Raw genomic sequence first — 57671 nt, forward strand, 5'->3', positions numbered from 1 at the left:
ACGGCGGTGTGTCCAGTAACGGGTGGGTGGGTGGGAAACCCGCCGCGGAGCGGCGGGGCGGTTGCCGCCCCCCCGGCAGGGGCAAGCGGGCGCCCCACCCGCCCCCGCAGGGCAAGTGGGGCGCCCCCGGTCGCGAGGCCGGGTCAGACGGGCTGGCGAGTGGGGGCGGGGTGCGGCGCCGTGGGGGCCGGGGGCTCGTGGGAGACGCGGGGAAGCCACCGCAGGTACCGCGGGGTGTGCCAGTTGCGCTCACCGAGGAGAGTCATGAGGGAGGGCAGCAACACCATGCGGACAACCGTCGCGTCGAGGAGCACGGCCACCCCGAGCCCGACCCCCATCTGCTGCATGTCCTGCATGGACAGCGTGCCGAAGACGGCGAACACCGCCACCATGATGACCGCGGCCCCGGTCACCGCACCGGCCGTCCGCGTGATGCCCTCACGGATGGCGTCCGCGTTGCCAAGACCCCGGTCACGGGCCTCACGGATCCGGGACACCACGAACACGTGGTAGTCCATCGACAGGCCGAAGAGGACCACGAGCACGAACAGCGGCATCCAGTTCTCGATGGCGCCGACCTTCTCCGAGCCGATGAGCGACGCGCCCCAGCCGTGCTGGAAGACGGCCGTCATCACCCCGTACGCGGCCCCCACGGACAGCAGGTTGAGGGCGATGGAGGTGACGGCGATGACGACGGAGCGGAAGCTGAACAGCATGATCAGGAAGGTGACGGCGGCGATGAAGACGAAGACCGGCACGATGCCCTCGCCGAGCTGATCGGTGAAGTCCTCGGACTCGGCCAGGTCCCCGCCGACGTACGCGGTGAGAGCGGTGCCCGTACCGGCGCGCACGTCCCGTACGTCGGCACGCAACTCGGCCAGTGCCTTCTTGGCGTCCGCGCCGGTTCCGCCGCCCGGCAGCGGCACCGCGATCTCGGCGACGTCCTGCCGCTCGTGGACGGTGAGTTCGGCGCCCTCGCCCGCCCTGCGCGTCAGCTCCCGCAGCGCGTCCCGTGCCGCCGGGGACCGGATGTCGTCCGCCTCGGCCACGACGAGGGCGGGCGCGGGGCCGCCGGGGAACTCCGCGGTGATCTCACGGAAGGACACCGAGAGCGGCGCGTCGGAGCCGAACTGCTTCTCCAGGCCGAGCTGTTCGGTCTTCATGCCGAGCGCGGGCGCGGCCAGGGCGAGCAGCAGGGCGGTCGCGGCGACGGCGAAGAACGCGGGCTTGGCGAGTACCGGCTTGAGCAGTGATCCCGCGACGGAGCCGCTGGCGTGGACGCCCTTCTTGGAGCGGCGGTTGAGGAAGGGGATGCGCCCGGCGTCGATGCGGTCGCCGAGCCAGGCGAGCAGCGCGGGCAGCACCGTCACGGATCCGAGCATGGCCACGCAGACGACGAGGATGGTGGCGATCGCGAAGCCCTTGAACAGGAGCAGCCCGGACAGGAACATGCCCGCCATGGCGACCATGACCGTCAGGCCCGACACCAGGACGGCGCGTCCGCTGGTGGCCGCCGCGATCCGCAGGGCCGTCTCCGCGTCGTGCCCCGCGGCCCGCTCGTCGCGCTCGCGGCGCAGATAGAACAGGCAGTAGTCGACGCCGACGGCGAGGCCCATCAGGAACATCACGGAGAACGTCGTCTCGAACAGGTGCAGCGAGTGGCTGGCGAGGGAGAGCAGGCCGAAGGCGGCCACGCACGCGGTCACCGCGAGCGCGACGGGCAGCAGCGCGGCCACGACGGCGCCGAAGGCGACCAGCAGGATGCCGAGCGCCAGTGGCACGGCCGTGAACTCGGCCTTCTTCAGGTCGTCGGTGAGCAGGTCGTTGAGGTGCTTCTCGGAGCTCGCGTCGCCGAACTGGTGGACGGTGATGCCGCGTTCCGCGCCCGCGTCCTTCGCCTTGTCGACGGCGTCGAGCACCGGCTGCACCTGGTCGGCGGCCTCGTCGGACTCGCCCTTCATCTCGAAGCGGAGGAGCGCCTCCTTGCCGTCCTTGGAGGGCAGCGGCTCCTTGAGCCCGGTCACCCTGCCGGTGCGTTCCAGGGCGCGGGACAGGTCGGCGGCCGCGTCCCGCCAGGCGTCGGGCGCCTTCGCGCCGACCATGACGAGTTCATTCGCGGGCTCGTCGATGCCGGCGTCGTCGAGGATCTTCGTGGCCCTGGCCGAGTCGCCGGTGCCCATCTCGTCGTCGGTGGCCGTGACCGTACCGGTCGCACCGCCGATGACCGTGGCGAGCACCACGAACAGCAGCCAGCCGAGGATCGCCGTCCTGCGGTGGTGTGCGCTCCACACCCCCAGTCGTGCCGCGAGGTTCTGCCTCTTGGCGCCCATGTCCTTTGCCCCCATCGAGTAAGCGTGAAGTAAGCCGAGCTGACGTGGATCACGCTAGAAAGGAGCGCGGCGCGGCCCCAGCCGCCGGGACCCCCTGTCGGTGAAGCAGAGGGCGAGGTCCGGGGGTGTTGCTGGCACCACCACGGGCCGGGTGCCGGACCCAGTGCCCCGGCCACGGTGACCAGGGAGAATGTTCGAGTGCCGGTACACAGACCGGGTACGGGCCGCACGGAGAGAGGGACAGCATGAGGACGTCGAGGGTGCGCGAGGCGCTGTTGTCGGGGGTGCGCGGCCTGTATCTGGCCATCGCCACCCTTGCCGGGTCGATCACTCTCTTCGTGCTCTCGGTCGTGTCGATCGTGCTCATCCCGCTCGGGATCGGTGTCTTCACGACCCCGGTGATCCTCGCGGTGGTCCGCGGTCACGCGAACGTGCGCCGTGGCCAGGCCGAGGCGTGGACGGGCATCCGGATCCCGAGCCCGTACGGGAAGCGGTCCGGCGGCGGCCCGGGCGGTGTCGTCGGCCAGGTCGCGCGCTGTACGCGGTTGCTCAAGGACCCGGCGACCTGGCGGGATCTGCAGTGGCTCCTCGTCGACATGACGGCGGGCTTCGTCTCCATCATCTTCGCGCCCGCCCTCGTGCTCTATCCGGTGTACGGCTGGGTGCTCGCCCTCGGCGTCTGGGAGCCGATCTACAACGCGGGCGGCGGCGAGTGGTACGGCTTCATCCACGTCGACTCGCAGTTGGCGGCGAACGGTGCCGCCGCGCTCGGCACGGCGCTCGCCGTCCTCGCCCTCTTCCTCAACCCGGCCATCGTCCGCGGCCACTTCCTCCTGGCCCGCACCCTGCTCGCGCCCACCGCCGCCATGCGCGAGCGCGAACTGGCGCAGCGCGTGGACCGCCTGGAGGAGACCCGGCACGACGCGGTGGACAGCTCCGCCGCCGAGCTGCGCCGCATCGAGCGGGATCTGCACGACGGCGCGCAGGCCAGGCTCGTCGCCATGGGCATGGACCTCGGCACCATCGAGGCGCTGGTCGAGAAGGACCCCGCGAAGGCCAAGGAGATGATCGCCAAGGCCCGGCAGAACTCCGGCGAGGCCCTGACCGAGCTGCGCGACCTGGTCCGCGGCATCCACCCGCCGGTGCTCGCCGAGCGCGGTCTGGGTGACGCGGTGAAGGCCCTCGCGCTGCGTCTTCCCGTACCCACGGACGTCGACGTGGAGCTGGCGGGCCGGGCCGGGGAGCCGGTGGAGGCGGCCGCGTACTTCGCGGTGAGCGAGACGCTGACGAACGCGGTGAAGTACGCGAACGCGGAGCGCATCTGGGTGGACGTGCACCACGCGCACGGCATGCTCCGCATCGCGGTCACCGACAACGGCAGGGGCGGCGCCGTCATCGGCGGCGGATCCGGGCTGAGCGGGATCGAACGGCGACTCGGTACATTCGACGGCGTACTGGCCGTCAGCAGTCCCGTTGGCGGTCCGACCATGGTGACCATGGAGATCCCTTGCGAGTTGTCCTAGCCGAAGACCTCTTCCTGCTGCGCGACGGCCTCGTGCGGATGCTGGAGGCATTCGACTTCGAGATCGCGGCGGCGGTGGAGACCGGGCCCGAGCTGACCAAGGCCTTGGCCGAGCTCGAACCGGACGTCGCCATCGTGGACGTCCGGCTGCCGCCGTCCCACACCGACGAGGGGCTCCAGTGCGCGCTCGCCGCCCGCCGGGCACGCCCGGGTCTGCCGGTGCTCGTGCTCTCGCAGCACGTGGAGCAGTTGTACGCGCGTGAGCTGCTCGCGGACGGCGACGGCGGGGTCGGCTATCTCCTCAAGGACCGGGTCTTCGACGCGGAGCAGTTCATCGACGCGGTGCGCCGGGTGGCCGCGGGCGGCACCGCGATGGACCCGACGGTCATCCAGCAGCTCCTCTCCCGGCGCGCCACCGACCAGCCGCTCGGCGCGCTCACGCCGCGCGAGCGCGAGGTCCTTGAGCTGATGGCGCAGGGCCGGTCCAATGCAGCGATCGCCTCCCAGCTCGTCGTCACGGAGCGGGCCATCGCGAAACACACCTCCAATATCTTCGCGAAACTCGATCTGCCGGTGTCCGACGACGACAACCGCCGTGTCCTCGCGGTTCTCGCCTATCTCGATCAAGGACGCTGACGCGCGCGCGTGTGTTGCCGGGGAGTTTTTCCGGGCGCCGTTGAACGACGTGGACTGCTGATGCGTACGTAGTCCCATGGGACGTACCTCACGACGCACCTCACGACGCACCTCGCGAAAACGATCAAAGCTGGCCGGCCGGGCGGTCGCCGCGTCGGCGGCGCTCATCCTGGGCGGCAGCGGACTCGTCGCGGTGAATGTCTACGCGAATGCCGACGAAACCGGCGGCCGGTCGCCCGATGCCCGTACGCAGGCCCAGAATCAGGGCGGCGGACAGCAGGCGAGCACCATCAGTTGCCCGGACGTAGGCAATCAACTGCCGGACGTTCCGCAGGGCGCCCGCGCCGAAGTCGACCGCGAACTCGCCGCCCTCGACAGTCAGATCACCGACGCCTACGCGAAGTTCGCCGAGGCCGAGGACAAGAATTCCGTCCTCGGCCCGCTGGCGGAGCGGCGGCGGCCCACCATCGAGAACATCCGCTCCGCGATCGACCGGGACGGCAGCCCGCCGGAGAACCTCGGCGGGATGGTTCCCTGCACCCTTCAGGCCGACGACGACGGCGGCGGCGGCGCACAGCAGGGCGGCGTACCGGGTCAGGGGCAGAGCCAGGGGCAAGGTCAGGCGGGAAACGGGCCCGAGGCCGGGGACTTCGTCGACATCACCTCCGTCCGGCCCAATGTCCGCAAACCCCGAAATCAGCGCGGCGCATCCCGCGGCACCTTCACCACCGATTGCGGAACGAACGAGAACGGAAAGTTCAATCCGGACAACGTCATCGTCGCGCCCGGTGTGAGCAATGGCGCCCACCACATGCACGACTACGTCGGAAATCAGGAGACGGATGCCTTCTCCGGCGACGGCGACCTCGCGAACGGTGACACAAGCTGCCGCAATCAGGGCGACAAATCCACGTACTACTGGCCCGTTCTGAGGCTGCAGAACGGAAACGACGAGAACGACGCGGACGCGGACGGCGGCGGCCGGGACAAGAACGTCGGTGAAATCCAGACGCCGGACCAGGTCACGCTGAAATTCGCCGGAAGTCCGGTCGGCAAGGTCACCGCGATGCCGCGTTTCCTGCGCATCATCACGGGTGACGCCAAGGCGTTCACCAATGGGGACGTAAATGCCAATGCCTCCTGGAGCTGCACCGGTTTCGAGAACCGCCAGCTCAAGGACAAATATCCGATCTGCCCCGACGGCAGCAAGGTCGTGCGCACCTTCAACTTCCAGAGCTGCTGGGACGGACAGAACACCGACAGCGCCAACCACCGCACCCATGTGGCGTTCGCCGACCGGCGCAGCGGCCGCTGCCCGCAGGGCTTCCGCGCCATCCCGCAACTGGTGCAGCGCGTCGTGTACGACGTACCGCCGGGGCCCGGCTTCGCCGTGGACTCCTTCCCCGAGCAACTGCACAAGCCCATCACCGACCACGGTGACTTCATCAACGTGTTCGACCAGAGGCTGATGCAGCGCGTCGCCAAGTGCATCAACGACGGCCGCCGCTGCGCCTGACCCGCCACCTGCTCCTTCTCCCCACAGACTGCTGCGCGGTCGGTTCGCGCGGTGGCGGTGGAAGTGCCCTACGTGCCCAGGGCCCGGTCCTCGCTCCCCCCACCACGCCACTCGTCAGGAGTGGTGCGAGGACCGCTCCACCGTCCCGCCGAGCCGGCCGCGCAGCGCTGCGACCACGGCGGGCTCGCCGACCGCGACCCACCTCCTGCCGACCAGATAGGTGCCGCCGTAGTCCTTGGCCGCGTTGAGCCACTCGCGTTCACCGCGGTCGGTGGCGAAGGTGGCGAGAACGAAACGGCCGTCCTCGTTCAGGCAGTTGGCCTGGCGCAGCTCGTCGGCGTCCGTCTGGATGTCGGGCGCGCACTCGGCCTTCGCGGCGAGCTGCTCCAGGGTGCCGGTGGCCGTCCTCGGCGCCGCGTCCGCGCCCCGGGCCCCGCCCTCGCGGTCGCCGCCGGACCCCGCGGCGAGCCCCGCCGCGATCACCAGGCCGCACGTGGTGGCCGAAAGCGCCCCCGCGGCCCACATCATCTTCCTCATCGCTCTCTCCTGTCGCGTCCGGCGATATGAACTCGCCTTGTCCGTACGCACCGTTGAGCACTGGAGGCCGCCCGGATACCGTGCGCCGCAGTCATCGACGCAGGGGGGTACACATGTCCGGACCGTCGCGACGCTCCGTGCTCGGCACCGCGGGTGCCATCGGCCTGACGGGCGCCGGAGGCCTGGGTGCCGCCGTCGGCACCCAGACCCCGGCCCGCGCGGCCGAGGGGCCCGCCCGGGGCCCCGCCCTCGATACGGATTCCGCGCGCTCCGTGCTCAACCGACAGCTCCCGCACCACGCGGAACAGTTCAAACTCAGGCTCGTCCCGGCGGAGGACGGCCGGGACCACTTCCGCGTGCACGGCGCCAAGGGCCGCATCGAGGTGTCGGGCACCACCCCCGCCGTGCTCTGCACCGGAGTCCACTGGTATCTGAAGTACGTGTGCGGCGCGCACATCGCCTGGAACGGCAGCCAGCTCGACCTGCCACGGCGCCTGCCCGCGCCCGCGCGCCCCCTGCGCCGCTCGACCGCGCTCCCCCACCGGTTCGCCCTCAACGACACCAATGACGGCTACACCGCCCCGTACGCCGACTGGCCGTACTGGGAGCGCATGATCGACGTCCTCGCGCTGCACGGCTGCAACGAGGTGTTCGTCATCGCGGGCATGGAGGGCGTCTACCACCGCGTCCTGAAGGACTTCCAGTACACCGACGCGGAGTCCCGCGCCTGGCTGCCCGCGCCCTCGCACCAGCCGTGGTGGCTGCTGCAGAACCTGGCCGGGTACGGCGGCCCGCTCTCGCCCGAGATCATCGACCGCCGCACCGACCTCGGCCGGAAGATCGTGGACCAACTGCGGGAGCTCGGCATGGCTCCGGTCCTGCCCGGCTACTACGGCCACGTCCCGGACGGCTTCGTGGCCCGCAACGGCGGCGACGCCCGCGTGGTGCCGCAGGGAATCTGGCACGGTTTCAAACGCCCCGACTGGCTGGACCCGCGCACGGACGCCTTCGCGCAGGTCGCCGCGTCGTTCTACCGGCACCAGGGCGATGTCTTCGGCGCGGCACGGCACTTCAAGATGGACCTCCTGCACGAGGGCGGCACGGCGGGCGACGTGCCGGTACCGGCAGCGGCGAAGGGTGTGGAGACCGCGCTCCAGAAGGCGCACCCGGGCGCGACCTGGGTGATCCTCGGCTGGCAGGAGAACCCGCTGCCCGAGCTGCTCGACGCCATAGACAAGCAGAAGATGCTGATAGTCGACGGTGTCTCCGACCGCTACCAGAGCGTCACCGACCGCGAGAAGGACTGGGGCGGCACGCCCTACGCCTTCGGTACGATCCCCAACTTCGGGGGCCGCACCACCATCGGCGCCCGCACCCACCTGTGGCAGGAGAAGTTCTTCGCCTGGCGCGACAAGGAGAACAGCGCCCTCGTGGGCACCGCGTATCTGCCCGAGGCCACCGACCGCGACCCGGCGGCCTTCGAGCTGTTCTCCGAACTGGCCTGGCGGGACGACGAGGTGGACCGCGCCGACTGGTTCGCCGCGTACGCCGACTTCCGTTACGGCCGCCGCGACCGGCACGCCCGCGCCGCCTGGCGGGCCCTGCACGACACCGCGTACCAGCACCGGGCCGTCGAGCGCAGCGACCCGCACGACTCGCTGTTCGCCGCGCGCCCCGACCTGGCGGCGAACCGCGCGGCGGAGTACGCGCCGCGCGCCCTCACCTACGACCCCGGCCGCTTCGACGCGGCCTTCGCGGGCCTCCTCGGCGTCGCGGGCGACCTGAGACGCAGCGCCGCGTACCGCCACGACCTCGTCGACGTGGCCCGCCAGGCCCTGGCCCACCGCAGCCGCCAGCTCCTGCCGCAGCTCAAGAGGGCGTACGAGCGCAAGGACCGGACCACCTTCCGCGCCCTCGCCGACCTGTGGCTGCGCCTGATACGCCTCTCCGACGACGTCACGGGCACCCACCAGGCGTTCCTGCTCGGCCCCTGGATCGAGGACGCGCGGCGCCTGGCCACCAGCGACACCGAGCGCGCCGAGTTCGAACGCACCGCGAAGGTCCTCATCACGGTGTGGGGCGACAGGCCCACATCGGACCCCGGCAATCTGCACGACTACGGCAACCGCGAGTGGCACGGCCTGACCGCGGACTTCTACTTCGTCCGCTGGCAGAGGTGGCTCGACGAACTGGCGGACGCGCTCGCCGCCGGGCGCGCGCCGACGCCGGTGGACTGGTTCGGCGCGGTGGAGGAACCCTGGACCCGCGAGCGCAAGGACTACCCCCTGCGTCCCGTCGCGGACGCGTACCGCACCGCCGCCCGCGTCCACGGCGTCCTCGCCCGCGCCCCCTACCAGGGCTCCCTGGAGGTCACCGCGGAGCCGCCGTCCTTCCCGCCCGGCGGGCACGCGCGCGTGGAGGCACTGTTCCGCAACGTCAACGGGCTGCGCGCGACCGGTCGCGTCGACTTCACCCTGACCGGGCTCGACGCGGAACCCGAGGGGCCGACGACGCTCCCCCGCGTGCCCGCCGCGGGCACCGGCACCGTCGCCTGGCGCGTGGACGCCCCTTCCAACCCCCTGGACCGGCCCCTGCGGCCGCTGCCCTACACCCTCACCGCGCGGTACGGCCCGCAGGGAGAGCCGCGGGTCGACGCCGCGCACGAGGGCACCCTGTTCGTGGCGGGCCCGGTCCCGGCGGACTGGCGCACGTACACCAACAACGACGCCGTCTTCGGCGCTCTGGACGGGCGGTACGCCATCGACGGGGGCGGCGCCGATCTGTGGCGGGGCACCGCGGAGTTCGGAACGCTCTACCGTCCCGGTGCGCTGCGGGACGGCGTGTCCGTCACGGTCCGCGTCGACTCCCAGGCCACCACCGGCGCCTGGGCCCGCGCCGGCATCATCGTCCGCGACTCCCTCACCACCCCCGGCTCCCCCGGCTTCCTCAACCTCGCCGTCACCCCCGCCAACGGCGTCGTACTCTCCTACGACACGACCGGGGACGGCACCCTGGACACCTACCGGCGCGTCACCGGCGTGAAGGCCCCCGTGCTGCTGCGCCTCTCCCGGGGCGGGGGCACCTTCACCGGGGAGTTGTCCACCGACGGGGGCACGACGTGGCGGACGGTCGCCTCCGTGCCGGTGCCGGGGGTTGCCGCCGCCCAGGACGTGGGGATGTTCATGACGGCCACGCACGGTGGTGCCGGGGGGCGGGGGACCGTGGAGTTCAGTGGGTGGAGGGACGCATGAGCGAACAGAACAAGACAACCGAAGAGTGGGAGCGGCGCGTAGCCGCCGCGTGGGCGGACATCGACGCCTACGGGGACGAGCGGGCCGACGAGTTCCGGGAACTCATAGGGGAGCTGGCGGACGAGCTGCCGGAAGGCAGTGCGATCGCCCCGTTCGAAAGGGCCTGCGCCTTTGACTCCACCGGGCACTCGGACAAGGCGGTCCCCCTGTACGAGGAGGCCCTGGCCAAAGGCCTCGCCGGGTATCGCCGCCGCCGCACCGCCATCCAACTAGCCAGCTCCCTGCGGAACACCGGCCGCCTGGAGGAGGCCATCGCCCTGCTCACCCCGGAACTGGAGGCGGAGCACGACGAGTTGGACGACGCGGTGCGCGCCGTCCTCGCGCTCTGTCTCGTCGACGCGGGCCGCGGCCGCGAAGCCGTGTCCCTCGCCGTCGGCGCCCTCGCTCCCCACCTCCCGCGCTACCAGCGGTCGATGGCGAACTACGCGCGCCTCCTCGTCGAGCCGGAGTGAGCCCGGTGCCTCCGGTGGGCCCCGCGCGCCCCACCGGCGTTAGGTGACCGACCGGCGATTCGCTCGTTCTGCTGAACGTGTCGTCATCGCAGTCCACGAAAGCCACCGCCTCGACCGGCTCCGCGCCGACCGGGTCCGCCACCGTCGTCGACGTGGAGCAGGTCGAGGCCGCCCTCGTCGAGCACTACCCGCGCCTGGTCCGCCTGGCCTACCTGGTGCTGCCCCCCGGCCTCGGCCGCAACCGCCGCGTCCTGACCGCGCACGCCCTGGTCCAGCGCGCCCTTCCGCGCAGCCGCACCACCGCCCCCGCCGTGCCGGACCAGCGCAAACCCGCAGGCCGTGGCACCGACCCCGGCTACGCCTACGTACGCTGCCAGGTGCTGCGCGCCGCCATCGACGCCGGTCTGCCGCTGCTGCGCCTGGCCCGGCCCCGGCGGGCCCAGCTCCCGCCGCTGCTGCCGCAGGTGTGGGGCCTGCGGCTGTTCCCGCGCTCCGGCGGCGCCGACGAACTCGCCCTCGACCAGCGGCTCGCCGCCCTCCCCGGGCCCGCCCGCGCCGCATATGTGCTGCGCGGCCTGGAACGCCTCACGGACGACGAGGTGCGCCGGATCCTGGAGGCCGTCGGCGTCGACACCGACCGCGAGCACGGTGAGCACGCCGAGGCGATCGACGCCGCGCTCGCCGAGGCGGGCACGGAGGCGCCGCCCGGCGTCCGGGGCCCGGCCGCGCTGCTCGAATCACCGGAGTTCGACCCGTGCTCCCTACGGGCGAGGCCCACCGACCTGATGCGACGGCGCCAGCACCTGAAGGCCCTTGGCATCGCGGCCGTCGCCGCCCTGGTGTGCGGGGCGCTGCTCGGCATGCCCGGCGACGGCTGGGGCCCGGACGGCGCGGCGGCGCCGCCGTACGCGAAGAACCCCGCCGCCGAGGCCGCGCTCGACCCCGCCCTCCTGACCCGGGCCGCCCCCGCCGCCTGGAGGAAGTCCGCGCGCATCGACTTCTCCGTGTGGCCCGCACGCGGTGAACTCGCCGACGACGAGGGCCTGCTGCGCCGCGCCCTTGCCGTGTGGGCGCGGCCCGGCAAGTCCGTGCGGGTCTCCGCGACGCCGGGCACGGTGACGGGGGCGCCACCGGGACCCGCGCGACTGCTGTTCGCGGGACCGGTGGACTCGGCGCGCGTGGTGCTCCTGTACGACGGCCTGCGCGTCGTGCGGTACGCCGAGCCGCAGGACGGCACCAGCGGCGCCGCGCTCGACTTCGCCCGCGTCGACGGCGCGGGCGCCGCCGACGCCGGTGCCGTCGTGGTCGGCCGCGCTGACGGCAACGTGCGCTATCTGACGGCCCCCTGGGTGCGTGACGCGGCCGTGCAGGACCTCCTGAAGCCGACCGCGAAGCCCTCGGCACTGCGGCGCGCCGCCGACGGCGTCACCGCCCCCTTCGCCAGCCCCGCCCTCGCCCGCGAGTGCGGCTCCTGGAACACGCTGCGGCTGCGCGACCAGGACGGGGCCGCGCGGCTCGCCACCGACCTCGGCGAGCTCGTCCCCGCACACCTCACCGCGGGCCGCCCGGACGCGCCCCGCGAGGCGACGCCCGCGGACTGGTCGCGCACCGCCTGCTCCCTCGCCGCGGCCCGCTCGCACGGGGTACGCACCGTGAACGCCTGGTCCTACGCCGATCAGGCCCTGCCCGACGGCAGCGGCGCGGCGGAGTGGGTGTGCACGCGGGCGGAGACCTGGCGCGGCGGCGGCGGTCGGGCACTCGCCCAGTTCCTCGCGCCCGGGGCGCGGACGGGTGCCGTGGCCGCCAAGGCGGAGGGCAAGCCCGCCTGCGGGGTGCGGGAGCCCTCGGTCCTCGCCGGGGTGCTGTGGAAGTCCGCCGCCGGGTCCTGGTACGTGCTCGCCGGAGGCAGCAAGGACGTGAACTCGCTCTCCGTGTCCGGCGGGGAGCGGTCGCCCGGCAACACCCTCGCCGTACGCAGCAGCCAGGGCGCCCGCCCCACGGTGACGGGACGCCTCCAGAACGGCGAGACGGTACGCACGCTGCGCTGAGGGTTCTCCACCGCGGCCCCCCCGGGCGGCCTCTCCGCAGCCCCGCCCGGGGGATCAAAAAGCTGCCGCACACACCTGTACCCCGCCACTACCCGCCAGTACATTGACGCCATGTCTCATACGAGGGCCCGGCTCCCGCAGCCCGTAGCCTCCGAGCACATCGCGCTCAAGGCACGCGACGTCTCCTTCTCCTGGGAGAGCACCCCGCTCCACTGGCTCCCGGGGGACCCCTTCTCGACGCACACCATCAACGTCCTGCACCTGCTTCTGCCCGCGGGCGAGCGCTGGTTCGTGCACGTGTACAAGCAAGTCCTGCCGCTCATACGGGACGAGCAGTTGCGCGAGGACGTCATCGGGTTCATCGGCCAGGAGGCCATGCACTCCCGGGCCCACGACGAAGTCCTGCCGCACCTGCGCGAGCAGGGTCTCGACCCCACCCCGTACACCGCACAGGTCGACTGGCTCTTCGAGAAGCTGCTCGGGGACCGCACGCTGCCGCCGGGGCGGCCCCGGCAGTGGTGGCTGATGGAGCGGGTCGCGCTGATAGCGGCGATCGAGCACTACACGGCGTTCCTCGGCGACTGGGTGCTCAACGCCGAGGAACTCGACCGGCGGGGCGCCGATCCGACGATGCTCGACCTGCTGCGCTGGCACGGCGCCGAGGAGGTCGAGCACAGGTCGGTCGCCTTCGATCTGTTCCTGCACGTCGACGGCGGGTACCGGCGGCGCGTGCGCACCTGGGCCACCGCCTTCGGCGCCCTGGTGTTCCTGTGGCAGCGCGGCGCCCGCTTCTTCATGGCGAACGACCCGACGCTGACCGACGGCAAGGCCCGGTTCCGGGACTTCCACCGCGCCGGGCGCGCCGGCACGCTGCCCACCACCGGCGCCATGATCCGTTCCATACCGCGCTATCTGAGCCGCGACTACCACCCCTCGCGGGAGTGCAGCACCGCGCAGGCGGTGGCCTACCTCGCCTCGTCCCCCGCGGCCACCGCCGCCGAGGCCCGCGCGAACGGAGCCGCCTGACATGCCGCTGCCACGGCCGCTCGGCTCCCGCGCCGCACGCGCCGCCCTGGTCGTCACGGGCGCCGCCCTCCTCACCCGCCGCGCCCTGCGCCGCCGCATAGGGGCGTCCCCGCTGTGGCCGCTGCCCGCCCTGGCGGAGCCCGTCTCCGGGCAGCCGCGCACGCGGGCGCTGCGGCTGCTCGTCGCCCGGCACGAACGCGTCGCCGACGGCGTCGTCCAACTGCGCCTGGAGGGCGTACCTTCCGTGCCGCTGCCGGGCTGGGAGCCGGGCGCGCACCTCGACCTCGTGCTGCCCTCCGGGCTCGTCCGGCAGTACTCGCTGTGCGGCGACCCCGACGACACCTCCTCGTACACCGTCGCCACCCGGCTCATCGGCGCCGACGAGGGCGGCCGCGGCGGCTCCCGCGAGGTGCACGAGGCGCTGGCCGAAGGCGTGGAGGTCGAGGTGCGCGGGCCGCGCAACCGGTTCCCGCTGATCGGCGACGCGGCCTCGTACACCTTCGTCGCGGGCGGGATCGGGATCACGCCCGTCCTGGCCATGGTGCGGGCCGTGGACGCGGCGGGCGCCGACTGGCGGCTGCTGTACTGCGGGCGGTCCCGGGCCGCCATGCCCTTCCTGGAGGAAGTGGAGAAGCTGGGCGGGGCCGCGGGGCGGGTGCGGGTCGTCGCCGAGGACGAGAGCGGACGGCCCGACGTCGCGGCCTTCCTCGGCGAAGCGGCGCCTGCGGGTGCCGTGTACGTGTGCGGGCCCGAAGGCCTCATGGACGCGGCCGCCCGCGCCCTCCCCGAGGGCTGTTCGCTGCACCTGGAACGGTTCGCGCCCGCCGCCTCCGCGGGCGGGGACAGCGCCTTCGAGGTCGAACTGCGGCGCTCGGGGCGCACGGTGGCCGTCGGCCCCGGCACCACCGTGCTCGCGGCCGTGCGCGCCGAGCTGCCCGGCCTCGCGTACTCCTGCGAGCAGGGGTTCTGCGGGACCTGCCAACACCGCGTCCTGGAGGGCGAGATCGACCACAGGGACGAGCTGCTCACCGACGGGGAGCGTGCGGACTCGATGCTGATCTGTGTGTCCCGGGCCCTCGGTCCGCGGCTCGTGCTCGACCTCTGACCGCCAAGGAGTGGAGCGGGGGCGTCCGTTCGCGGCCGGATCGGATCGGTAGAGTGTTCGCATGACTACCGGGGTGCGCCGCAGGATGGGTGTCGAGGAGCGGCGGCGGCAACTGATCGGGGTCGCGCTCGAGCTGTTCAGCAACCGCTCGCCCGACGACGTCTCCATCGACGAGATAGCGGCGGCCGCAGGCATATCGCGCCCGCTGGTGTACCACTACTTCCCTGGCAAACTCAGCCTGTACGAGGCCGCGCTCCAGCGGGCCGCCGACGATCTGGCCGAGCGGTTCATGGAGCCGCACGAGGGCCCGCTCGGTGCCCGGCTGCTGCGGGTGACGGGCCGCTTCCTCGGCTTCGTCGACGAGCACGGGCCCGGCTTCTCCGCGCTGATGCGGGGCGGCCCCGCGGTGGGCTCCTCGTCGTCGCCGACCACGAACGCGCTCATCGACTCGGTCCGGCAGGCCGCGTACGAGCAGATCCTCGCGCACCTGGGTGTCACGGACCCGCCCGCCCGGCTCGACCTGGTGGTGCGCTCATGGGTCTCGCTCGCCGAGTCGACGGCGCTGATCTGGCTGGACGGCCGCCGCATCCCGCGCGCCGAGCTGGAGCTGCAACTCGTCCACGACTTCGCCGCGTTGGCCGCGGTGAGCGCGGCGTACGACGACGAGATGGCCCGTCTGCTCGGCACCATCCTCGCGGAGGAGCCCGCCGACGGCCCGTTCGCGGACCTGTTGTCCCGGCTCGCCGCCCTCGCACCCCGAGCCACGCTGCCCTCCTAGGGTCTGCCGCCCTCCTGGGCCCCGCCGCCCTCCCAGGGACTGCCCGTGCCGTCCCTCAGCCGTCCGCGGGCGGCTGCGTCAGGCGGAGGGCGAGTAAGGCGATGTCGTCGTCCCGTTCATGGCCGAAGCACTCCATGAGGGTGTCGCACAGGGCGCCCACTCCGGGCGGCGTCGCGGCGGCCGCGAGGCGCAGTTGTTCCATCGACACGGCGAGGTCGACGCCGCGGGTCTCGATCAGCCCGTCGGTGACCATCAGGAGGCGGTCCCCGGTGGTGAGGCGGGTCTCGACGGGCGGTGGCCGGTCGAGGCCGAGGCCCAGCAGCGGGCCGCTCGCCCTGACGTAGGCGGCCCTGCCCGTGTCCTGGACGACGAGCGGCGGGATGTGGCCCGCGTTGGCGATGCGGACGCGGGCGGACGGCAGTTCGACGTGGGCCAGGCACATCGTGGCCGTGACGTCGGGGTGGTAGCGCTGGAGCATACGGTCGAGGCGGGTGGCGAGGCGGCCGGGGTCGGGGTCCTCGACGCAGTACGCCCGCAGGGCGTGCCGCAGTTCCACCATCACCGTGGCCGCGTCGAGCGAGTGGCCCGCGACGTCCCCGATGCCGGTGAGCACACCGGTGGGCGTGGGCAGCGCGGCGTAGAAGTCACCGCCGATCTTCGCCTGCCGGGACGCCGGTTCGTAGCGGACGACGACCTCCGTGCCCGGCAGCCGCGGCAGTTCGCTCGGCAGGAAGCTGTGCTGGAGGGTCAGCGCGACATGGCGCTCCTTCTCGTACATCAGGAGCCGTTCCGCGACCCGTGCGGTGGCGTGCGCCAGGCGGCCGAGGTCGTCGGCGCGGTCCTCCGCGGGGCCCACGGTGGCCAGGCAGACCGGCGCGTGGTCCTCGCGGGTGCGGGCGAGCGCGAGCAGCACCTCGTCGCCGGGTCGCGGCAGTTCGGGGCCGCCGTCCGAGGTCCCGTCCCGCGCGTCCGTCCGGGCACCGCACGGCCTCGCGCCGCCGAGCGCCTCGTACGCGTCGGCTCCGCGCGGCGCCGCGCCCAGGAAGCCCGTCGGCCACAGCGACCAGGGCACGGTCGTGGTGTGCACGCCGATCCGCCCTGCCATCAGGCGGTTGATCAGTCCTGCCATGCTCTCGTGGGTGTCAGGGCCGGGGTGCGCCGCGAGGACGCGGCGAGGGGAGCGGCCCCAGTGGATGCCGCCTTCCTCACCGAGGACGAACGCCGCGGCGGGAGCGCCGCTGAGGTCCGCCGCGTCGGCCGCCGCGACATCGACGAGCTCGCGCACACAGCCGGCCGACTGCACGTCGAGGACGGCCTCCGCGAGACGGCTGAGGCGGCCGACCCGGGTCTGTACGTCGCTGCGGTGCCGCGCGCCGCGCGCGGCGGCTCTGACCACGGCCGCGATCTCCTCCGGCTCCGCGGGCACCGTCAGATACGCCTCGCCGCCCGCGTCGAGCCCGCGGCACCGGTCCACGGAGTCGTGCGCGGCGGCGGAGAAGTGCACCACGGGCAGGGCGGCGGTCGGCGGCGCCTGCTTGAGGCGACGGCACAGGTCGTAGCCGCTCATGTCGGGCAGGCCGACGTCGACGAGGGCGACATCGGGGAGCCGGCCCTCGCGCAGCAGCGCCTCGATCTCACTCAGCGCCTCGCCCGCGCTGGCGGCGAGCACCACGCGGTGACCGGCACGGCGCAGCACCGCGCCCAGCGCGTACCGGCTCGCGGGCACGTCGTCGACGACCAGGACCGTGGTGACACCGGGCCCGGCCGTGCCGGCCTCGCTCTCGGCCTCTTTGCTGTTGGCGCTCACGCGGACATCCCCCAGGAGCGGCGGAACGAACGGGCCCCGACGGGTCCGCACGTCCACGCTAGCGTCCCGATACAGACCCGGGGAATCGACCGCACCCCAACGACCTGGAACGGTGGAGATCGCGCGTCCCACGCCGGGCGCGGCCCGACTGCCGCTAAGATCCCCCTCCTCCCCGGCGCGGGCCGCCCGGTCCGTGACCTTCGTGTCGCGCGGGACGTTCACTCCAGTGCCCGAACTCCCCGGTGCGACACCGTGGGGAACGGCAGCGGCCCCCCGTACCGGCAAGGGACTTCATGACTCAGCACATCACCGGCCCCGCCTCGGGGTCCGTACGCTCCGCAGACACCGCCCGCACCACTGCCGCGGGGCGTACCGACTGGTGGCGGGACGCGGTCATCTACCAGGTGTATCCGCGCAGCTTCGCCGACTCCGACGGCGACGGCATGGGCGATCTGCCGGGGGTGACGGCCCGGCTGCCCCATCTGCGGCGGCTCGGCGTGGACGCCGTGTGGCTCTCGCCGTTCTACTCCTCGCCGCAGGCCGACGCCGGGTACGACGTCGCCGACTACCGCGCGGTCGACCCCGCGTTCGGCACCCTCGCCGACGCCGACGAGCTGGTGCGGCGGGCGCACGCGCTCGGCCTGCGCGTCATCGTCGACATCGTGCCGAACCACTGCTCGGACCGGCACGAGTGGTTCCGGCAGGCCCTCGCTCAGGGCCCCGCGTCGGCGCTGCGGGAGCGCTTCCACTTCCGTCCGGGGCGCGGCCCGCACGGCGAACTGCCGCCCAACGACTGGGAGTCCGTGTTCGGCGGCCCCGCCTGGACCCGCACCACCGACCCCGACGGCACCCCCGGCGACTGGTACCTGCACCTGTTCGCCCCCGAGCAGCCCGACTTCGACTGGGAACACCCGGCCGTGCGCGCGGAGTTCCGCTCGGTCCTGCGGTTCTGGCTCGACCTCGGTGTCGACGGCTTCCGCGTCGATGTGGCGCACGGCCTGATCAAGGCGGCGGGGCTGCCGGACGTCGGCCACGCCGAGCAGGTCAAGCTGCTCGGCGCCGCGGCCGTGCCGTACTTCGACCAGGACGGCGTGCACGAGATCTACCGGGACTGGCGCGTGCTCCTCGACAGCTATCCGGGCGAGCGCATCGCCGTCGCCGAGGCCTGGACCCCGACGGTGGAGCGCAGCGCCCTGTATCTGCGCCCGGACGAGCTGCACCAGGCCTTCAACTTCGCGTATCTGACGACGGGCTGGGACGCGGCCGCGCTGCGCGCCGTCATCGACCGCTCCCTGGACGCCATGAACTCCGTGGCGGCGCCCGCCACCTGGGTCCTGTCCAACCACGACGTCGTCCGGCACACCACGCGCCTCGCCGACGGCGACCCCGCGCGCGGTCTGCGCCGGGCCCGCGCGGCGACGCTCCTGATGCTGGCGCTGCCCGGTTCGGCGTATCTCTACCAGGGCGAGGAGCTCGGCCTGCCCGAGGTGACGGACCTGCCCGACGAGGTGCGCCAGGATCCGGCGTTCTTCCGCGGCTCGGGGCAGGAGGGCACCCGGGACGGGTGCCGGGTGCCGCTGCCGTGGTCGGGGACGCGGCCGCCGTTCGGGTTCGGTCCCGCCGACGGGGGGCCGAGCTGGCTGCCGCAGCCCGCCGACTGGGGGCACCTCACGGTCGAGGCGCAGGAGGGCGACCCGGCCTCGACCCTGGAGCTGTACCGCGCCGCCCTCGCGCTGCGCCGGGCCCACCCGGCGCTCGGCGCGGGCCGCTCCGTCCAGTGGCTCGCGGCACCGGACGGCGTGCTCGCCTTCCGCCGGACGGCGACCGAGGCGGGCGGGGCCGAGGGCGGTGCGGGCCGGACCGACGGTGGCGCGGGCCGGGGCGACGGTGGCGCGGAGGGCATCGTCGTCACCGTGAACCTCACCGGCCGTCCCGTCACCGTGCCGTGCCCCGGCACCGCGGTCCTGAGCAGCCTGAAGTCGCGCGTGCCCGCGGCCGACTTGGCGGGGCCGGGATCCGACGTCGTACTGCCGCCGGATTCAACCGTCTGGTGGGCAGCGTGAGGGACGACCGGTACAGTCCAATCCTGTGACCGCGCGACTGGCCGACATCGCAGCCCAGGCGGGGGTCAGCGAGGCGACCGTGAGCCGGGTCCTGAACGGCAAACCGGGCGTCGCTGCGGCCACCCGTCAGTCCGTGCTCGCCGCACTCGACGTCCTCGGCTACGAACGTCCGGTGCGGCTGCGCCGGCGCAGCGCGGGCCTGGTCGGCCTGATCACGCCCGAGCTGGAGAACCCGATCTTCCCCGCGCTCGCCCAGGTGATCGGCCAAGCCCTCACCCGGCAGGGGTATACGCCGGTGCTCGCCACCCAGACACCCGGCGGCTCCACCGAGGACGAGCTCACGGAGATGCTGGTGGACCGCGGCGTCGCGGGCATCATCTTCGTCTCGGGGCTGCACGCCGACACCACGGCCGACATGGAGCGCTATGAGCAGTTGCGGGCGCAGGGCGTGCCGTTCGTGCTCGTGGACGGCTTCTCGCCGAAGGTGCAGGCGCCGTTCATCTCGCCGGACGACCGGGCGGCGATGCGGCTAGCGGTGACGCATCTGTCCTCGCTCGGGCACAGCCGTATCGGGCTCGCGCTCGGCCCGCGGCGCTTCGTCCCCGTACAGCGCAAGATCGAGGGTTTCACGCTCTCGATGCGCGAGCGGTTCCGGCTCTCGTCCGAGGAGATCGAGTCGGACCTCGTGCGGCACTCCCTGTACACGCTGGAGGGCGGGCAGGCCGCGGCGGCCGCGCTCCTGGACCGCGGCTGCACGGCCGTGGTGTGCGCCAGCGACATGATGGCGCTCGGCGCGGTACGGGCCGTGCGCGAGCGGGGCCTTCAGGTGCCGGACGACGTCTCGGTGGTCGGCTTCGACGACTCGGTGCTCGTCGCCTTCACCGACCCGCCGCTGACCACCGTCCGCAAGCCGGTTCCCGCGATGGGCCAGGCCGCGGTGCGCACCCTCCTGGAGGAGATCGCGGGTACCCCCGCACCGCACAGCGAGTTCGTTTTCATGCCGGAGCTCGTGGTGCGGGGCTCGACCGCCTCCTGCCGCCCCTCAGGGGCCTGAGAGGCCTCTGAGGCGCCCCTGAAGGGTTCGCACGGGGCGGCTCGTCCCTGGGGTGTAGGGAATGCGGCCGGGACCCGACCGGGGGATGATCTGAAGAGTGGTGGGCATCTGGCAGACTCTGTCCCTATGGGTGAGATGACTGTGACGACACTGGAAGGCCGCCAAGGGCCCGCCACCACATCACCCATCGCGGGCGAGGCAGATGACCGCAATGGGCGGAATCTCCTGCGCCGGTTGCGGACCCCGCGCCGGCCGCGGCTGTGGTTCGAGATCCTGCTGATCGCGGTGAGTTACTGGACGTACTCGCTGATCCGCAACGCCGTGCCGGAGCAGAAGTCCGCGGCCCTGCGCAACGCGGACTGGCTCTGGGGCGTGGAGCACGACCTCGGCCTGGCCTTCGAGCACAGCGTCAACCACGCCGTCGACTCGGTGACATGGCTCATCGTCGGCATGAACTACTACTACGCGACGCTGCACTTCATCGTGACGCTCGGTGTCCTCGTGTGGCTCTACCGATGGCATCCCGGCCGCTATGCCGCCGCCAGGCTCGCGCTGTTCGCGACGACGGCGGTCGCCCTCGTCGGTTACTACCTGTATCCGCTTGCCCCGCCCCGGCTGATGCCCGGCGGTGACTTCATCGACACGGTCGTGGTGCACAACACCTGGGGCTCGATGGCCTCGGGCGACCTGAAGAACGTGTCGAACCAGTACGCGGCCATGCCCTCCATGCACATCGGCTGGTCCCTCTGGTGCGGCCTGACGATCTTCGCGCTCGCGTCGGTGCCGTGGGTGAGGGTCCTCGGCCTGCTGTATCCCACGGCCACCCTGGTGGTGATCGTGGCCACGGCCAACCACTTCTGGCTGGACGCGGTGGGCGGCATGATCTGCCTGGCGTTCGGCTTCACGGTGGTCCGGTTCTGGTACGGCAACCTGCCGCACCGACTGCCGCGGCTCATTCCCGACGAGCCGCCCCGCAGCACGCGCACCGAGGGCCGCCGCAAGCGCTACGCCCCGTAGAACCGCTCCTCCATCACGGCCCGCGCCCGCCGCGTGATCCGCCGGTAGTCGTCCAGCATCACGCCGACCGTGCCCGCGTCGTACCCGAGGTAACGCCCGACGGCGGCGAGCTCCCTGCCGTCCGACGGGAAGGTGTCCCCTGCCCGGCCGCGCACCAGCATCACCGCGTTGCGCACCCGGGTGGCGAGCACCCAGGCCTCGTCCAGGGTCGCCGCGTCCTCCGTCGCCAGGAGTCCGGCCGCGCAGGCCGCGTGCAGGGCCTCGCGGGTGCGGGTGGTGCGCAGTCCGGGCTCGGCCCAGCCGTGCTGGAGCTGGAGCAACTGGACGGTCCACTCGACGTCGGAGAGGCCGCCGCGGCCGAGCTTGGTGTGCAGGGTGGGGTCGGCGCCGCGCGGCAGCCGCTCGGACTCCATGCGCGCCTTCAGCCTGCGGATCTCGCGTACGGCGTCGTCGCCGAGGCCCTCGGCGGGGTAGCGCAGCGGGTCCACCAGGTCGATGAAGGCCCGGCCGAGGTCGGCGTCGCCCGCGACCGGCTCGGCGCGCAGCAGGGCCTGCGCCTCCCAGACGAGGGACCAGCGGCGGTAGTAGGCCGCGTACGACTTCAGGGTGCGCGCCAGCGGTCCCGACTTGCCCTCCGGGCGCAGATCGGCGTCGATGAGGAGCGGCGGGTCCGCGCTCGGCAACTGAAGGAGCCGCCGCATCTCGGTGACGACCGCGGACGCGGCCTTCGCCGCCTCCTGGTCGTCGACGCCCTCGCGCGGCTCGTGCACGAACAGGACGTCGGCGTCCGAGCCGTAGCCGAGCTCGCGGCCGCCGAAGCGGCCCATGCCGATGACCGTGAACCGGGTCGGCAGGTCGTCGCCCCAGCCCTCGCGGACCACGGCGCGCAGCGTGCCCGCGATGGTGGCGGCGGTCAGATCGGACACGGCCAGACCCACCCGGTCCACCAGGGCGCCCGCGTCGGCCCGCCCGTCTCCCGCCACCACCCTTGTCCCGAGCGCTGCGCGCACGCCTTCCCTTTCGGGGCTGTCCTCCGTGCCGTACGAGGAGATGATGTCGGCGGCCGTGGTGCGGAACAGCTCACGGCGGCGCACGCCGCGGGCCGCCGCGACGGCCTGTTCCACGCCGTCCGCGCGGCGCACGGCGGCGAGGGCCTCCTGTTCCAGGTTGCCGCGTCCGCGGGGTTCCAGGCCGCGTTCGTCGCCGAGCAGGGCGACGGCCTCGGGGGCGCGCAGGAGCAGGTCGGGGGCGAGCCGTCCGGCCGAGAGCACCCGGGCGAGGTTCTCCGCGGCGGCGCCCTCGTCGCGCAGGAGCCGCAGGTACCAGGGTGTCTTGCCGAGGGCGTCCGACACCTTGCGGAAGCCGAGAAGTCCCGCGTCCGGGTCGGCGGAGTCCGCGAACCAGCCGAGCAGGACGGGCAGCAGCGTGCGCTGGATGGCGGCCTTGCGGGTCACGCCGGAGGCCAGGGCCTCCAGATGGCGCAGGGCCGCGACGGGGTCGGCGTACCCGAGCGCCACCAGGCGTTCGCGGGCCGCTTCCGTGCTGAGCCTGCTCTCGCCGGGGGCGAGTTGGGCGACGGCGTCGAGCAGCGGGCGGTAGAAGAGCTTCTCGTGCAGGCGGCGGACGACGGACGTGTGCCGTTTCCAGGCGCGGGCGAGGTCGGTGAGGGGTTCGGTGCGCATGCCCAGGGAGCGGCCGATGCGGCGCAGGTCGGCGTCGGTGTCGGGCAGCAGGTGGGTGCGGCGCAGCCGGTGCAACTGGATGCGGTGTTCCAGGGAGCGCAGGAAGCGGTAGGCGTCGTCGAGCTGAGTGGCGTCGACCCGGCCCACGTAGCCGCCGGCGGCGAGCGCGGCGAGGGCGTCCAGGGTGGTGCCGCTGCGCAGCGACGCGTCGGCGCGGCCGTGCACCAACTGCAGCATCTGCACGGCGAATTCGACGTCGCGCAGACCGCCGGGGCCGAGTTTCAGCTCGCGGTCGACCTCGCCCGCGGGAATGTTCTCCACGACGCGGCGGCGCATCTTCTGCACGTCGGGGACGAAGTTCTCACGCTCGGCGGCCCCCCACACCAGGGGCGCGACGGCGGCCGCGTACTCCTTGCCGAGCTCTTTGTCGCCTGCGACGGGCCGGGCCTTGAGCAGCGCCTGGAACTCCCAGGTCTTCGCCCAGCGCTGGTAGTACGCGAGGTGGCTGGAGAGGGTGCGCACCAGGGGGCCGTTCCTGCCCTCGGGGCGCAGGTTGGCGTCGACCGGCCAGATGGTGCCTTCGACGGTGGTCTCGGAGCAGATCCGCATCAGGTGGGCGGCGAGCCGGGTGGCTGCCCGGATCGCCGCGCCTTCTTCGACGCCGTCGACGGCCTCGCCCACGAAGATCACATCGACGTCGGAGACATAGTTCAGCTCGTGGCCGCCGCACTTGCCCATCGCGATCACCGCGAGGCGGCACCGCGCGGCGTCGTCGGGCGCCGCCTGCTCTGCCATGGCGAGTGCGGCGCGCAGGGTGGCCGTGGCCAGGTCGGCGAGTTCGGCCGCGGCCTCGGCGACGTCGGTGGTGCCGCAGACGTCGCGGGCGGCGATGGAGAGCAGGCAGCGGCGGTAGGCCACGCGCAGCGACACCGGGTCGGTGGCCTCGGCGAGGCCGCGCTCGAACTCCTCGACGCCAGGATGCAGGTCGGCGGCCTCGTAGGTGACCAGGGCCCGCCAGTCGCCCGGGTGCCGGGCGAGGTGGTCGGCGAGGGCCTCGGATGCGCCGAGGACGCCGAGCAGCCGGTCACGCAGGGGCTTGGCGCTGAGCAGGGTGTCGAGCAGCTCGCGGCGCGCGGTGGGGTCGGGCTGCGCCTCGGCGAGCCGGACGAGGCCGAGCAGTGCCAGGTCCGGGTCGGCGGTGGCGCCGAGGGCGTCGAGGAGCACCGGGTCGGTGCGGACGGCGGCGAGCTCGTCGGCGCCGAGAAGCCGCTCGGCGGTGGAGGGGTCGGTGAACCCGTGCCGCAGCAACCGCGTGAAGGTGCTGCTTCTGCGTCCCTGCGGCAGCGTCATCCCCGCGCCTTTCGCTCGCCCGTTCCTGACCTTGAGCCTACTAAGGGCCTGCCGATGAGTTCCGCGCGCGTGCGGGGTCCGCACCGGGACAGGAGTATGGAGAGCAGGAGGCCACGTCATGCCGAGCCAGGAACCCCGCGTCGATGTCGACGCCCGCTACAGCAGCGAGGGAGCCGCCGCGACCCCCTGGCCACAGGCCCGGGACGCGCTCGCGGCGGCCGAGCTGTTCTGGATCTCGACGGTACGCCCCGACGGGCGCCCGCACGTCACCCCGCTGAGCGCCCTGTGGCAGGGGGACGCTCTGCACTTCTCCACCGGCCCGGCCGAACGCAAGGCCCGCAACCTCCAGGCCAACCCCGAGGTCGTCCTGACGACTGGCACCAACCTCTGGGACAAGGGCCTCGACGTGGTCGTCGAGGGCACGGCGATCCGGATCACGGACGACGCGCGACTGCGGGGCCTCGCGGCGGCCAAGGGCGACCCGTTCAGCCAGACGCGCTACCGCTTCGCGTGAGCCGGGGCGGCGTACACCGTACGCGACCGTGCGGCCTGCGCATTCCCCGGGACAGGGCCCCCGATCGCTGATGTACTCCTCGCATGGAATACACACTCGAAGTGATCGGCGTGCCCGTCAGCGACATCGACCGCGCCAAGGAGTTCTACGCGACCAAGTGCGGCTTCCACGTCGACATCGACACGGAGGTCATGCCGGGCGTGCGCGTCGTGCAGCTCACCCCGCCCGGGTCCGGCTGTTCCATCATGCTGGGCGACGCCATCTGGGACACCACCCCGGGTCCCACCCCGCAGCCCGGCACCTACCACGGCCTCCAGCTCTGCGTCCCCGACATCAAGCAGGCCCACGCCGAGCTGACGGCCCGCGGCCTGGAGGTCACCGAGCCGGTCCAGTACGCCGAGCAGGACGGTGGCACGTTCATGTACTTCACGGACCCGGACGGCAACGGCTGGTCCGTCCAGGAGTACAGAGTCCGGGCGGGGACGCCACTGCGGGCGGCGATACGCCCCTGACCGGGGCGTGGGGCTCGCGGTGGCGCCCTGAAGGGGCGCGGGGAACTGCGCGAGCAACCAGCGACAAGCCGCAGACGCGTCTGCCGAGTCACGAGCAGACGCGTCCGCGGCTTTTCTTCGGCTGAGCGCGCAGTTCCCCGCGCCCCTTCAGGGGCGCTCACCCTCGGGGCGGTTTACAGGACCGGCAGGTTCTTGCGGAGTTCGAAGGCGGTCACCTCGGAGCGATACTCCTCCCACTCCTGCTTCTTGTTCCGGAGGAAGAAGTCGTACACGTGCTCCCCGAGCGTCTCGGCGACCAACTCGGACCGCTCCATGAGGGCAATCGCCTCCCCCAGGTTCTGGGGCAGCGGCTCGATCCCCATCGCGCGCCGCTCGGCGTCGGAGAGCGCCCACACGTCGTCGTCGGCGCCCGGCGGGAGCTCGTAGCCCTCCTCGATGCCCTTGAGGCCGGCGGCGAGGAGGACGGCGTACGTGAGGTAGGGGTTGGCGCCGGAGTCGATGGAGCGGACCTCGACGCGGGCCGAGCCGGTCTTGCCGGGCTTGTACATGGGCACCCGGATGAGGGCCGAGCGGTTGTTGTGGCCCCAGCAGATGTACGAGGGGGCCTCACCGCCCGCGCCCGCGGTGCGCTCCGAGCCGCCCCAGATGCGCTTGTAGGAGTTCACCCACTGGTTGGTGACCGCGGAGATCTCGGCGGCGTGCTTGAGCAGGCCCGCGATGAAGGAGCGGCCCACCTTGGAGAGCTGGTACTCGGCGCCGGACTCGTAGAAGGCGTTGCGGTCGCCCTCGAAGAGGGAGAGGTGCGTGTGCATGCCCGAGCCGGGGTGCTCGGAGAACGGCTTGGGCATGAAGGTGGCCTGCACGCCCTGCTCCAGGGCCACCTGCTTCATGACCAGGCGGAACGTCATGATGTTGTCGGCGGTGGAGAGCGCGTCGGCGTAGCGGAGGTCGATCTCCTGCTGGCCGGGGGCGCCCTCGTGGTGGCTGAACTCGACCGAGATGCCCATGGATTCCAGCATGGTGATGGCCTGGCGGCGGAAGTCCATGCCGACGTTCTGCGGGGTGTGGTCGAAGTAGCCGGAGTTGTCGGCGGGGACGGGGCGGGAGCCGTCCAGGGGCTTGTCCTTGAGCAGGAAGAACTCGATCTCGGGGTGGGTGTAGAAGGTGAACCCGAGGTCGGAGGTCTTGGCGAGGGCGCGCTTGAGGACGTAGCGCGGGTCGGCGAAGGACGGGGAGCCGTCCGGCATGAGGATGTCGCAGAACATCCGGGCCGTGCCCGGGGCCTCCGCGCGCCACGGCAGGACCTGGAAGGTGCCAGGGTCCGGCTTGGCGATCATGTCGGACTCGTAGACACGGGCGAAGCCCTCGATGGCCGAGCCGTCGAAGCCGATGCCCTCGTCGAAGGCCTGCTCCAGCTCGGCGGGGGCGACCGCGACCGACTTCAGGAAGCCGAGTACGTCCGTGAACCACAGGCGTACGAACCGGATGTCGCGCTCCTCCAGAGTGCGGAGCACGAACTCCTGCTGCTTGTCCATCTCGACTTCCACCCATCCTTGCTGGTCGGAACCGGCTGCTCCCGAGCCACGGGACGTCGCCCCGGCACATGAGCATCCCACCACACGGTTTCATACGCGTTGCGGCCGCTCATTGCCCATAGTGCACGGTCCCCCGAGCGCGGTGACAGCGGCGTCGACCCACCTCTCTGAAGTGGTAGGCCGCGGGAACCCAGCGGCAGGCCCTCGCCGGGTCCATCGCCGCCTTCGCCGGGTACCTCGTGGACCACCCCCCGGGCGCCGGGGCCCGGCGCGAGTGGGAGGTGGGGGAGCGCGTCGAGGAGACACCGGACGTGGCCACGTTCCGCCTGTGCCCCGCCGACGGCACCCCGGCACCGGCGTTCCGCCCGGGCCGGTACGTCTCCGTCCAGGTCCGGCTGCCGGACGGGGCCCGGCAGATGCGGCAGTACAGCCTGTCGGGGCGGTGGGTACGGGGGTGTGGCAGATCAGCGTGAAGCGGGTACGGGGCGCCGGTGCGCGGGGAGCCGACGGGCCGGGGGAAGGGGGCGGCGCGTACGCCCCCGAGGGCGAGGTCTCCACCCATCTGCACGCCCACGTCCGCGAGGGCAGCCGCCCGCACCTCTCCGCGGCCTACGGCGACCTGGTCCTGGACGACCGGGCGACCGGCCCGGCGCGACCCGGGGCACTTGCGGGAGGGGCGGGCGCCGCGCCGCTGCTCCTCGCCTCCGCCGGGATCGGCGTCACCCCGATGATCGCGATGCTCCGCCACCTGGCGGCGGTCGGTCACCGTGCCCCGGTCACCGTCGTCCACGCCGACCACTCCCCCGCCGACCACGCCCCGCGCGCCGACCACCTCGCGTGCGCGGGCGAACTCCCGGACGCCGCCGTCCACTGAGCCGCATGGGGACGCGCAGCGCGAGGTCGGTGGAGTGCAGGAGCCGCCTGCCACGGAGGGTGGGTAACGCGCATCTGCGGTTCAGATCAAGGCTGCCGAAGGCGGCGTCGGGCGGGCCGCCGTGGCCGAGATCGGCCGGATGACGATCGCCCTCGCCTGCCCGGGCGTGCTGTATTTGACAGGACGCGCCTTCCGCCCGCCGGGGCGGAGGCTACGATCAACGCACTCGCACCGCCCCCCGTGTTCAACCCGCCACGTCCGTCCCTTTCCGCAGAAGGACACATCATGGGTTCCGCCAAGAAGACGAGCAGCGCCGAGCGCAAGGCCCGGATAGAGGAGATGCGGCGCGCCGAGGCCGCCCGCGAGCGCCGCAACCGCGTGCTCACCATCACTCTGAGCACGGTCATCGTCGCGGCTGTCGGCATCGGCGGCTTCTTCCTCATCTCGTCGGCCGACGACGACTCGGACTCCGGCGGCAAGTCGGGCGACGCGAAGGCCGTGGCCAAGTTCACCACCACCGGCGACGGCGAGCGGGTCTGGGACGCCAAGAAGCTGGGCCGCACCCACGTCAACGGCAAGGTGAACTACCCGGTGACACCGCCGGTGGGCGGCAACCACAACCAGGTGTGGATGAACTGCAATGGCGATGTCTACACCAAGGAACTCCCGAACGAGAACGCCGTGCACTCCCTGGAGCACGGCGCGGTGTGGGTGACGTACAACGACAAGGCGAAGCCCGCCGACCTGAAGAAGCTCGAAGCGAAGGTCAAGAAGACCCCGTACTCGCTGATGAGCCCCGTCAAGAAGCAGAAGGACCCGATCCTCCTCTCGGCGTGGGGCCACCAGCGTGTGATCAAGGGCGCGGACGACCCGAAGGTGAACGCGTTCTTCTCCACCTACGTCCAGGGCAAGCAGACCCCCGAGCCCGGTGCGGCCTGCACCAACGGCCTGGGGCAGTGATGAAGCGCACGGACTGGCTGATCGGCGCCGTCGCGGGCGCGGTGCTCGCGGCGGGCGGCATCACGGCGGCGGTGGCGTCCACCGGCGACTCCTCGGACTCCTCAACCTCCTCAGCCTCCTCGAACGCGGCCCGTACGCCCGCGACTTCGTCCGCCGACGCCGGCTTCGCCAGGGACATGTCGGTGCACCACCAGCAGGCCGTGGAGATGTCGTACATCGTCCGGGACCGCACCAAGAACGAGGAGATCCGGCGCCTCGCCTACGACATCGCCCAGACCCAGGCCAACCAGCGCGGCATGATGCTCGGCTGGCTCGACCTGTGGGAGCTGCCGAAGGTGCCGCCCGGCGATCCCATGGAGTGGATGGACATGAGCGGCGCCCCCTCCGCGGGGGAGGGTTCGCTGATGCCCGGGATGGCGACGAACGCGCAGATGAAGCGGCTCGGTGAGCTGAACGGCAAGCAGGCCGAGGTGTATTACCTGAAGCTGATGACCGCTCACCATCAGGGGGGCATCCACATGGCGCGGGGCTGCGTGGAGCGCTGCGAGGTGCCCGTCGAGAAGCGGCTCGCGCAGGGGATGGTGGAGTCCCAGGAGTCCGAGGTGAAGCTGATGAGGGACCTGCTGAGGGCACGGGGCGCGAAGCCGTAGGAAACCCTGCCGGGGGCTCACCCCACCCCCCACACCACCCCCGGCGGCCGCACCCCCGCACACAACGGCATCCCCTTCTCATCCGTGAGCCCCAGCTCCCCCACAGCCACCCCCGCCGCCACCGCCGCCGCAGGCACATCCGCGAACCACAGCTTCGCCCGCCGGAACATCGCGAACTCGCCGCCGGGAGGCAGCTCGCCCCAGGTCAGGTAGAAGAAGCGCTCGCCCCGCTTGCCCTGGACGTGCGGCCCCTTGAAGTCCGGGGTGCCGTCCGGCGCGGCGACCACGGACACCTCGAACGCGAACACCGCCTCGGCGGCATCGGCCCGCACGGGGTCCTCGGGCCCGGACCCGCGCTGCACGGCCACGTGCACGTCCCGGTACTCCCCGCACTCCGCCCCTGGCAGCTCACGGCCGACGAGGCGCACGGTCAGCTTCTGCGTCATGCCCCCAGTGCACCACGAGGGTCCGACAGCCGCCCGGCCCCGGACCCGACGCTTCGCGCAAGCCCGTCCGGGTGGGCCGTTCACGCGAGCGCTCCTGAGCGGTTGGGCGGTTTTCCTGTCCCGCCGCGGATGCTTCCCCACCCGCCCGTTTCCACCCCATCGCGGGCTTCTGGCTCCCTGTGCCACGCAGGCCCGGACGGCGGCTGCGGGCCGTCTCCCGCGCCGTGCCCGCCCCCGCTGTGGGCAACTGGTCCGCCAGGGGCGGAACGGGTGGGCACAGCCCACGTGGGGGGGGGCCGCTCAATGTGCCCTCAGGATTGCTTCCGTGACCTCGTGGGGGCGGGCCCGCATCAAGAGGTGCCCCGCGGGGGCCAGCACGCGGAAGTCCGCTCGCAGGGTGTGGGCGAGCGCGTGCTGGCGGCCTACCCAGGCGTCGGTGCCGGACGCCTTCGGGGACGCCGCCAGGACCGTCACCGGCGCCCCGCCGGGCAGGGGGGCTCCCCGCCGCATCGCCCCCAGTTCGCGGGCCACGTCCCCGTACGTCAGATACTCCATCAGCGCCGCCCGCCACACCCGCCCCGAGCCGTACACCGCACACAGCTCCCGCGCCGGAGGCGGAGCCGAACGCCCCCCGGCCAGGCGCCGGGCCGACGGCCCCACGGCCCGCGGCACCCCGAGCCCGCCCAGGACGGCTCCCGCACCCCGCGCGAGGGCCGGCCGAACCCCCCTGCCGGGAACGTCCCCCGCCCCAGCCCCCTCCTCCACGCTGGAGTCCACCAGGACGAGCCCCGCCGTCCGCCGAGGACACAGCCGCGCGAACGCCTCCGCGTGGAAGCCCGCCAGCGAATGCCCCACCACGGTCACGGCGTCCTCCCCGAATCCGAGCGCGTCCAGCACGCGCCCGATCCGCTCGGCCTCCCCCACCAGCGTGGGCGCCTCGCGCGCGGGCCCGCTGAGCCCGAGCCCCGGCCGGTCGAAGCGGACGACGGTACGGGAGCGGGCGAGCAGCGCCACCACCGGATCCCACTCGAACCAAGCGAGCCCGAGCCCCGCACTGAGCACGCACACGGGTCCGTCGCCCGTCATCCGCACATGGTGCGGCACCCCGTCGATACGGACGAACACCCCCCTCACGTACGCCGACGCCCCGCCCACACCAGCCACGCCATCACCACCAGCCACACCGCAATCGTCAGCAACTGCATGCGTTGGGCGACCCCCAGGCCCCATGTGCCATGTCCGGATGTGCCGTGTCCGGAGTCGAACGCCGCGACGGCGGCCAACGTCCACACAGTGGCGATCAGTTCGACTCCGACCAGGGTGAGCAGAAGCCCCCTGAACCGGGCCCCGGCCGGGCCCCCGCCCCGCGCCCCGCTCCGGTGCACCACCACCGTCAGGAGCACCATCCCCACCAGCGCCCCCGCCACCGCCACACTGCTGCTGACCGCGTGCGCCGCGTGCGCGAAGGGCACCGCGCCCGCCCGCTCCCGTGCCGCGCAGGCCGCGTCCGCCGTGGGCGCGCAGCTCAGCGGGAGCCGCGAGTCGGCCGCCGTCGCGGCACCGAAGACGGCGACGGCAACCCAGCCGCCGACGGCGAGGAGCGCACGCCCGCGCGCCGCGGCGCGCGGGCGCAGCCACCCAAGCCCTACGACGGCCCCCGCGCACACCAGGATCCCCGCAGCGAGGTCGAGCGTCCGGAAGAACGTGCCGTACGGCTGGTCCTCGGCGGCGAGTTCACTCACGTACGTACGCAGCGGCGAGAGCCCCGTCGGCAGGAACGCCTCCAGGGTCCAGGTGGTGTAGGCGAGGGCGCCGAGCGTGAGGAGGACGGCGACGGCCGCGCGGGCGCGGCCGTCGCCGCGGGCCGCTCCGGCGGCCGGGGGCTCTCGTTGCTCGGCGGAACCGCGCCCGGGCACGGGCGTGCCGACGCGCGACGGGAAACGGCGCATGCTCGCCACCGAAGCGGTCCCGCTCCGCCCCGGTCCGTCCGAAGTCGTCATGGGCCCATGATCGTCGGAGGGGGCCGGGCCCGCATGTCGCCCCATACCCAGGAGGGGTAGGATCCGGCCCGTGCCCCAGAGGAGCCCGAAGAGCCCGACGACGCGCGCGAGCCGCCTCGCGCTGCTCGTCGCGCTGCTCTTCGGCATCGTGGCCATGCACTCGCTGGGCCATCCCCGGGAGCATGGTTCGCGCGCCGAACGGCCTATGGGTGAGCACGCGGTGACGGCTCCGGTCGGCGAGCAGTCGGCGACGGTCCCGGGCGGCAAGCGGGGGGTGTTGGGCCCGGCCCACGGGTACGCGGTGGCGCCTTCGGCCTACGGGTACGCGGTGGCGGCTCCGGCCTACGGGTACGCGGTGACGCCTCCGGCCTACGGGTACGCGGTGGCGGCCCCGGCCTACGGGTACGCGGTGACGCCTCCGGCCTACGAGTACGCGGTGACGGCCCCGGCCTACGAGTACGCGGTGACGCCTCCGGCCTACGAGTGCGCGGTGGCGGCCCCGGCCTACGAGTACGCGGTGACGACCCCGGTCGGTGCTCACGCGCGCGTGGACGACGGCCACCAGGGCGCGGGACGGTCCGGGACGGGCGGCGGCACGCACCCGAACTCGCACTCGCACTCGCACTCGCACTCGCTGGTGGACGGCGCACAGCCGCACTCCGGAGCGCAGGACACCCAGCCGCACACCGGAGCCAAGGACACGCGGCGGCACACCGGAGCGGACGGCACACAGCCGCACACCGGAGCGCAGGACACACAGCCGCACCCCGGAGCCAAGGACACGCGGCGGCACACCGGAGCGGACGGCCCGCAGCCGCACACCGGAGCGGACGGAGCGGACGGCACGCAGCCGCGCTCCGGGGCGGTGGCCGAGCCCCGGCCCGGCGGCCCCGCGCCGCACGCCCCCGGCATGGACCCGCTCTCCGTCTGTCTGGCGGTCCTGGGCGCCGCCCTCACCCTCGCCCTGTCGCACGCGGCGGTCCGCCACCGGCCCGGGGGCGCCCTCGCCCCCGTACAGCGGCTCGCCCAACTGCTCGACGCGCTGCGGCCGCATCCGCCGCCGCCCCGCACCCTCCTCACCCGTCTGTCCGTGCTGCGCGTATAGGCCGCCGTACCGGCTGCTTCGCGCTGCCCGCACGTCCGGGGCCCGCAACAGGGAACCTCCGGGCGCCGAGCGGTGTACCAGAAGCAGCAGACGCGCCCTACTGCACGCACCACACAGACGAGGTGTTCATCAACCATGCGCAAACCGATCACGCGCATCCCCGGTCCCGCGTCCGCCGACGGCCCTTCGAAGCCGTCGCGGCGCGTCCTGCTCGGCGCGGCAGCCGGCGCCGCGGGCGCGGGACTCGTGACGGCCTGCTCCGGGGACGGGGACGGGGGCGGGGACGGGGGCGGCGGCTCCCACTCCGGTCACTCCGGCGGCGGCAACGCAGGCCCGTCCGCGGCTCCGGCGGGCTTCGTGTCGCCCACCGGCAAGGAGGTCGCCGCCGCCGAGCGCGCCCGCCCCGGCGGCGGCCGGGTCCGCGAGGTCCGGCTGACGGCCGCGAGGGCCACGCTCGACCTGGGCGGCCCCACCGTGAGGACGTGGGCGTACGGCGGGGAACTGCCCGGCAGGGAAGTCCGTGTCACCGCGGGCGACACCCTCGCCCTCACGCTCGCCAACCACCTCCCCGAAGCCACCACCCTGCACTGGCACGGCCTCGCCCTGCGCAACGACATGGACGGCGTCCCCGCCCTCACCCAGCGCGCCATCGCCCCCGGCGCCGACTTCTCGTACCGCTTCAAGGTCCCGCACCCGGGGACGTACTGGTTCCACCCGCACTCCGGCACCCAGCAGGACCGTGGTCTGTACGCACCCCTGATCGTCGAGGACCCCCGGGAGCCGCTGCGGTACGACGAGGAGTGGGTGGTCGTCCTGGACGACTGGGTCGACGGGGTGGACGGCTCGACGCCGGACGGGGTCCTGACCGAGCTGCGGGCCGGTATGGAGCACGGCGGGGGCGGCGGCATGGACCACGGGGGCGGGGGTGACGGGGGAGGGGGTCACGAAGGGCACGGCATGGCGACCGGGCCCACCGGAGCCTCCGGAACCACGGGGCCCGCCAAAGCCTCCGGGCCCTCCCGCATGATGATGGGCGCGCGCAGCGACATCCTCGGCCCGGACGCGGGCGACGTCGCCCACCCGCACTACCTGATCAACGGCCGGACCCCCCGCTCCCCCGCCGTCTTCCGCGCCCGCCCCGGCGACCGCGTCCGGCTGCGCCTGATCAACGCGGGCGGGGACACGGCCTTCCGCGTGGCCCTCGGCGGCCATGAGCTGACGGTGACGCACACGGACGGCTTCCCGGTCCGGCACCGGAGGACCGACGCGCTCCTGATCGGCATGGGCGAGCGGTACGACGTCCTCGTCACCGCCAAGGACGGCGTCTTCCCGCTGACGGCGGTGGCCGAGGGCAAGAAGGCCGCGGCGCAGGCGGTGCTCCGCACGGGAGGCGGCAGGCCGCCCGCGGCGTCCGTGCGGCCCAAGGAGCTGACGGGCCGCGTCCTGCTCGCCGACCGGCTCACGGCCGACGACTCGGTGGCCCTGCCGCGCCGGACGCCGGACCGCACGATCAGGATCCGGCTGACCGGCGGCATGCGGAAGTACGACTGGGCGTTCGACAAGAAGCCCTACACCCCCGATCAGCGGCATCCGGTGCGGGCCGGTGAGCGGGTGCGCCTGGTGTTCACCAACGGCACGGCGATGTGGCACCCGCTGCATCTGCACGGCCACACCTTCGCCCTCGCGGGCGCCCCTGGCCGCCCCCGCAAGGACACGGCGGTCGCCCTGCCGAACGGCACCCTGACGGTGGACTTCGACGCCGACAACCCGGGCCTGTGGATGATCCACTGCCACAACGTCTACCACGCGGAGGCGGGCATGATGACGGCCCTCGGCTACCGCACGCGGTAACCGACCCGAGCGGAACCAGGGGCGCGTCCGGCGCCGCGGGCGCACACCCGCGGGCGCACACCCGCGGGCGGTCGGACGCGGTCGGTCGGACGCGGCCGGTCGGACGCGGCCGGTCGGACGCGGCCGGTCGGACGCGGCCGGTCGGACGCGCCCCGCGCGGCGCGTCCGCACCCGTTCACAGGCCCGGTTCGCGAGGACACCACGGGCCCGTTCACCAGGACATCGCGTCGCTTTGATGAATAGGCTGGGCCGCGTGCCTCAACTACGCCTCGCTCTGAACCAGATCGACTCGACCGTCGGCGATCTCGCGCGGAACGCCGAGGCGATCGTCCACTGGACCCGGCACTCCGCCGAGCAGGGGGCGCACCTGGTCGCCTTCCCCGAGATGGCCCTGACCGGCTACCCCGTGGAGGACCTCGCGCTGCGCTCCTCCTTCGTCGACGCCTCGCGCCGGGCGCTGCGTGCCCTCGCGGAGCGGCTCGCCGACGAGGGCTTCGGCGAACTGCCCGTGGTGGTCGGCTATCTGGACCGCACGGAGGAGGCGAAGCCGCGCTACGGCCAGCCCGCGGGCGCGCCCCGCAACGCGGCGGCCGTGCTGCACCGCGGCGGCGTGGCCCTCACCTTCTCCAAGCACCACCTGCCCAACTACGGCGTCTTCGACGAGTTCCGGTACTTCGTGCCGGGCGAGACGCTGCCCGTGGTCCGGGTGCACGGGGTCGACGTGGCGCTCGCCATCTGCGAGGACCTGTGGCAGGACGGCGGCCGGGTGCCCGCCGCGCGCACCGCGGGGGCGGGCCTGCTGCTCTCCCTCAACGCCTCGCCGTACGAGCAGAACAAGGACGATCAGCGCCTCGACCTGGTGCGCAAGCGCGCCCAGGAGGCGGGGTGCACGACGGCGTACCTGGCGATGACCGGCGGCCAGGACGAGCTGGTCTTCGACGGCGACTCGATCGTGGTCGACAAGGACGGCGAAGTCGTCGCGCGGGCGCCGCAGTTCGCGGAGGGCTGTGTGGTCCTCGACCTGGAACTGCCCGCGGCGGGCCCGGTGCCGCACGGCGTCGTCGGCGGTGACGGCGGCGACGGCGGTGACGGCGACGGGCTGCGCGTCGAGCACGTCACGCTGTCCGCTGAGCCGCTGCCCGCGTACGAGGCGGAGTTCGGCGGCGGTTACGCCGACCGCCTCGACGACACCGAGGAGGTGTACTCGGCCCTCGTGGTGGGGCTGCGCGCGTACGTCACCAAGAACGGCTTCCGCTCCGTGCTCATCGGGCTCTCCGGAGGCATCGACTCGGCGCTGACCGCGGCGATCGCCTGCGACGCGGTGGGCGCGCGGAACGTGTACGGGGTCGCGATGCCCTCGCGGTACTCGTCCGAGCACTCGCTGACCGACGCGGAGGAGCTGGCGCGGCGCACCGGGCTCCACTTCCGTACGGTGCCGATCGCGCCGATGTTCGACGCGTACATGGAGTCCCTGGAGCTGACCGGGCTCGCCGAGGAGAACCTGCAGTCACGGCTGCGCGGGACCATGCTGATGGCCCTCTCCAACCAGGAGGGGCACCTCGTCCTCGCGCCCGGCAACAAGTCGGAGCTCGCGGTCGGTTATTCGACGCTGTACGGGGACTCCGTCGGCGCCTACGGTCCCATCAAGGACGTCTACAAGTCCGCGGTGTTCCGGCTCGCCCGCTGGCGCAACAAGGCCGCCGAGGAGCGCGGGCAGACGCCGCCGGTGCCCGACGACTCGATCACCAAGCCGCCGAGTGCGGAGTTGCGGCCCGGGCAGGTGGACACGGACTCCCTGCCCGACTATCCGGTCCTGGACGGGATCCTTGAGCTGTACGTGGACCGGGACCAGGGGGCCGACGCGATCGTCGCCGCCGGGTTCGCGGCGGAGCTCGTCGCTTCCACGCTGCGCATGGTGGACGCCGCCGAGTACAAGCGGCGGCAGTATCCGCCGGGTACGAAGATCTCCCCGAAGGGGTTCGGGAAGGATCGGCGGCTGCCCATCACCAACCTCTGGCGCGAAAGCGGCTGACCGCCTGGGCTTGGCCGGGGGGTTGTTCCTTGCCTGCGGGCTGGTGGGGGTTGTGCTTCCCTCCCCACCGCTACCGCGGCGGGAACCTCTCCCACCCACCCGTTTCCAGCCACCCGACAGGCGCGGGTACGGGGGTGCGGCGACCGGCCACGCCCCCTGCGGGCACCCGCCCCGCCCCTGTGGGCAATCGTCCCGCAGGGCGGGACGGGTGGGCACAGTCCCGGTGCCGGGTTCCCGTCCTGTCGGCGTTCAGGAGGTCAGGCGTCCACCCGCCGCTCGGCGCCGGGCACGTGTTCGGCGATCAGGCGGCCCGGCCCGGCGCCGGAAGAAGAACGGGCGCGGTCGACCGCGTACGCCACGGTGGCGACCCCCACGCCGAGCACGGCGAGCCCCGCGCCGGCGACGGCGGGCGAGGTCACGCCGAAGCCGGCGGCGAGGGTGAGCCCACCGATCCAGGCCCCGCCCGCGTTGGCGAGGTTGAACGCGGCCTGGTTCGCCGAGGAGGCCAGCGAGGGCGCGGCGGCGGCCTTCTCCATGACCATGAGCTGAAGCGGCGACCCGGTCGTGAACGCGGCCATACCGAGCAGCGTCACGCCCACGGCCGCACTCCACTCGGCCCGCATGAGGAGCGGGAAGAACGCGAGCACGACCACCAGCGAGCCGAGCCCGCCGAACAGCGTGCCGCGCAGCGAGTGGTCGGCGAACCGCCCGCCGAGCAGGTTCCCCGCCGTGGCCCCCACGCCGAAGAGGGCGAGCAGCAGCGTGACCCCGGCCTCGGCGAACCCGGCGGAGTCCGTCAGCATCGGCGTGACGTAGCTGTAGGCGGCGAACAGCGCGCCGAAGCCCGCGACGGTCGTACCGAGCGCGAGCCACACGGGCAGCGAACGCAGCGCCCGCAGCTCACCCCGGAGCCCCGGGTTCTCGCCGTGCCCGTGGTCGGCGGGCACGAGGAGCGCGAGCGCGGCGATCGCGGCGAGCCCGATGGCGCTGACGGCGAGGAACGTCGCACGCCAGCCGAGCTGCTGCCCCATGAGGGTGGCCACGGGCACACCGACGACGTTGGCGACGGTGAGGCCGAGGAACATCAGGGACACCGACCGGGCCTTGCGCTCGGGCCCGACGAGCCCGGTGGCGACGACCGCGCCGACGCCGAAGAACGCGCCGTGCGGCAGTCCGCTGACGAAGCGGGCGGCGATCAGGAGGTGGTAGTCGGGCGCGGCGGCGGACAGCGCGTTGCCGACGACGAAGAGTCCCATGAGGCCGATGAGGACCCGGCGCCGGGGCATCTTCGCGGTGACGGCGGCGAGCAGCGGGGCACCGATGACGACGCCGAGCGCGTACGCGGAGACCAAGTGCCCCGCGGTCGGGATGGATATGTGCAGGTCGTCCGCGACATTGGGCAGCAGGCCCATCATCACGAACTCGGTGGTGCCGATGCCGAAGGCGCCCACGGCTAGGGCGAGCAGGGCCAGGGGCATGAGGACGTACCTTCCGAACGGGCTGAGCGGGCGTGGGCGCGGGCGGGCGCGCGAGGGCGGCGGGGAGCGGCGCGCGCGACCCGTAAGTTTACGTACGGAACAAAGGTCCCGGCCCGAGTATTCCGCGCGGCCGCCAGGTCTGGGACGCGAGGTTGCGGGACGGTGACCGTCAGAGGTCCACGCTCGCGGCGACCGGCAGGTGGTCGCTGCCCGTCTCCGGCAGCGTCCAGGACGACACCGGCTCGACCCCCTTGACCATGATCTGGTCGATGCGGGCCATCGGGAACGAGGCGGGCCAACTGAAGCCGAACCCGTCGCCCGCGGCGCCCTGCGTGGACCGCATCTGCGAGGTGACGGCGTTCAGCGCGCGGTCGTTCATCGTGCCGTTCAGGTCGCCGAGCAGCACGACCCTGCCGACGCTCTCGCGCCGGATGGCCCTGCCCAGCGCGTCGGCGCTGTCGTCGCGCTGCCCCGCGGTGAAGCCCGCGTCGAGCTTGACCCGCACCGACGGCAGGTGCGCCACGTACACGGCGACCTCCCCCTTGGGGGTGTCGACGGTGGTCCGCAGCGCCCGGGTCCAGCCGAGCTTGATGTCGACGGGCCTGGTGCCGCTCAGCGGATACTTGCTCCACACGCCGACGGTGCCCTGCACCGAGTGGTACTTGTACGTGCTCGCGAGGGCCTTCTCGTACGTCGGTACGGCGCCGGAGGTGAGCTCCTCCAGGGCGATGACGTCGGCCCCGGACGCCGCGACGTCGCGGGCGGTGCCGGACGGGTCGGGGTTGTCGGCGTTGACGTTGTGCGTGGCGACGGTCAGGTCGCCGCCGCTGCCGGACTTGTCGGTCATGAGGCCGCCGAAGGCGCTGAACCAGGCGCTCACCGGAAGGAGCAGGGCGATCAGGGCGATCGCGGACTTGCGGACGACGGCGATGACGAGCAGGACAGGGACGAACACGCCGAGCCAGGGCAGAAACGTCTCGGTGAGGCTGCCGAGGTTGCCCACGCCGTTGGGGATCTGGGCGTGCAGCAGCATCACGAGCCCGATGAGGACCGCGCATCCCGCCGTGACCAGCCCGCGCCGCCAGATGCCGGGGTCGCCCCGCCATCCGCCGACCAGGCGTCGCAGTCGGGAATCCGGACGCTCGGGCTCCGAGCCGCCGCTGTCCGTCTCCGCCTTGTACGCCTGCGCCATGTCTCTCGTCGCCTCACTGACTGCCGTGCACACCGTCGTCCCGCCCTCAGCACCCTAGGCGATGATCCGGTGTCGTCCCTGCCGTCCGGGGACGGCCGTACGGGCACGAGGACGAACGAGAGCGCTCACGGGGTTCCGGATGTGCGTGCGGGGGGTGACCTCTGTGACAAAACGCGCACATCGACCCGGTGCCCGGCGTGGTGAACGCCACGCCGGGCACCGCGGGTTCACTTCTGCGGACGCATCCCTTCGAGCACCGTGTCGACGATGCGCACCGCCAGGTCGTCGTCCAGCGGATCGTTCGGGCGCATCACGGCGCGCACCAGCATGGGGCCGACGAACAGCTCGTTGGCGAGCACGAGGTCGACGTCCGCACGCAGCTCGCCGTTCTCGACGCCGCGGCGCAGGACGTCCCTGACGATGCGGCGCTGCGGTTCGATCACCGTCTCGTGGTACGCCTCCCAGAGCTTGGGCAGGCTCTTCATTTGTGCGAACACGTTGTGCAGGAGTGCCGACGAGCGCATGCTCAGGCCGCGGCGGCGGATGCGTTCGACGAGGACGACGAGGTCGTCGCGCATGGAGGTGCCCGGCAGGGCGGCGGGGGGCTCCTCCAGGCCGCGCAGGACGTCGACGAAGATTTCCTCCTTGCCGCTCCAGCGGCGGTAGATCGTGGCCTTGCCCACGCCCGCGGTGCGGGCGATGCGCTCCACGGAGATGTCCGCGAGGGGGATGCCCTCCTCGACCAGTTGGACGACGCCCTCGATGATGGCCCGCTCCACCGCCTCACTTCGGGGCCGCCCCCGTGCCCCCTTGCCGTTCCGCCCCTGCTCCACTGTCACGACTCCTCCGCGGTGTAACGTCCCCCCGCATTCTCCCTGGCCGGGTGCGACGTGACCGCCCGCCGGGGGCTGTGCCCACCCGTGCCGCCCCTGGCGGCCCGCTTGCCCACAGCGGAAGGGCGCCCGCCCCCGGCGGATCCTCAGTGCTCGGCGCCCACCCGCTCCCCCTCCGGGGCCGACGCGTCGGCAGGCGTCGACAAGTCCTTGCGCGCCTTGCCTGGCAAGTACAGGGACACGACGAGCACGCCCACAAGGGCGACCCCCGCCCCGCACAGGGCGGTGATGTGCATGGCGTGCAGGAAGGAGTCGTTGGCGGCGGCCACGAGCGCGTCCCCGCGCCCCCCGAGCCGCCCAGCGGCCCCGAGCGTCGCCTCGATCGACTCCCCGGCGGTGTGCCGCGCCCCAGGGGGCAGCACCTTCAGCTCGTCCTCCACGCCCCCGCGATAGGCGGTGGACAGCACGGACCCGAGCACGGCGATGCCGAGCGCCCCGCCGACCTGCCGGAAGGTGTTGCTGAGCGCCGACGCGGAGCCGGCCTTCTCCCGCGGCAGGGCCTGCATGATGACGACGCTGGTCGGCGTCATGATGTGCGCCATACCCGCGCCCATCAGGAAGAAGATGACCTCCAGGACCCAGATGGGAGTGTCGGCGTCGAGGAGGGCGAAGCCGACGAGCGTGAGGGCGACGAGCCCGAGCCCGCCCGCACACACCGCGCGTACCCCGAAGCGGTCGACGACGAGCCGGGCGCGCGGCGCGAAGATCAACTGGGCGACGGCGAGCGGCAGCATCAGCAGGCCGGTCTTCAGCGGCGAGTACCCGCGCACGCTCTGGGTGTAGAAGACGGCGAAGAACGTGACGCCCATCAGCGCGAAGAAGACGAGCGCGATCGCGGTGATGGCGGCGGAGAAGACGCGGTTCTTGAAGTACGAGATGTCGATGGACGGGTGCTCGCTGCGCTTCTCGTACCAGACGAAACCGGCGAGCACGGCGACGCCCGCGAGGATCGTCGCGAGGGCCGCGGGATCGGTGAAGTCGGCGAGCTGGCCGCCCTTGATGATGCCGTAGACGAGCAGTACGAGACCGATGACGGAAAGGACGACGCCGACCAGGTCGATGCGGCCGGGCTTCGGGTCCCTGGAGTCCGGGACGAGCGCGATCATCAGACCGATGGCGACGATCACGATCGGCACGTTGATGAGGAAGACCGAGCCCCACCAGAAGTGGTCGAGGAGCAGACCGCCGGTGATCGGTCCGATGGCGACGGCGAGGCCGACACCGCCGGCCCAGATGCCGATGGCCTTGGGCTGCTCCTCGCGCTCGAAGACGTTCATGAGGACGGCGAGGGTGGCGGGCATCACGAAGGCGGCGCCGAGACCCATCACTCCGCGGAACGCGATGAGTTCGACCGGTGAGCCGGACTGGGCGGCGAGCGCCGAGCCGATGCCGAAGACGGCGAGCCCGGCGATCAGGACCTTCTTGCGGCCGATGCGGTCACCGAGCAGGCCCGCGGTGAACAGGAGTCCGGCGAAGACGAGCGTGTAGGAGTTGATGGCCCACTCGAGCTCGCTCTGGGTGGCGCCGAGGCCGGTGGGTTCCGGGGTGGAGATGGTCTTGATGGCGACATTGAGGATCGAGTTGTCCAGGACGACGATCAGCAGGCTGAGCATCAGGACGCCGAGGATCGCCCAGCGGCGCCGGTGGACCGCCTCCGGTATGCGGGGCGCGTCGGGGACGGCAGATGTGGTCATGGACTCCAGCGTAGAGCCATTTCGATACGAGACCGTCTCGTATTGGAAAGGCTTTACCGCGGCTTTTCCCGTCCATCACTCGGCCCGCCCCCCATCCCGTCACCCGGTCCAGCATGCGGAACATCTGCGTCCACCCTGCGGAATCCCCTCCTCCGGAGACTAGAACCCGCCAGGTCCTCGCCCAAGCTGGAATTGGCCGAAAAAACACCCTCTAGCCGCAAGGCGGCACGCGATGCCACCATGGACGTGATCCGGGGACGCCGTCAGGGCGCCTCGAGACGACAGAAGGAGCCGTTGCGATGACGCAGCTTTCGGCTGCCCAGAGCCCCGCTTCCACGGAGCGGAAGACCGACAGCAGCAAGGCGCTGTACGGCGGCAAGGGCACTCGCCGCATCACGGTCCGCGACATCACCGCCGCCAAGGAGCGCGGCGAGAAGTGGCCCATGCTCACCGCGTACGACGCGATGACCGCGTCCGTCTTCGACGAGGCCGGGATCCCGGTCATGCTCGTCGGCGACTCGGCGGGCAACTGCCACCTGGGGTACGACACCACCGTGCCCGTGACCCTCGACGAGATGACCATGATGGCCTCGGCCGTCGTGCGCGGCACGAGCCGCGCCCTGATCGTCGCCGATCTGACCTTCGGTTCGTACCAGGAGGGCCCCGTCCAGGCGCTCAGGTCCGCGACCCGCCTGGTCAAGGAGGCCGGCGTCGGCGCGGTGAAGCTGGAGGGCGGGGAGCGCTCACTGGCCCAGACCGAGCTGCTCGTCCAGTCCGGCATCCCCGTCATGTCCCATCTGGGGCTCACCCCGCAGTCGGTGAACACCATGGGCTACCGCGTCCAGGGCCGCGGCGAGGAGGCCGCCCACCAGTTGCTCAGGGACGCCAAGTCGGCCGAGGCCGCGGGTGCCTTCGCGGTGGTGCTCGAACTGGTGCCCGCCGAGCTCGCCGCCGAGGTCACCCGGTCCCTGAACATCCCGACGGTCGGCATCGGCGCGGGCGCGGACTGCGACGCCCAGGTCCTGGTATGGACCGACATGCTGGGCCTGACCGGCGGAAAGATGCCGCGCTTCGTGAAGCAGTACGCGGACCTGCGCGGCGTCATGGGCGATGCCGCGAAGGCCTTCGCCGAGGACGTGGTGGGCGCCGCGTTCCCGGCTCCGGAGCACGCCGTCCACTGAGGTACCCGCGCCGTGGGCACCGACACCGGGTGCCGGTGCCCACGGCCGACACGAACCATCGCGGCACCAACGGCAGCCCGCCGGCCGTCCCCCGTCGGCGGGCTGCCCTCCTCTTCCGGCGCCCCCGCGTCCGCACCTACCGGAGCCCACGACTCCGGGGCGACTTTGCGCCATCCCGATCTTGAGGCGTCATGTACCGCTTCATGGCGTTCTCCCCCCACCTGTCACCGCGCTTGTCGGCCTCCTGTCGCTTCTTGCTCCTGCCGCTGTCGGTCGGCTGTCGGCGGATTGTCGGTGGCGACTGCTCTTATGTACGGCATGACAGAAATCGACAACAAGCCCCAACGGGTGACCGGCGGAGCGGCGAACGCCGTCTCGGTACGGGGGCTGGTCAAGCACTACGGCGAGACCAAGGCGCTGGACGGCGTCGACGTGGACGTCCGCGAGGGCACGGTCCTCGGCGTCCTCGGGCCCAACGGCGCCGGCAAGACCACGCTCGTGCGCTGCCTCTCCACCCTGATCACCCCCGACTCCGGCTCGGCCTTCGTCGCCGGGTACGACGTGGTGCGCCAGCCCCGCCAACTGCGCCGCGTGATAGGCCTCACCGGTCAGTACGCCTCGGTGGACGAGAAGCTGACCGGCTGGGACAACCTCTACATGATCGGCCGACTGCTCGACCTGTCCCGCAAGGAGGCCCGCTCCCGGGCCGACGGCCTGCTGGAGCGGTTCTCGCTCACCGAGGCCGCCAAGCGCCCCGCGCGTACGTACTCGGGAGGCATGCGCCGCCGCCTCGACCTGGCGGCGTCCATGATCGGCAGCCCGGCCGTGCTGTTCCTCGACGAGCCGACGACCGGCCTCGACCCGCGTACGCGCAACGAGGTCTGGGACGAGGTAAAGCGCATGGTCGGTGACGGCGTCACCGTCCTGCTGACCACGCAGTACATGGAAGAGGCCGAGCAGCTCGCGAGCGAGCTCACGGTCGTCGACCGCGGCAAGGTCATCGCGAACGGCCGCATCGAGGAGCTGAAGGCGAAGGTCGGCGGCCGCACCCTGCGCGTCCGCCCGGCCGACCCGGCGCAACTGCGCCCCACCGCCGCGGCCCTCGACGAGTCGGGCCTGACCGGCCTCGCCACCACCACCGTCGACGACGAGACCGGCGTGGTCCTGGTGCCGATCCTGAGCGACGAGCAGCTCACGGCCGTCGTGGGCACCCTCACCGCGCGCGGCATCACGCTCGCCGACATCGCCACCGAACTGCCCAGCCTGGACGAGGTCTTCCTGTCCCTCACCGGCCACAAGACCGGCGAGACGCAGGACGCCGCGTCCACGAGGGCCACCGACTTCGAGGAGGTCGCCGCATGAGCGCCACCACCACGGCCCCGGCGCCCCCCTCGGCGCCCGTCGAGAACCACGTCGGCAAAGCAGGCGCCGACACCCGCATCAGCCCGCGCGCCCATGTGCGGCACACCGCCGCCCTGGTCCGCCGCAATCTGCTGTGGATCAAGGCGGACATGGAGTCGATGATCGACGCCGTGCTCATGCCGATCATCTTCACGCTCCTTTTCGTGTACGTCTTCGGCGGCTCGGTCGGCCAGTCGCTCGGCGGCGGCCGCGACGAGTACGTCCAGTACGTGATCCCCGGCCTCATGGCCATGATGGGGATGAACATGGCCATGGGCGTGGGCACGGGCTTCAATCAGGACTTCCAGACCGGTGTGATGGACCGGTTCCGGTCGCTGCCGATCGCGCGTTCCTCGGTGATGGTCGCGAAGATCGTGGTCGAGCTTCTGCGGATGCTGGTCGCCACCGCCATTCTGATGATCGTCGCGCTGATCATCGGCTTCTCCGTGGAGAGCATCCCGGGTTTCATCGCGTCCGTCGGTCTCGCCATGGCCTTCGGGGTGGGCCTGATGTGGATCTTCCTCACCATGGGTGTCGTCATGAAGAGCGCCCAGGCCATCCAGGGCATGGGCTTCCTGGTCCTGATGCCGCTGCAGTTCGGCTCGTCCATCTTCGCGCCGACGAAGTCCATGCCGGGCTGGCTCCAGACGTTCACGGACTACAACCCGCTGTCGTCGCTCGCCGACGCGGCCCGTGGCCTGATGAACGGCGGCACGCCGATCGCACACGACGTGTGGGTGACGCTGATCTGGTCGGTCGCCCTCACGGCGATCACGGCGCCGATCGCGATCCACAAGTTCCGCACCAAGACGTGACCCCCTCGGGTCACAGCTCCGCCGAGGCGACGGCCTGCTCCCAGGTGAGGCCGTCGCCCTCGGCATAGGCGGCGGCGTAGCCCGCGTCGCCGAGCGCCGCCCGGGTGGCGCGCTCGGCGCTCCCCCGGATCTCCCGCTCCAGGGCCACGGGGACGTGGCCGGGCGGCAACTGGGCGTCGGCCACGGCGAGCAGATGGGCCGCGTCCGCGGCCCGGTCGGCGTCGTGGCAGACGAGCGCCCTGGCCAGGGTCGCGAGGTGCACGGCGAGCAACTGCGGCGCGACCAACTGCGCCAAGGGGTCGGCGGCCTTCTCGACGGCCTCGCGGGCCAGGCCGACCGCCCGCGCGTGCCGGCCGTCGAGAGTGTCGAGCCAGGCGTGCGAGCCGCACACGAAGCCCTCGAAGAGCGCGAAGCCGAAGGCCGTGAACTCCTCCTTCAGGCGCGCCAGTTGCTCACGGGCCTCGGCGGTGCGGCCGGTGCGGCAGAGCAGGCCGACGAGGAAGAGCCGGGCCGCGGGCAGCGCCCCGTTCAGACGGTTCCCCGCGTCGCTCACGACCTGCCGCAGCAGCGCCTCGCCGCGCTCGGCCTCACCCGCCTCGACCAGGACCGTGCCGAGCCGCGCGGTCAGCAGGGACACCTGCGCCCACGCGCCGAGCTCCGTCGCGTGCTCGATCGCCGCGCGGAAGTCGGCGGCCGCGTGCAGGTACGCGCCGCGCCGCTCGTGCGCCTCGCCGCGTGAGGACAGGGCCTCGGCCGTGCCCCAGGCGTCGCCGAGCCGGGTGTAGATCTCCAGGGCCTCGTCGGCGTCGCTGCGGGCGTCACCGGCCCAGTCGGTGCGGTTGGCGAGGATGTTGGCGCGCTGTTGCAGGGCGCCCGCGAGCTCCCAGGTGAAGCCGTACCTGCGGCAGGCGGTGACGGTCTCGTCGATGAGACGGCGCAGCCGCTCCACGTCGCCGGTCATCAGGACGGCGAAGAACCACAGGCTGCCCGGGCTGCGGCAAGTCTGCGGCAGGCCCGGCCGGTAGGTGTCCCTGATGGCGTCCAGCTTCCGCGCGGCCTCGGGGGTCCGCCAGTCGGAGGGGTCCATGTCCATGCAGGACAACTGGATGAGGTGCACACCGCGCCGGGCCTCGATGAGGAGCTCGCCGGACAGCGGGGGCGGGGTGTCCGTGCAGCGCGTGTACAGCGGGGCGGCGGGGGTGACGGGCGGGGCGAACGGGTCGGGGCCGAGGGCCATCACGTCCCTGGTCCAGTTACGTGCCTCCTGGCGCAGGCCGCGGATCAGCCAGAACCACGCAAGGGAGAGGACCAGGCACAGCGCCTCCTGCTCGTCGCGGGCGGCGACGGCGCGGCGCAGGGCGGTGCGCAGGTTCTCGTACTCCGCTTCGAACGCCGCGACGGCCGCGAGCTGCCCGTGCCCGCGCAGCTCCGGGTCGGTGGTCCTGGCGAACTCCCGGAAGTAGGTGAGGTGCGCCCGCTCCGCCGCGCCCCGCTCCCCCGCCTCGTCCAGGCGTTCGGCGGCGTACTCGGAGACGGTCTCCAGGAGCCGGTAGCGCATCACGTCGCCGTGCGTGGCGGGCGCGGCGACGACGAGCGACTTGTCGACGAGGGAGCCGAGGACGCCGGCGATGTCGCGGGGGTCCACGCGGCTGCCCGCGCAGACGGCCTCGGCCGCCGCGAGGTCGCAGCCGCCCGCGAAGACCGAGAGGCGGCGCAGGACCGACCGTTCGGCGGTGTCGAGGAGGTCCCAGGACCAGTCGACGACGGCACGCAGGGTCTGCTGGCGCGGCAGCACCGTGCGGGCCCCGTTGGTCAGGAGCCGGAAGCGGTCGTCGAGCCGGTCGGCGATCTGGCGCGGGGTGAGCATCCGCAGCCGGGCCGCCGCCAGTTCGATGGCGAGCGGCAGGCCGTCGAGGCGGCGGCAGATCTCGGCGGCGGCGCGGGCGTCGTCGTCGACCCGGAAGCCGGGCCGCGCGGACGCCCCGCGGTCGGCGAGGAGCCGCAGCGCGAAAGGTTCCGGCAGCGGTTCGACCGGGTGCAGCAACTCGCCGGGAACGCCGAGAGGTTCGCGGCTGGTGGCGAGCACGGTGACCCCGGGGCACTCGGCGAGCAGCCGCGCCACGAGGCCCGCGGTGGCGTCGACGAGGTGCTCGCAGTTGTCGAGTACGAGCAGCATGCGGCGCGGTCCGCAGTGCTCGGTGAGCCGGAACAAGGGGTCGGCGGCCTTGCGTTCCGCCGCCGCGCGCAGCTCCTCCGCGCCCGCGCCCCGCAGCACCGTCTCGCGCGCGCCGAGCGCGGTCAGGACGGCCTCCGGTACGTCGTCCGGGTCGTCCACCGGCGCGAGTTCGGCCAGCCACACCCCGTCGGGCACGGTGTCGGCGACCGACTCCGCGGCTTCCTGGGAGAGCCGCGTCTTGCCCGCCCCGCCGGGTCCTGTCAGCGTCACGAGCCGCGCCCGCCCCAGGTCGGCCCGGATCGCGCCGATGTCCCCGGCCCGCCCCACGAAGGAGGTGAGCCGGGCGCGGAGGTTGCCCTGGGCGGGGGTTCTGGCGGGAGGCTCCGCCCCGGCGCGGGGGGTTGCCGCTTCCGGGGCGCCGACGGGAGGGGGCGGGTCGGCGGCGCCCTCTCGCTTACGGTCACGCCCCTGGACCTCGTCTCGTCCCCGGTCCGCGTCCCGGCCGCGGCCCCGGTCCCGTTCGCGGTCGGCGTCGCCGTCCGGGCGCAGCAACTCCGCGTGCAGGGCGCGCAGTTCCGGGCCCGGGTCGGTGCCGAGGCGGTCGGCGAGGGTGCGGCGTACGTCGTCGTACGCGGCCAGCGCCTCCGCCGTGCGGCCGACGTCGCGCAGGGCGCGCAGGCGCAGGGTCTGGAGGGCTTCGTCCAGGGGGTGGGTGTCGCACAGGGCGGTGAGCTCGGGGAGCGCCGAGTCCGCCCGGCCGAGCGCCAGGTCGGCGGCGCACCGCGCGCGCCTGGCGTCCAGGCGGCGGGCGGACCAGCGGGCCGCCTCCGCGGTGTGGTCCGGCAGGTCGGTGAAGGCCTCGCCGTGCCACAGGGCGAGGGCGTCGTCGAGGAGGGCGGCGGCCTTGGCGGGGTCGCCGTCGGCGAGGGCGCGGGTGCCTTCGCCGACCAGGCGCTCGAAGTGGTGGGCGTCGACGTCGTCGGGGGCGGCGCGCAGGTGGTAGCCGCCTTCGGTGGAGGTGACGGCGCCGGCGCCCAGGGCCCGCCGCAGCCTGCCCACCAGGGCCTGGAGGGCGCCGGTGGCGTCGGCGGGGGGTGTGTCGCCCCACACCTGGTCGACGAGGAGGTGCACCGGGACGGTGCGGCCCGGGCGCAGGGCGAGTGCCGCGAGCAGTGCGCGCAGGCGGGCGCCGCCGACCGGCACGGTGGTGCCGTCGGGGCGCAGGGCCTGGGTCACGCCCAGAACGCGGTATCGCACGCCCCCATTGTCGCCGGTACCCGCGGTTGGGGGCCGCGCAGGGCCCATCCGTCGGCCAACGGGGGTTTGCGCTCCGCGCGGGGATGGGTGGGGTGCCCTCTGTGTCAACCGCACCGTAGGCCTGGGCTGTGCCCACCCGTTCCGCCCCTGGCGGACCAGTTGCCCACAGGGGGAGGGGAGAGGAGGGGCGGACAGCCGCCCGCAGAAGGGACGGGCGGGAAGCCGGGAGAGGGAGGCGCGGACCAGCCGCCCGTGGAGGGGGCGGGCGGGAAGACCGAGGGAGGAGGCGCGGACCGGGTGCCCGCAGAAGGGGCGGGCGGGAAGATCGAGGGAGGAGGCGCGGGCCTGCTGCGCGGCCGGGTGAGGGCGGTAGCCTCGCCGGAGTAGCGTGTTTCGGCCCGTACGAAGGAGCCGCATGACCACCGCCCCCACCCGGAGCGACCGTCGGGTCAGCCCCGTCTTTCTCGGGATCGCCGCGGTCACCGCGGCCTCCGGCTGGGCGGCCTGGACCGGGTTCGCCGACAACCCGGGCTTCGCCGTCTTCCTGTTCGTGACGGCGGCCTGGATCGTCTCGCTGTGCCTGCACGAGTACGCGCACGCCCGTACCGCTCTGCACAGCGGTGACATCTCCATCGGCGCGAAGGGCTATCTGACCCTCAACCCGCTGAAGTACACGCACGCGCTGCTGAGCATCGTCCTTCCGGTGCTCTTCGTCATCATGGGCGGCATCGGACTGCCCGGCGGCGCGGTGTTCATCGAGCGCGGCCGCATCCGGGGGCGCTGGCGGCACAGCCTCATCTCGGCCGCGGGCCCGCTGACGAACGTGCTGTTCGCGGTCGTGTGCACGGCGCCGTTCTGGCTCGACGCCCTCGACGGCGTGCCCGACACGTTCCGCTACGCGCTCGCGTTCCTGGCACTGCTCCAGGTGACGGCGGCGATCCTGAACTCCCTGCCCGTCCCGGGCCTGGACGGCTACGGCGTGATCGAGCCATGGCTGTCGCTGAACATCCGCCGCCAGGTGGAGCCGTTCGCGCCGTTCGGCCTGCTAGCGGTGTTCGGCATCCTGTGGATCCCCGAGGTCAACCACGCGTTCTTCGACGCGGTGGACGCGATCCTGCGCGGCCTCGGTGTCACGGACTTCGATACATATTGGGGCCAGCGCCTCTACCGCTTCTGGCTGGGCACCCCGGACATCCCCACGATCAACGGCTAGCGGCCGGCGGCTAGTGGCCGGCGGCGGCCGTGGCCTCGTCCCGCTGCCGCAGGGCCTTCGCGCGGCGGGCGTAGTACCAGGTCATGTTGGACGAGAGCCCCGCGAGCAGCACCCACACGATGCCGAGCCAGCTCCCCTGGGCGAAGGAGACCACGGCGGCGGCGACGGACAGGACGCAGACGACGAGGGCGTAGAGGGCGAGGCGGGGCATGGGGAGCGCTCCTGGGTGCGGCAATCCGGGTGGACGTACCGCACCAGTGTCCCCCATGCCCCGCACGGGCCCGTACGCGGTGGCTAGACGTCGGTGACGCGCAGGCCCGCGTGCGCCTTGTAGCGGCGGTTCACCGAGATCAGGTTGGCGACGAGGGACTCCACCTGGTGGGCGTTGCGCAGGCGGCCCGCGAAGACGCCGCGCATGCCGGGGACGCGGGCCGCGAGGGCCTGCACGACGTCGGTGTCGGCGCGGCTCTCGCCGAGCACCATCACATCCGTGTCGATCTCCTCGACCGACTCGTCCTGGAGCAGCACCGCCGACAGATGGTGGAACGCGGCGGTCACCCGGGATTCGGGAAGGAGCGCGGCCGCCTGCTCGGCGGCGCTGCCCTCCTCCGGCTTCAGGGCGTACGCGCCCTTCTTGTCGAAGCCGAGCGGGTTGACGCAGTCGACGACGAGCTTGCCGGTCAGCTCCTCGCGCAGCCCTTCGAGGGTCTTCGCGTGCCCGTCCCACGGCACGGCGACGATCACGATGTCGCTGCGCCGTGCGCACTCGCCGTTGTCCAGGCCCTGGACGCCGTGGCCGATCCCGGCGGCGGCGGCCTCGGCGCGCTCGGCCGCGCGGGAGCCGATGATCACCTTCTGGCCCGCGCGGGCGAGCCGGTAGGCGAGGCCGCGGCCCTGGTCGCCGGTGCCGCCGAGCACGCCCACGACGAGCCCGGACACGTCGGGCAGGTCCCAGGGGTCCTTGGCCGGAGCCTTCTGCGCACTTTCCGTGGAAGTCATGGTCAGACCCTACGTCCGCGCGCTTGCACCCGGCCGGACCGGTGGTTCAGTTCAGCAGGTGCAGCGGTACGCGCCGGAAGGTGATCGTCTCGTAGGCGCTGAAGTCCCCGGTCTCGTAGAGCAGTCCGAGGGTGTCCGCGTCGAGGCGGACGAGGTCGGAGTACGCGGCGGGCAGCCCGTCGACGGTGTGCGCGACGTGCCAGGTGGTGCCGCCGTCGTGGCTGGCGCGGACGCACATCAGGGCGCGGAAGCCGGGCTCGGCGGGCCCCGAGTAGAGCAGCAGGTCCGGGTCGCGGAGCTGGAGCAGGCTGCCCTCGACGACCGGCCCGGTGAGGCAGGCCTGCGGCCGGAAGGGTTTGGCGAGGCTCTCGCCGCCGTCGTGGGAGTGGGCGTCGGCGCGAGTGCCGGGGGCCGGCGAGTCGTTGCGGGTGTTGAAGTAGACGCGGCCGTCGGGGAGCTCGGCGGCAGTGGTCTCGTTGACGTTGACGTACCCGTTGGGGTTGTCGTCGACGTACCCGATGCGCCAGGTCTGGCCGAGGTCGTCGCTCAGCAGGCAGTGCCCGCCGTTGTACCGGCCCTCGGTGCCGACGTCGCTGCCCGCGGGGGGCAGCGAGTGGTTGGCGGGCACGACGATCCGGCCGCCGCTCAACTGGATCGCGTGGCCGGGCGTGGTCGCGTACCACCGCCAGTGGGGCTCCTTCGTCTGCCGGGTGATCTCGCGCGGCGTCGACCAGGTGAGGCCGTCGTCGTCGCTGTGCTGCACCCAGACGCGGCGGCCGTCCGCAGCGGCCACCTCACCGCGCCGGATGGCGTTCTCGGTGGCCTCGGCGGCGTTCCTGATCTGTACGAGCAGGATCCGCCCGGTGGTGAGGACGACGGGGGCGGGGTTCCCCGCGAGGTCGGCGCCGTTGGCGCCGACGACCTGGAGCGGGCCCCAGGTGCGGCCGCCGTCGACGGACCGTCTCAGGACCACGTCGATGTTCCCGAAGTCCTCCTGCGAGCCGACGCGGCCCTCGCAGAAGGCGAGGACGGTACCGGAGTGCGTGACGACGACGGCGGGGATACGGAAACTCGCGTATCCCCCGTCCCCCGCGCGGAACGGAACGGATGTCTCCACCGTCACGGCCCGCTCGGCCTGATCGGCGTGCCCGGCGTTCTCGGCGTGCCCAGTATTCTCGGCCTGCTCAGTTTGCTCAGATTTACCCATTGACATCCGTGCCTCTTCCCCATCATGGGGGAATTCGCGGTGAACTCCCGCTGACGAATCTCCCGTTGAGGCAGTATGCGCCGCATGGACGCCGTACGCGTCGCGCTGTTGCGCGAAGTTCTCGCCGGAACCGAATGGCCGGGCGCCACCCGCCGTTTCGCGGGGGCCCTGCGCTCCAGCGTGGTGCCGCACGGCGGCGGTCTTCTGCTCGTGGGCACCCGGGAGTACGAGCCGTGGCATCTGGCCGCGCACCTGGTGGACGAGGCCGCGTGGTCCGGCACCCCGGAGCTGACCCCCACCCTCGTACGGCACCGGCCGCGCCCGGACGCGCCCGCGCAGCTCTCGGTGGGCCTCGGCCGCATCGAGGCGGCGCGGCGCGGCGAGACGCTGCTCGTGGTGGCGCCCACCGAGCCCCCGGCGGACCTCCTTTCGCGCGTGCACGACGCGCGGCGGGCGGGCGCGGCGGTGTTCGCGCTGAACGAGCACGAGGGGGACCTGGGCGCACTCGCCCACGAGGCGCTCACGGTGCCGGACGGCGCGGGCCTCGACCTGGACACCGTTCAGCACCTGGTGAGCGCGGCGGCGGGCGAGAACGGGGTCCCCGCGCCGCGGGGGCGCCGGCGGTTCCGTGACCGGCTCTCCCGCCTTGCGGACCAACTGACGGCGCCACCGCCGTCGCGGTGGTGACCCGGCTGCTGCTCCCTGCCGAGCACCTGTGCTCACCTGTACTCGCCTGTGCTCAGCGAGAAGCGGTATCGCCCGGAGGCTCCGCTTCCAGGAGGGCGAGCAGCCCGGGGAATCTCTTCTCGATGTCCGCGCGTCGTAGCCGGATGCCCTTGCGGTTGCCGTAGTCGATCTCGTCAACGAGACCCGCCTCGCGCAGGACGCGGAAGTGGTGGGTCTGGGTCTGCTTCGAGATCGGGAGATCGAACGAGTTGCAGCCCCGCTCGCTGTCGTTGCGGTCGGCGGCCAACTGCGTCAACACCGAACGGCGGTGCTCGTCGGCGAGGGCGCGAAACACCACACCCAGATCGAGCGCGTCGGCCTCCGGGCCGACCAGGTTCTTCCCGGTCACGCGACACTCCCTTCAGGTACGACTTGAATCGTACCTGAAGGATGTGCTCCACTGAGGTACGAAAATCTTCGTACCTTGGTCCGATGGTGCTGCCCCGTGCCGCCGCGCCCTGAGACCCGGCCCCGGCACTCGCCGGGGACCTGGTCATCGACACTCCGAGAGGTCATCGTCATGAAGAAGCCCGAGGTGCTGATAGTCGGTGCCGGAATCGCAGGGCCCGCACTCGCGTACTGGCTCTCCCGGAACGGCTACCGGCCGACGGTCGTCGAACATGCCCGGCAACTGCGCTCCGGTGGTAGCGCGATCGTCGTGAAGGGGCCCGCGATCCCGGTCGCCGACCGCATGGGCGTCCTCCCGCAGCTCCGCGGGCTCGCCACCCGCAATCGGTCACTGACCCTGCTCGACCCCGGCGGCAGGCGAATCCTGCGACTCCCGCTCACCTCGGACGAGGCGCCGACGGTCGAGGTGACCCGCGCCGACCTGTCCGAGGTGCTTCACCGGTCGGCGCGGACCGAGGCCGAGTTCTTGTTCGACGACACGGTCACCGCGCTCGACCAGGACGGAGGCGGGGTCGACGTCACCTTCCGGCGGTCCGCGCCACGGCGCTTCGACTTGGTGGTCGGTGCGGACGGGACGCACTCCACCGTACGGCGCCTGGTGTTCGGACCCGAGCGGCAGTTCGCGAGCGACCTGGGCCTGTACGGCGCGACCGTGCCGCTGGAGCCCGACGCCATCGAGGACCCGAGCGAGATGACGATGCTGACCGTGCCGAACCGGATGCTGGTCGTCCACCCCTCGCGGACCACTCCGCTCGCGATCTTCACCTTCCGGGCCGCAAAGGCGGCGCCCCACGACCGCAAGAACATCGCCCTTCACAAGCAGACGCTGGCCGACGCCTACGCCGACGTGCGGTGGCGGGCACCGGAACTCGTGGCGGCGTACCTCGACCACCCGGCTCCGTTCTTCGACCCCCTGACCACCGTGCGGGTGCCCTCGTGGTCCCGCGGACGGGTCGTGCTGCTCGGGGACGCGGCGGCGGCGACAGCCCTGCTGGGTGACGGGTCCAGCATGGCGATGGCGGGCGCGTACGCCCTCGCGGAAGAACTCGCCGCCCATCCCGGTGATCACACCCGCGCCTTCGCCGCCTACGAGTCGCGGCTCCGCCGTGAGGTGGGTCCGCGGCAGCGACGCGTCGGTCTGCTCTCCAGGCTCATGGTGCCCCGCACCCGGCCGGGCCTCGCGGTGCGCAACGCGGTGGGCCGCGCGGTCGGTCGCACGAACCGGTTCGCCTCTCGCGAAGCCGCGGACCCCGCAAAATCGTTTGCGCGGTGTGCCGTCCGCCGCTGACCATGTCCCCTTGTGAAACGCATCGTCGCCCTGCTGCCCGACCTCTCCCCCTGGCGCTCCACCCGCGACTTCCGCCTCCTCTGGGTGCAGGGTCTGGTCACCTACTTCGGCAGCTTCATGGCGATGATCGCCCTGCCGCTCCAGATCAAGCACCTCACCGACTCGCCGCTCGCGGTCGGCGCGATGGGCGCCGTCGAACTGGTGCCGCTGATCGTCTGCGGTCTGTACGGCGGGGCGCTCGCGGACGCGGTGGACCGGCGCAGGGTGATCCTCCTGACCGAGGCGGCGCTCGGCCTGCTCGCCCTCGTGCTGTTCGTGAACGCGCTCCTGCCGCAGCCGATGCTGTGGCCGCTGTACGTGGTGGCTGCCGGTGTCTCGGGGCTCGCCGGGCTCCAGCGGCCCGCCCTCGACTCGCTGATGGCCCGCATCGTGCCGCACGACCAGCTCACGGCCGCCGCCGCGCTGAACTCGCTGCGCTGGAACGTGGGCGCCATCGCCGGTCCCGCGCTCGCGGGCGTCGTCGTCGCCTACGCCGGCCACGCCAGCGCGTACGCGGTGACCGTCGTCGGCTTCGCCGTGTCGGTGGCGATGTGCACCCGCCTGACCCCCGCGCCCGCCGCGCACGGGGCGGAGAAACCCTCGCTGCGGGGGCTCGCGGAAGGGGCGCGGTACGCGTGGTCGCGTCCTGTGCTGCTCGGGACGTACGCGATCGACGGCGTGGCGATGCTGTTCGCCTTCCCGAACACGATCTTCCCCTTCCTCGCGGACGATCTGGACGCCGAGTGGTCGCTCGGCCTGATGTACGCGGCCGGGGCCGTCGGCTCGCTGCTCCTCAGCCTCACCAGCGGCTGGACCTCGCGGGTGCGGCGGCACGGGGTGCTCGTGGTGTGCGGGGCGGCGGGGTGGGGCGCCGCGATCACACTCGCGGGCCTGCTCTCGAATGTCTGGCTCGTGCTGTGCTGTCTGGCGTTCGCCGGTGCGGGCGACATGCTCAGCGGGCTCGGGCGGTCGACGATCTGGAACCAGACCATCCCCGATGAGCTGCGGGGGCGGCTCGCGGGCATAGAGGTGCTGTCCTACAGCGTCGGGCCGCAGCTCGGGCAGGTCCGTGCCGGTGCGGCGGCGGGGTGGAGCGGGACGCGGCCCGCGATCTGGTCGGGTGGGCTCGTGTGCGTGGGGGCGGTGGCCGCGCTCACCGCGGCGATGCCTGCGCTGTTGCGGTACGACGCCACCACGGACGCGGACGCCCGGCGCCGCCGCGAAGCGGCTGCCGCCGGGGCGTAGGGTCTCCTGGCTTGCCGCTTACGCAACGGTTGCCCGGCGCCGGGGCTGTGCCCGCAGGGGTAGCCGGCCCGCGACCGTGGGGGAAGTGTCAGCGGGGGGCGGCGTCCGGGCCTTCGGTCTCCGGCTCGCGGTCGTGCCAGCGGGGGTCCGTGTCCCATTCCAGGTTGCGCTCGGCGGCGCTCTCCATCGCGTGGGTGGCCTCCTCGCGGGAGGCATAGGGGCCGAATCGGTCCTTGCCGGGGCACTCCGGCCCCTCCTCGACCTTCTTGTGGTCCAGGCAGTAGTACCACTCGCCCGGCTTGCCCACGGTCCGCTTCTTGAACAGTGCCATGTCCGGCTCCTCTCTCTCCCGCCATGCTGCCCCACGGGTGCTCGTTAGACTCGCTGGCATGTCTGGCCAGTCACTGCTCGTACCAGGGGAGCTCTCTCCCACCCGTTCCGTGCCCGGAAACATCCGGCGCCCGGAGTACGTCGGCAAGCCCGCGCCGACGCCGTACAACGGTCCGGAGGTGCAGACCCCGGAGACCATCGAGCTGATGCGGACCGCGGGCCGCATCGCCGCGCGCGCGATGGAGGAGGCCGCCAAGGCGATCGCGCCCGGCGTGACCACCGACGATCTTGACCGTATCGCGCACACGTACATGTGCGACCACGGCGCCTACCCGTCGACGCTCGGCTACCGCGGCTTCCCGAAGTCGCTGTGCTCCTCGGTCAACGAGGTCATCTGCCACGGCATCCCCGACTCCACCGTTCTCAGGGACGGCGACATCATCAACCTGGACGTCACGGCGTACATCGGCGGCGTCCACGGCGACAACAACGCGACGTACCTGGTGGGCGACGTCGACGAGGAGTCGAGGCTGCTCGTCGAGCGCACCCGTGAGTCCCTGAACCGCGCCATCAAGGCCGTCAGGCCCGGCCGCCAGATCAACATCATCGGCCGCGTCATCGAGTCGTACGCCAAGCGCTTCGGCTACGGCGTCGTACGCGACTTCACCGGCCACGGCATCAACTCGTCCTTCCACTCCGGACTGATCGTCCCGCACTACGACAGCCCGCACGCGACGACCGTCATTCAGCCCGGCATGACCTTCACCATCGAGCCGATGCTGACCCTCGGCACGTACGAGTACGACATGTGGGACGACGGCTGGACCGTCGTGACGAAGGACCGCAAGCGCACGGCGCAGTTCGAGCACACGCTGGTCGTGACCGATACCGGGGCGGAGATCCTCACCCTGCCGTGACCGCTGCGGAGACCGACAAGAGCCGGGCCCTGTCAGGGTCCGGCTTTTTTGATCGCTTACGCATCCCTGATCACGAACGGGGTATGTTTTTACCGACAGGGCGTCGGGAACCAGTTGACTTAGGTATGCCTAACCTTGGATGATCGGTCCTGGCCACCTTGGTTCCCGCCCGTCTATCGGCCCGGAGGTTCCCCATGGACTCGGCGATCACTCAGCGCCCCGCGTTCTCGACGCTCATCCGCACGGCGTCCCACGAACAGCACACGGAGGCGGAGTCGTCCACGTTCATGAGCGACCTCCTCGGCGGCCGCCTCGACGTGACCGCGTACGCGAGGTATACGGAACAGCTCTGGTTCGTCTACCGCGCCCTGGAGGACGCCGCGCAGACGCTGCGCGAGGACCCGGTGGCCGGACCGTTCATACGGCCCGAGCTGCTGCGCGTCGCCGAGTTGGAGCGGGACCTCGCGCATCTGCGGGGCGCCGACTGGCGCGCGGGCCT

46 protein-coding genes and 1 pseudogene (1 of these 47 running past the window's edge) are annotated in these 57671 nt (G+C 72.7%); 29 read left to right on the top strand and 18 right to left on the bottom strand.

What is annotated here, in order from left to right; translation table 11 throughout:
• Window positions 1–143: 143 nt before the first annotated feature.
• Window positions 144–2345, bottom strand: a complete 2202-nt coding sequence (locus tag IG78_RS0116640) for an MMPL family transporter (RefSeq protein ID WP_225882103.1) — start codon at window positions 2343–2345, stop codon at window positions 144–146.
• 230 nt (window positions 2346–2575) lie between these two features.
• On the opposite strand from IG78_RS0116640, the gene IG78_RS0116645 reads away from it, so the two are divergent.
• From IG78_RS0116645 to IG78_RS0116655, 3 genes are all read left to right on the top strand, one after another.
• Window positions 2576–3853, top strand: coding sequence for a sensor histidine kinase (locus tag IG78_RS0116645; RefSeq protein ID WP_030563817.1), 1278 nt, complete (start codon window positions 2576–2578; stop codon window positions 3851–3853).
• A complete protein-coding gene (locus tag IG78_RS0116650; protein ID WP_030563819.1) occupies window positions 3838–4488 on the top strand; it encodes a LuxR C-terminal-related transcriptional regulator in 651 nt (216 codons plus the stop codon). Before IG78_RS0116645 ends, IG78_RS0116650 begins: the two co-directional genes overlap by 16 nt.
• 76 nt (window positions 4489–4564) lie before the next feature.
• Window positions 4565–6004, top strand: coding sequence for a DUF1996 domain-containing protein (locus tag IG78_RS0116655; RefSeq protein WP_030563820.1), 1440 nt, complete (start codon window positions 4565–4567; stop codon window positions 6002–6004).
• A gap of 114 nt (window positions 6005–6118) precedes the next feature.
• On the opposite strand, the gene IG78_RS0116660 is transcribed toward IG78_RS0116655, so the two are convergent.
• The gene (locus tag IG78_RS0116660) at window positions 6119–6541 is read right to left on the bottom strand and encodes a hypothetical protein (RefSeq protein WP_030563822.1); all 423 of its coding nucleotides are present in this window, start codon (window positions 6539–6541) and stop codon (window positions 6119–6121) included.
• 113 nt (window positions 6542–6654) lie between these two features.
• On the opposite strand from IG78_RS0116660, the gene IG78_RS0116665 reads away from it, so the two are divergent.
• From IG78_RS0116665 to IG78_RS0116690, 6 genes are all read left to right on the top strand, one after another.
• Window positions 6655–9792, top strand: coding sequence for an alpha-N-acetylglucosaminidase (locus tag IG78_RS0116665; protein WP_030563824.1), 3138 nt, complete (start codon window positions 6655–6657; stop codon window positions 9790–9792).
• Window positions 9789–10304 carry a tetratricopeptide repeat protein gene (locus tag IG78_RS0116670; RefSeq protein WP_030563826.1) on the top strand — a complete coding sequence of 172 codons (516 nt, stop codon included), beginning with the start codon at window positions 9789–9791 and terminating at the stop codon, window positions 10302–10304. Before IG78_RS0116665 ends, IG78_RS0116670 begins: the two co-directional genes overlap by 4 nt.
• 77 nt (window positions 10305–10381) lie before the next feature.
• Complete coding sequence (locus IG78_RS0116675) at window positions 10382–12352, top strand: hypothetical protein (protein WP_037685651.1); 1971 nt, start codon at window positions 10382–10384, stop codon at window positions 12350–12352.
• 111 nt (window positions 12353–12463) lie between these two features.
• Entirely contained in the window at window positions 12464–13378 is a 915-nt protein-coding gene (locus IG78_RS0116680) for a metal-dependent hydrolase (RefSeq protein ID WP_030563831.1), read from the top strand.
• A gap of 1 nt (window position 13379) precedes the next feature.
• Window positions 13380–14483 (top strand): PDR/VanB family oxidoreductase, encoded by a 1104-nt coding sequence (locus IG78_RS0116685; RefSeq protein WP_030563833.1) that lies wholly within the window; start codon window positions 13380–13382, stop codon window positions 14481–14483.
• A 61-nt stretch (window positions 14484–14544) separates the two neighbouring features.
• The gene (locus IG78_RS0116690) at window positions 14545–15261 is read left to right on the top strand and encodes a TetR/AcrR family transcriptional regulator (RefSeq protein ID WP_030563835.1); all 717 of its coding nucleotides are present in this window, start codon (window positions 14545–14547) and stop codon (window positions 15259–15261) included.
• Between the two features lie 55 nt (window positions 15262–15316).
• On the opposite strand, the gene IG78_RS42195 is transcribed toward IG78_RS0116690, so the two are convergent.
• Entirely contained in the window at window positions 15317–17068 is a 1752-nt protein-coding gene (locus IG78_RS42195) for a fused response regulator/phosphatase (protein ID WP_031128923.1), read from the bottom strand.
• A gap of 293 nt (window positions 17069–17361) precedes the next feature.
• Between IG78_RS42195 and IG78_RS0116705 the strand changes: the two genes are divergently transcribed.
• The 3 genes from IG78_RS0116705 (at window position 17362) to IG78_RS0116715 (ending at window position 21202) form a co-directional block, all read left to right on the top strand.
• On the top strand, window positions 17362–19131 hold the full coding sequence (locus tag IG78_RS0116705) for a glycoside hydrolase family 13 protein (RefSeq protein WP_030563837.1): 1770 nt from the start codon (window positions 17362–17364) through the stop codon (window positions 19129–19131).
• 25 nt (window positions 19132–19156) lie between these two features.
• A complete protein-coding gene (locus tag IG78_RS0116710) occupies window positions 19157–20185 on the top strand; it encodes a LacI family DNA-binding transcriptional regulator (RefSeq protein WP_030563839.1) in 1029 nt (342 codons plus the stop codon).
• Window positions 20186–20311: 126 nt separating this feature from the next.
• Window positions 20312–21202 (top strand): phosphatase PAP2 family protein, encoded by an 891-nt coding sequence (locus IG78_RS0116715; protein WP_078965202.1) that lies wholly within the window; start codon window positions 20312–20314, stop codon window positions 21200–21202.
• On the opposite strand, the gene IG78_RS0116720 is transcribed toward IG78_RS0116715, so the two are convergent.
• Window positions 21190–24234 (bottom strand): bifunctional [glutamine synthetase] adenylyltransferase/[glutamine synthetase]-adenylyl-L-tyrosine phosphorylase, encoded by a 3045-nt coding sequence (locus IG78_RS0116720; protein ID WP_030563843.1) that lies wholly within the window; start codon window positions 24232–24234, stop codon window positions 21190–21192. The two genes, IG78_RS0116715 and IG78_RS0116720, sit on opposite strands and share 13 nt — an antisense overlap.
• Before the next feature lie 118 nt (window positions 24235–24352).
• Here IG78_RS0116720 and IG78_RS0116725 point away from each other — a divergent pair, with 118 nt between their 5' ends.
• Together IG78_RS0116725 and IG78_RS0116730 are read left to right on the top strand one after the other, a co-directional pair.
• Window positions 24353–24748 (top strand): pyridoxamine 5'-phosphate oxidase family protein, encoded by a 396-nt coding sequence (locus IG78_RS0116725; RefSeq protein ID WP_404827699.1) that lies wholly within the window; start codon window positions 24353–24355, stop codon window positions 24746–24748.
• Window positions 24749–24831: 83 nt separating this feature from the next.
• A complete protein-coding gene (locus IG78_RS0116730) occupies window positions 24832–25260 on the top strand; it encodes a VOC family protein (protein ID WP_030563847.1) in 429 nt (142 codons plus the stop codon).
• A 173-nt stretch (window positions 25261–25433) separates the two neighbouring features.
• Here IG78_RS0116730 and IG78_RS0116735 read toward each other — a convergent pair whose 3' ends face one another.
• Window positions 25434–26795 (bottom strand): glutamine synthetase family protein, encoded by a 1362-nt coding sequence (locus IG78_RS0116735; RefSeq protein ID WP_030563849.1) that lies wholly within the window; start codon window positions 26793–26795, stop codon window positions 25434–25436.
• Between the two features lie 269 nt (window positions 26796–27064).
• Here IG78_RS0116735 and IG78_RS45805 point away from each other — a divergent pair.
• The 3 genes and pseudogenes from IG78_RS45805 to IG78_RS0116750 form a co-directional block, all read left to right on the top strand.
• Window positions 27065–27666 (top strand): annotated as a pseudogene (locus IG78_RS45805) (FAD-binding oxidoreductase); the annotation flags it as partial.
• Between the two features lie 288 nt (window positions 27667–27954).
• Window positions 27955–28629, top strand: a complete 675-nt coding sequence (locus IG78_RS0116745; RefSeq protein WP_030563851.1) for a thioredoxin-like domain-containing protein — start codon at window positions 27955–27957, stop codon at window positions 28627–28629.
• Window positions 28629–29279, top strand: coding sequence for a DUF305 domain-containing protein (locus tag IG78_RS0116750; protein WP_030563853.1), 651 nt, complete (start codon window positions 28629–28631; stop codon window positions 29277–29279). The genes IG78_RS0116745 and IG78_RS0116750 overlap by 1 nt, the downstream gene beginning before the upstream one ends.
• A gap of 17 nt (window positions 29280–29296) precedes the next feature.
• Here the strand turns inward: IG78_RS0116750 and IG78_RS0116755 are convergent, their stop codons facing one another.
• From IG78_RS0116755 to IG78_RS0116765, 3 genes are all read right to left on the bottom strand, one after another.
• Window positions 29297–29725: a DUF5990 family protein gene (locus IG78_RS0116755; protein ID WP_030563855.1), complete on the bottom strand. Its 429-nt coding sequence runs from the start codon at window positions 29723–29725 to the stop codon at window positions 29297–29299.
• A 300-nt stretch (window positions 29726–30025) separates the two neighbouring features.
• Window positions 30026–30811: an alpha/beta fold hydrolase gene (locus IG78_RS0116760; RefSeq protein ID WP_051852715.1), complete on the bottom strand. Its 786-nt coding sequence runs from the start codon at window positions 30809–30811 to the stop codon at window positions 30026–30028.
• 44 nt (window positions 30812–30855) lie between these two features.
• On the bottom strand, window positions 30856–31725 hold the full coding sequence (locus IG78_RS0116765) for a DUF998 domain-containing protein (protein WP_225882102.1): 870 nt from the start codon (window positions 31723–31725) through the stop codon (window positions 30856–30858).
• A gap of 70 nt (window positions 31726–31795) precedes the next feature.
• On the opposite strand from IG78_RS0116765, the gene IG78_RS44080 reads away from it, so the two are divergent.
• The 3 genes from IG78_RS44080 to IG78_RS0116780 all read left to right on the top strand — a co-directional run bounded on the left by IG78_RS44080 (window position 31796) and on the right by IG78_RS0116780 (window position 36713).
• A complete protein-coding gene (locus IG78_RS44080) occupies window positions 31796–32830 on the top strand; it encodes a hypothetical protein (protein WP_030563860.1) in 1035 nt (344 codons plus the stop codon).
• A 135-nt stretch (window positions 32831–32965) separates the two neighbouring features.
• On the top strand, window positions 32966–34681 hold the full coding sequence (locus tag IG78_RS0116775; protein WP_051852705.1) for a multicopper oxidase family protein: 1716 nt from the start codon (window positions 32966–32968) through the stop codon (window positions 34679–34681).
• Window positions 34682–34934: 253 nt separating this feature from the next.
• Window positions 34935–36713, top strand: coding sequence for an NAD+ synthase (locus tag IG78_RS0116780; RefSeq protein WP_030563864.1), 1779 nt, complete (start codon window positions 34935–34937; stop codon window positions 36711–36713).
• A 257-nt stretch (window positions 36714–36970) separates the two neighbouring features.
• On the opposite strand, the gene IG78_RS0116785 is transcribed toward IG78_RS0116780, so the two are convergent.
• The 4 genes from IG78_RS0116785 to IG78_RS0116800 form a co-directional block, all read right to left on the bottom strand.
• Window positions 36971–38191 (bottom strand): MFS transporter, encoded by a 1221-nt coding sequence (locus IG78_RS0116785; protein WP_030563865.1) that lies wholly within the window; start codon window positions 38189–38191, stop codon window positions 36971–36973.
• A 169-nt stretch (window positions 38192–38360) separates the two neighbouring features.
• The gene (locus IG78_RS0116790; RefSeq protein WP_030563867.1) at window positions 38361–39383 is read right to left on the bottom strand and encodes an endonuclease/exonuclease/phosphatase family protein; all 1023 of its coding nucleotides are present in this window, start codon (window positions 39381–39383) and stop codon (window positions 38361–38363) included.
• 227 nt (window positions 39384–39610) lie between these two features.
• Window positions 39611–40222 (bottom strand): TetR/AcrR family transcriptional regulator, encoded by a 612-nt coding sequence (locus IG78_RS0116795; protein WP_078965198.1) that lies wholly within the window; start codon window positions 40220–40222, stop codon window positions 39611–39613.
• A 140-nt stretch (window positions 40223–40362) separates the two neighbouring features.
• Window positions 40363–41970 (bottom strand): DHA2 family efflux MFS transporter permease subunit, encoded by a 1608-nt coding sequence (locus tag IG78_RS0116800; protein ID WP_030563871.1) that lies wholly within the window; start codon window positions 41968–41970, stop codon window positions 40363–40365.
• A 299-nt stretch (window positions 41971–42269) separates the two neighbouring features.
• Here IG78_RS0116800 and panB point away from each other — a divergent pair, with 299 nt between their 5' ends.
• From panB to IG78_RS0116815, 3 genes are all read left to right on the top strand, one after another.
• Window positions 42270–43151, top strand: coding sequence for a 3-methyl-2-oxobutanoate hydroxymethyltransferase (panB, locus tag IG78_RS0116805; RefSeq protein WP_030563873.1), 882 nt, complete (start codon window positions 42270–42272; stop codon window positions 43149–43151).
• 318 nt (window positions 43152–43469) lie between these two features.
• Window positions 43470–44513, top strand: coding sequence for an ATP-binding cassette domain-containing protein (locus IG78_RS0116810; RefSeq protein ID WP_030563876.1), 1044 nt, complete (start codon window positions 43470–43472; stop codon window positions 44511–44513).
• Window positions 44510–45367, top strand: coding sequence for an ABC transporter permease (locus IG78_RS0116815; protein WP_030563878.1), 858 nt, complete (start codon window positions 44510–44512; stop codon window positions 45365–45367). Before IG78_RS0116810 ends, IG78_RS0116815 begins: the two co-directional genes overlap by 4 nt.
• Window positions 45368–45377: 10 nt before the next feature.
• Here the strand turns inward: IG78_RS0116815 and IG78_RS0116820 are convergent, their stop codons facing one another.
• Window positions 45378–48848 (bottom strand): AfsR/SARP family transcriptional regulator, encoded by a 3471-nt coding sequence (locus IG78_RS0116820; protein ID WP_030563880.1) that lies wholly within the window; start codon window positions 48846–48848, stop codon window positions 45378–45380.
• Between the two features lie 367 nt (window positions 48849–49215).
• On the opposite strand from IG78_RS0116820, the gene IG78_RS0116830 reads away from it, so the two are divergent.
• Window positions 49216–50013, top strand: a complete 798-nt coding sequence (locus IG78_RS0116830; RefSeq protein ID WP_030563882.1) for a site-2 protease family protein — start codon at window positions 49216–49218, stop codon at window positions 50011–50013.
• Window positions 50014–50023: 10 nt separating this feature from the next.
• On the opposite strand, the gene IG78_RS0116835 is transcribed toward IG78_RS0116830, so the two are convergent.
• The 3 genes from IG78_RS0116835 to IG78_RS0116845 are packed head-to-tail and all read right to left on the bottom strand — an operon-like array spanning window position 50024 to window position 52219.
• On the bottom strand, window positions 50024–50281 hold the full coding sequence (locus IG78_RS0116835) for a hypothetical protein (protein WP_225882101.1): 258 nt from the start codon (window positions 50279–50281) through the stop codon (window positions 50024–50026).
• Between the two features lie 26 nt (window positions 50282–50307).
• On the bottom strand, window positions 50308–51012 hold the full coding sequence (npdG, locus tag IG78_RS0116840; RefSeq protein ID WP_030563886.1) for an NADPH-dependent F420 reductase: 705 nt from the start codon (window positions 51010–51012) through the stop codon (window positions 50308–50310).
• A gap of 46 nt (window positions 51013–51058) precedes the next feature.
• The gene (locus IG78_RS0116845) at window positions 51059–52219 is read right to left on the bottom strand and encodes a sialidase family protein (RefSeq protein ID WP_078965196.1); all 1161 of its coding nucleotides are present in this window, start codon (window positions 52217–52219) and stop codon (window positions 51059–51061) included.
• A gap of 84 nt (window positions 52220–52303) precedes the next feature.
• Between IG78_RS0116845 and IG78_RS0116850 the strand changes: the two genes are divergently transcribed.
• Window positions 52304–52906, top strand: coding sequence for a hypothetical protein (locus tag IG78_RS0116850; RefSeq protein WP_030563890.1), 603 nt, complete (start codon window positions 52304–52306; stop codon window positions 52904–52906).
• A gap of 52 nt (window positions 52907–52958) precedes the next feature.
• Here the strand turns inward: IG78_RS0116850 and IG78_RS0116855 are convergent, their stop codons facing one another.
• Complete coding sequence (locus tag IG78_RS0116855; RefSeq protein ID WP_030563892.1) at window positions 52959–53294, bottom strand: ArsR/SmtB family transcription factor; 336 nt, start codon at window positions 53292–53294, stop codon at window positions 52959–52961.
• A gap of 171 nt (window positions 53295–53465) precedes the next feature.
• On the opposite strand from IG78_RS0116855, the gene IG78_RS0116860 reads away from it, so the two are divergent.
• Together IG78_RS0116860 and IG78_RS0116865 are read left to right on the top strand one after the other, a co-directional pair.
• Entirely contained in the window at window positions 53466–54641 is a 1176-nt protein-coding gene (locus IG78_RS0116860) for an FAD-dependent monooxygenase (RefSeq protein ID WP_030563894.1), read from the top strand.
• 12 nt (window positions 54642–54653) lie between these two features.
• Window positions 54654–55925, top strand: a complete 1272-nt coding sequence (locus IG78_RS0116865) for an MFS transporter (RefSeq protein WP_030563896.1) — start codon at window positions 54654–54656, stop codon at window positions 55923–55925.
• Between the two features lie 88 nt (window positions 55926–56013).
• Here IG78_RS0116865 and IG78_RS0116870 read toward each other — a convergent pair whose 3' ends face one another.
• Complete coding sequence (locus tag IG78_RS0116870; RefSeq protein WP_030563898.1) at window positions 56014–56256, bottom strand: hypothetical protein; 243 nt, start codon at window positions 56254–56256, stop codon at window positions 56014–56016.
• A 58-nt stretch (window positions 56257–56314) separates the two neighbouring features.
• On the opposite strand from IG78_RS0116870, the gene map reads away from it, so the two are divergent.
• The gene (gene map / locus IG78_RS0116875; protein WP_030563900.1) at window positions 56315–57172 is read left to right on the top strand and encodes a type I methionyl aminopeptidase; all 858 of its coding nucleotides are present in this window, start codon (window positions 56315–56317) and stop codon (window positions 57170–57172) included.
• A gap of 194 nt (window positions 57173–57366) precedes the next feature.
• Window positions 57367–57671: the start of a biliverdin-producing heme oxygenase gene (locus IG78_RS0116880; protein ID WP_030563902.1), read on the top strand. The gene runs 373 nt beyond the window's last position; only the first 305 of its 678 coding nucleotides appear in the window; it begins with the start codon at window positions 57367–57369; the stop codon falls past the right edge of the window.

It is taken from the genome of Streptomyces aureocirculatus (assembly GCF_000720475.1).
Taxonomy (GTDB): Bacteria; Actinomycetota; Actinomycetes; order Streptomycetales; family Streptomycetaceae; genus Streptomyces; species Streptomyces aureocirculatus.

Excerpts from the sequence above, each read along its gene's own strand:
- IG78_RS0116860 (WP_030563894.1), top strand. The coding sequence starts at position 53,466 with ATGAAGAAGCCCGAGGTGCTGATAGTCGGTGCCGGAATCGCAGGGCCC.
- IG78_RS0116845 (WP_078965196.1), bottom strand. The coding sequence starts at position 52,219 with ATGGGTAAATCTGAGCAAACTGAGCAGGCCGAGAATACTGGGCACGCC.
- IG78_RS0116750 (WP_030563853.1), top strand. The coding sequence starts at position 28,629 with ATGAAGCGCACGGACTGGCTGATCGGCGCCGTCGCGGGCGCGGTGCTC.
- IG78_RS0116690 (WP_030563835.1), top strand. The coding sequence starts at position 14,545 with ATGACTACCGGGGTGCGCCGCAGGATGGGTGTCGAGGAGCGGCGGCGG.
- IG78_RS0116705 (WP_030563837.1), top strand. The coding sequence starts at position 17,362 with ATGACTCAGCACATCACCGGCCCCGCCTCGGGGTCCGTACGCTCCGCA.
- IG78_RS0116680 (WP_030563831.1), top strand. The coding sequence starts at position 12,464 with ATGTCTCATACGAGGGCCCGGCTCCCGCAGCCCGTAGCCTCCGAGCAC.
- npdG (WP_030563886.1), bottom strand. The coding sequence starts at position 51,012 with ATGACTTCCACGGAAAGTGCGCAGAAGGCTCCGGCCAAGGACCCCTGG.
- IG78_RS0116785 (WP_030563865.1), bottom strand. The coding sequence starts at position 38,191 with ATGCCCCTGGCCCTGCTCGCCCTAGCCGTGGGCGCCTTCGGCATCGGC.
- IG78_RS0116810 (WP_030563876.1), top strand. The coding sequence starts at position 43,470 with ATGACAGAAATCGACAACAAGCCCCAACGGGTGACCGGCGGAGCGGCG.
- map (WP_030563900.1), top strand. The coding sequence starts at position 56,315 with ATGTCTGGCCAGTCACTGCTCGTACCAGGGGAGCTCTCTCCCACCCGT.
- IG78_RS0116790 (WP_030563867.1), bottom strand. The coding sequence starts at position 39,383 with ATGGCGCAGGCGTACAAGGCGGAGACGGACAGCGGCGGCTCGGAGCCC.
- IG78_RS0116800 (WP_030563871.1), bottom strand. The coding sequence starts at position 41,970 with ATGACCACATCTGCCGTCCCCGACGCGCCCCGCATACCGGAGGCGGTC.
- IG78_RS0116745 (WP_030563851.1), top strand. The coding sequence starts at position 27,955 with ATGGGTTCCGCCAAGAAGACGAGCAGCGCCGAGCGCAAGGCCCGGATA.
- IG78_RS0116820 (WP_030563880.1), bottom strand. The coding sequence starts at position 48,848 with ATGGGCCCTGCGCGGCCCCCAACCGCGGGTACCGGCGACAATGGGGGC.
- IG78_RS0116760 (WP_051852715.1), bottom strand. The coding sequence starts at position 30,811 with ATGACGGGCGACGGACCCGTGTGCGTGCTCAGTGCGGGGCTCGGGCTC.
- IG78_RS0116765 (WP_225882102.1), bottom strand. The coding sequence starts at position 31,725 with ATGACGACTTCGGACGGACCGGGGCGGAGCGGGACCGCTTCGGTGGCG.
- IG78_RS0116755 (WP_030563855.1), bottom strand. The coding sequence starts at position 29,725 with ATGACGCAGAAGCTGACCGTGCGCCTCGTCGGCCGTGAGCTGCCAGGG.
- IG78_RS0116720 (WP_030563843.1), bottom strand. The coding sequence starts at position 24,234 with ATGACGCTGCCGCAGGGACGCAGAAGCAGCACCTTCACGCGGTTGCTG.
- IG78_RS0116730 (WP_030563847.1), top strand. The coding sequence starts at position 24,832 with ATGGAATACACACTCGAAGTGATCGGCGTGCCCGTCAGCGACATCGAC.
- IG78_RS0116715 (WP_078965202.1), top strand. The coding sequence starts at position 20,312 with ATGGGTGAGATGACTGTGACGACACTGGAAGGCCGCCAAGGGCCCGCC.
- IG78_RS0116815 (WP_030563878.1), top strand. The coding sequence starts at position 44,510 with ATGAGCGCCACCACCACGGCCCCGGCGCCCCCCTCGGCGCCCGTCGAG.
- IG78_RS0116850 (WP_030563890.1), top strand. The coding sequence starts at position 52,304 with ATGGACGCCGTACGCGTCGCGCTGTTGCGCGAAGTTCTCGCCGGAACC.
- IG78_RS0116775 (WP_051852705.1), top strand. The coding sequence starts at position 32,966 with ATGCGCAAACCGATCACGCGCATCCCCGGTCCCGCGTCCGCCGACGGC.
- IG78_RS0116655 (WP_030563820.1), top strand. The coding sequence starts at position 4,565 with ATGGGACGTACCTCACGACGCACCTCACGACGCACCTCGCGAAAACGA.
- IG78_RS0116835 (WP_225882101.1), bottom strand. The coding sequence starts at position 50,281 with ATGGGGGACACTGGTGCGGTACGTCCACCCGGATTGCCGCACCCAGGA.
- IG78_RS0116645 (WP_030563817.1), top strand. The coding sequence starts at position 2,576 with ATGAGGACGTCGAGGGTGCGCGAGGCGCTGTTGTCGGGGGTGCGCGGC.
- IG78_RS0116660 (WP_030563822.1), bottom strand. The coding sequence starts at position 6,541 with ATGAGGAAGATGATGTGGGCCGCGGGGGCGCTTTCGGCCACCACGTGC.
- IG78_RS0116685 (WP_030563833.1), top strand. The coding sequence starts at position 13,380 with ATGCCGCTGCCACGGCCGCTCGGCTCCCGCGCCGCACGCGCCGCCCTG.
- IG78_RS0116670 (WP_030563826.1), top strand. The coding sequence starts at position 9,789 with ATGAGCGAACAGAACAAGACAACCGAAGAGTGGGAGCGGCGCGTAGCC.
- IG78_RS0116725 (WP_404827699.1), top strand. The coding sequence starts at position 24,353 with ATGCCGAGCCAGGAACCCCGCGTCGATGTCGACGCCCGCTACAGCAGC.
- IG78_RS0116735 (WP_030563849.1), bottom strand. The coding sequence starts at position 26,795 with ATGGACAAGCAGCAGGAGTTCGTGCTCCGCACTCTGGAGGAGCGCGAC.
- IG78_RS0116870 (WP_030563898.1), bottom strand. The coding sequence starts at position 56,256 with ATGGCACTGTTCAAGAAGCGGACCGTGGGCAAGCCGGGCGAGTGGTAC.
- IG78_RS0116640 (WP_225882103.1), bottom strand. The coding sequence starts at position 2,345 with ATGGGGGCAAAGGACATGGGCGCCAAGAGGCAGAACCTCGCGGCACGA.
- IG78_RS0116830 (WP_030563882.1), top strand. The coding sequence starts at position 49,216 with ATGACCACCGCCCCCACCCGGAGCGACCGTCGGGTCAGCCCCGTCTTT.
- IG78_RS0116665 (WP_030563824.1), top strand. The coding sequence starts at position 6,655 with ATGTCCGGACCGTCGCGACGCTCCGTGCTCGGCACCGCGGGTGCCATC.
- panB (WP_030563873.1), top strand. The coding sequence starts at position 42,270 with ATGACGCAGCTTTCGGCTGCCCAGAGCCCCGCTTCCACGGAGCGGAAG.